Origin of the sequence: Streptomyces sp. NPDC002935 (assembly GCF_040611295.1) — a bacterium.
Taxonomy (GTDB): domain Bacteria; phylum Actinomycetota; class Actinomycetes; order Streptomycetales; family Streptomycetaceae; genus Streptomyces.
The window spans coordinates 1-57,113 of record NZ_JBEXNW010000012.1; the positions used below are offsets into that span (position 1 = coordinate 1).

52 protein-coding genes and 1 tRNA gene (1 of these 53 running past the window's edge) are annotated in these 57,113 nt (G+C 70.6%); 12 read left to right on the forward strand and 41 right to left on the reverse strand.

The window, feature by feature from the left end; translation table 11 throughout:
• From ABZX90_RS17925 to ABZX90_RS17990, 14 genes are all read right to left on the reverse strand, one after another.
• Positions 1–292 (reverse strand): transcription antitermination factor NusB (locus ABZX90_RS17925; protein ID WP_355205929.1); only part of this gene is annotated, 292 nt, incomplete at its 3' end.
• Between the two features lie 2 nt (positions 293–294).
• Entirely contained in the window at positions 295–861 is a 567-nt protein-coding gene (gene efp, locus ABZX90_RS17930) for an elongation factor P (protein ID WP_081223344.1), read from the reverse strand.
• 60 nt (positions 862–921) lie between these two features.
• Complete coding sequence (locus ABZX90_RS17935) at positions 922–2,028, reverse strand: aminopeptidase P family protein (RefSeq protein ID WP_351130357.1); 1,107 nt, start codon at positions 2,026–2,028, stop codon at positions 922–924.
• 90 nt (positions 2,029–2,118) lie between these two features.
• Positions 2,119–3,024: a Pro-rich N-terminal domain-containing protein gene (locus ABZX90_RS17940; protein ID WP_351130356.1), complete on the reverse strand. Its 906-nt coding sequence runs from the start codon at positions 3,022–3,024 to the stop codon at positions 2,119–2,121.
• A gap of 192 nt (positions 3,025–3,216) precedes the next feature.
• Positions 3,217–4,308, reverse strand: coding sequence for a 3-dehydroquinate synthase (aroB, locus tag ABZX90_RS17945; protein WP_351130354.1), 1,092 nt, complete (start codon positions 4,306–4,308; stop codon positions 3,217–3,219).
• Positions 4,305–4,787: a shikimate kinase gene (locus tag ABZX90_RS17950; RefSeq protein WP_351130367.1), complete on the reverse strand. Its 483-nt coding sequence runs from the start codon at positions 4,785–4,787 to the stop codon at positions 4,305–4,307. The genes aroB and ABZX90_RS17950 overlap by 4 nt, the downstream gene beginning before the upstream one ends.
• A gap of 29 nt (positions 4,788–4,816) precedes the next feature.
• The gene (gene aroC / locus ABZX90_RS17955; RefSeq protein ID WP_351130352.1) at positions 4,817–6,001 is read right to left on the reverse strand and encodes a chorismate synthase; all 1,185 of its coding nucleotides are present in this window, start codon (positions 5,999–6,001) and stop codon (positions 4,817–4,819) included.
• Positions 6,002–6,175: 174 nt separating this feature from the next.
• Positions 6,176–6,541, reverse strand: a complete 366-nt coding sequence (locus ABZX90_RS17960; protein WP_351130351.1) for a hypothetical protein — start codon at positions 6,539–6,541, stop codon at positions 6,176–6,178.
• A gap of 42 nt (positions 6,542–6,583) precedes the next feature.
• Entirely contained in the window at positions 6,584–7,432 is an 849-nt protein-coding gene (locus ABZX90_RS17965; RefSeq protein WP_351130349.1) for a shikimate dehydrogenase, read from the reverse strand.
• Complete coding sequence (gene mltG, locus ABZX90_RS17970; RefSeq protein WP_351130348.1) at positions 7,413–9,278, reverse strand: endolytic transglycosylase MltG; 1,866 nt, start codon at positions 9,276–9,278, stop codon at positions 7,413–7,415. The genes ABZX90_RS17965 and mltG overlap by 20 nt, the downstream gene beginning before the upstream one ends.
• A 123-nt stretch (positions 9,279–9,401) precedes the next feature.
• Positions 9,402–9,866 carry a Holliday junction resolvase RuvX gene (gene ruvX, locus ABZX90_RS17975; protein ID WP_351130346.1) on the reverse strand — a complete coding sequence of 155 codons (465 nt, stop codon included), beginning with the start codon at positions 9,864–9,866 and terminating at the stop codon, positions 9,402–9,404.
• Between the two features lie 11 nt (positions 9,867–9,877).
• Positions 9,878–12,550, reverse strand: a complete 2,673-nt coding sequence (gene alaS / locus ABZX90_RS17980) for an alanine--tRNA ligase (RefSeq protein WP_351130344.1) — start codon at positions 12,548–12,550, stop codon at positions 9,878–9,880.
• Positions 12,550–12,906, reverse strand: coding sequence for a DUF6167 family protein (locus ABZX90_RS17985; protein ID WP_351130343.1), 357 nt, complete (start codon positions 12,904–12,906; stop codon positions 12,550–12,552). The genes alaS and ABZX90_RS17985 overlap by 1 nt, the downstream gene beginning before the upstream one ends.
• Before the next feature lie 7 nt (positions 12,907–12,913).
• Positions 12,914–13,348 (reverse strand): DUF948 domain-containing protein, encoded by a 435-nt coding sequence (locus ABZX90_RS17990; RefSeq protein WP_351130342.1) that lies wholly within the window; start codon positions 13,346–13,348, stop codon positions 12,914–12,916.
• A gap of 160 nt (positions 13,349–13,508) precedes the next feature.
• Here ABZX90_RS17990 and ABZX90_RS17995 point away from each other — a divergent pair, with 160 nt between their 5' ends.
• Complete coding sequence (locus ABZX90_RS17995; protein WP_351130340.1) at positions 13,509–15,677, forward strand: regulator; 2,169 nt, start codon at positions 13,509–13,511, stop codon at positions 15,675–15,677.
• Between the two features lie 39 nt (positions 15,678–15,716).
• Here ABZX90_RS17995 and rpsD read toward each other — a convergent pair whose 3' ends face one another.
• From rpsD to ABZX90_RS18010, 3 genes are all read right to left on the reverse strand, one after another.
• Positions 15,717–16,331: a 30S ribosomal protein S4 gene (rpsD, locus tag ABZX90_RS18000; protein ID WP_054233962.1), complete on the reverse strand. Its 615-nt coding sequence runs from the start codon at positions 16,329–16,331 to the stop codon at positions 15,717–15,719.
• A 323-nt stretch (positions 16,332–16,654) separates the two neighbouring features.
• Complete coding sequence (locus ABZX90_RS18005; RefSeq protein ID WP_351130338.1) at positions 16,655–18,010, reverse strand: replication-associated recombination protein A; 1,356 nt, start codon at positions 18,008–18,010, stop codon at positions 16,655–16,657.
• A 44-nt stretch (positions 18,011–18,054) separates the two neighbouring features.
• Positions 18,055–18,690, reverse strand: coding sequence for a vitamin K epoxide reductase family protein (locus ABZX90_RS18010; RefSeq protein WP_351130336.1), 636 nt, complete (start codon positions 18,688–18,690; stop codon positions 18,055–18,057).
• Between the two features lie 139 nt (positions 18,691–18,829).
• On the opposite strand from ABZX90_RS18010, the gene ABZX90_RS18015 reads away from it, so the two are divergent.
• Genes ABZX90_RS18015 through ABZX90_RS18030 form a run of 4 tightly spaced genes read left to right on the forward strand, consistent with a single transcriptional unit; the run spans position 18,830 to position 22,393 of the window.
• The gene (locus tag ABZX90_RS18015) at positions 18,830–19,696 is read left to right on the forward strand and encodes an ABC transporter ATP-binding protein (RefSeq protein WP_351130335.1); all 867 of its coding nucleotides are present in this window, start codon (positions 18,830–18,832) and stop codon (positions 19,694–19,696) included.
• On the forward strand, positions 19,693–20,538 hold the full coding sequence (locus ABZX90_RS18020) for an ABC transporter permease (RefSeq protein ID WP_351130334.1): 846 nt from the start codon (positions 19,693–19,695) through the stop codon (positions 20,536–20,538). Before ABZX90_RS18015 ends, ABZX90_RS18020 begins: the two co-directional genes overlap by 4 nt.
• On the forward strand, positions 20,496–21,773 hold the full coding sequence (locus ABZX90_RS18025) for a sensor histidine kinase (RefSeq protein WP_351130333.1): 1,278 nt from the start codon (positions 20,496–20,498) through the stop codon (positions 21,771–21,773). Before ABZX90_RS18020 ends, ABZX90_RS18025 begins: the two co-directional genes overlap by 43 nt.
• A complete protein-coding gene (locus tag ABZX90_RS18030) occupies positions 21,770–22,393 on the forward strand; it encodes a response regulator transcription factor (protein ID WP_355205943.1) in 624 nt (207 codons plus the stop codon). Before ABZX90_RS18025 ends, ABZX90_RS18030 begins: the two co-directional genes overlap by 4 nt.
• A 127-nt stretch (positions 22,394–22,520) precedes the next feature.
• Here the strand turns inward: ABZX90_RS18030 and hisS are convergent, their stop codons facing one another.
• Positions 22,521–23,783, reverse strand: coding sequence for a histidine--tRNA ligase (gene hisS / locus ABZX90_RS18035; RefSeq protein ID WP_351130329.1), 1,263 nt, complete (start codon positions 23,781–23,783; stop codon positions 22,521–22,523).
• Positions 23,784–23,793: 10 nt separating this feature from the next.
• A complete protein-coding gene (locus ABZX90_RS18040) occupies positions 23,794–24,516 on the reverse strand; it encodes an MBL fold metallo-hydrolase (RefSeq protein ID WP_351130328.1) in 723 nt (240 codons plus the stop codon).
• A 180-nt stretch (positions 24,517–24,696) separates the two neighbouring features.
• Between ABZX90_RS18040 and ABZX90_RS18045 the strand changes: the two genes are divergently transcribed.
• Positions 24,697–25,515 (forward strand): peptidylprolyl isomerase, encoded by an 819-nt coding sequence (locus ABZX90_RS18045; RefSeq protein ID WP_351130326.1) that lies wholly within the window; start codon positions 24,697–24,699, stop codon positions 25,513–25,515.
• A gap of 134 nt (positions 25,516–25,649) precedes the next feature.
• A complete protein-coding gene (locus ABZX90_RS18050; RefSeq protein WP_351130325.1) occupies positions 25,650–26,879 on the forward strand; it encodes a DUF349 domain-containing protein in 1,230 nt (409 codons plus the stop codon).
• An 87-nt stretch (positions 26,880–26,966) separates the two neighbouring features.
• On the opposite strand, the gene ABZX90_RS18055 is transcribed toward ABZX90_RS18050, so the two are convergent.
• The 15 genes from ABZX90_RS18055 to pgsA form a co-directional block, all read right to left on the reverse strand.
• The gene (locus ABZX90_RS18055; protein ID WP_351130365.1) at positions 26,967–29,489 is read right to left on the reverse strand and encodes a RelA/SpoT family protein; all 2,523 of its coding nucleotides are present in this window, start codon (positions 29,487–29,489) and stop codon (positions 26,967–26,969) included.
• Positions 29,490–29,760: 271 nt separating this feature from the next.
• Positions 29,761–30,300, reverse strand: coding sequence for an adenine phosphoribosyltransferase (locus tag ABZX90_RS18060; protein ID WP_351130323.1), 540 nt, complete (start codon positions 30,298–30,300; stop codon positions 29,761–29,763).
• Complete coding sequence (gene secF / locus ABZX90_RS18065) at positions 30,297–31,415, reverse strand: protein translocase subunit SecF (protein WP_351130321.1); 1,119 nt, start codon at positions 31,413–31,415, stop codon at positions 30,297–30,299. The genes ABZX90_RS18060 and secF overlap by 4 nt, the downstream gene beginning before the upstream one ends.
• Position 31,416: 1 nt before the next feature.
• Positions 31,417–33,174 (reverse strand): protein translocase subunit SecD, encoded by a 1,758-nt coding sequence (gene secD / locus ABZX90_RS18070; protein WP_355206267.1) that lies wholly within the window; start codon positions 33,172–33,174, stop codon positions 31,417–31,419.
• 141 nt (positions 33,175–33,315) lie between these two features.
• The gene (yajC, locus tag ABZX90_RS18075) at positions 33,316–33,837 is read right to left on the reverse strand and encodes a preprotein translocase subunit YajC (protein ID WP_355205949.1); all 522 of its coding nucleotides are present in this window, start codon (positions 33,835–33,837) and stop codon (positions 33,316–33,318) included.
• A gap of 163 nt (positions 33,838–34,000) precedes the next feature.
• A complete protein-coding gene (gene ruvB / locus ABZX90_RS18080; protein ID WP_351130319.1) occupies positions 34,001–35,095 on the reverse strand; it encodes a Holliday junction branch migration DNA helicase RuvB in 1,095 nt (364 codons plus the stop codon).
• Positions 35,096–35,190: 95 nt separating this feature from the next.
• Positions 35,191–35,802 (reverse strand): Holliday junction branch migration protein RuvA, encoded by a 612-nt coding sequence (gene ruvA, locus ABZX90_RS18085; RefSeq protein ID WP_351130317.1) that lies wholly within the window; start codon positions 35,800–35,802, stop codon positions 35,191–35,193.
• A complete protein-coding gene (gene ruvC / locus ABZX90_RS18090) occupies positions 35,799–36,395 on the reverse strand; it encodes a crossover junction endodeoxyribonuclease RuvC (RefSeq protein ID WP_355205953.1) in 597 nt (198 codons plus the stop codon). Before ruvC ends, ruvA begins: the two co-directional genes overlap by 4 nt.
• A gap of 129 nt (positions 36,396–36,524) precedes the next feature.
• The gene (locus ABZX90_RS18095) at positions 36,525–37,277 is read right to left on the reverse strand and encodes a YebC/PmpR family DNA-binding transcriptional regulator (RefSeq protein WP_355205956.1); all 753 of its coding nucleotides are present in this window, start codon (positions 37,275–37,277) and stop codon (positions 36,525–36,527) included.
• 76 nt (positions 37,278–37,353) lie between these two features.
• Complete coding sequence (pdxT, locus tag ABZX90_RS18100; protein ID WP_351130312.1) at positions 37,354–37,959, reverse strand: pyridoxal 5'-phosphate synthase glutaminase subunit PdxT; 606 nt, start codon at positions 37,957–37,959, stop codon at positions 37,354–37,356.
• Positions 37,960–37,963: 4 nt separating this feature from the next.
• Positions 37,964–38,887 (reverse strand): pyridoxal 5'-phosphate synthase lyase subunit PdxS, encoded by a 924-nt coding sequence (gene pdxS / locus ABZX90_RS18105; protein ID WP_351130310.1) that lies wholly within the window; start codon positions 38,885–38,887, stop codon positions 37,964–37,966.
• A 122-nt stretch (positions 38,888–39,009) separates the two neighbouring features.
• Positions 39,010–39,555: a hypothetical protein gene (locus tag ABZX90_RS18110; RefSeq protein WP_351130309.1), complete on the reverse strand. Its 546-nt coding sequence runs from the start codon at positions 39,553–39,555 to the stop codon at positions 39,010–39,012.
• Positions 39,556–39,933: 378 nt separating this feature from the next.
• The gene (locus ABZX90_RS18115) at positions 39,934–41,094 is read right to left on the reverse strand and encodes a glycosyltransferase family 4 protein (RefSeq protein ID WP_351130307.1); all 1,161 of its coding nucleotides are present in this window, start codon (positions 41,092–41,094) and stop codon (positions 39,934–39,936) included.
• A complete protein-coding gene (locus ABZX90_RS18120) occupies positions 41,091–42,038 on the reverse strand; it encodes a phosphatidylinositol mannoside acyltransferase (protein ID WP_351130305.1) in 948 nt (315 codons plus the stop codon). Before ABZX90_RS18120 ends, ABZX90_RS18115 begins: the two co-directional genes overlap by 4 nt.
• On the reverse strand, positions 42,035–42,754 hold the full coding sequence (gene pgsA, locus ABZX90_RS18125) for a phosphatidylinositol phosphate synthase (RefSeq protein ID WP_351130362.1): 720 nt from the start codon (positions 42,752–42,754) through the stop codon (positions 42,035–42,037). The genes ABZX90_RS18120 and pgsA overlap by 4 nt, the downstream gene beginning before the upstream one ends.
• A gap of 246 nt (positions 42,755–43,000) precedes the next feature.
• Here pgsA and ABZX90_RS18130 point away from each other — a divergent pair, with 246 nt between their 5' ends.
• Positions 43,001–45,196 carry an elongation factor G-like protein EF-G2 gene (locus ABZX90_RS18130; RefSeq protein WP_351130304.1) on the forward strand — a complete coding sequence of 732 codons (2,196 nt, stop codon included), beginning with the start codon at positions 43,001–43,003 and terminating at the stop codon, positions 45,194–45,196.
• A 157-nt stretch (positions 45,197–45,353) separates the two neighbouring features.
• Positions 45,354–47,021, forward strand: coding sequence for a hypothetical protein (locus tag ABZX90_RS18135; protein WP_351130302.1), 1,668 nt, complete (start codon positions 45,354–45,356; stop codon positions 47,019–47,021).
• 96 nt (positions 47,022–47,117) lie between these two features.
• Here the strand turns inward: ABZX90_RS18135 and ABZX90_RS18140 are convergent, their stop codons facing one another.
• A complete protein-coding gene (locus ABZX90_RS18140; RefSeq protein ID WP_351130300.1) occupies positions 47,118–47,678 on the reverse strand; it encodes an HIT domain-containing protein in 561 nt (186 codons plus the stop codon).
• 67 nt (positions 47,679–47,745) lie between these two features.
• On the opposite strand from ABZX90_RS18140, the gene ABZX90_RS18145 reads away from it, so the two are divergent.
• A complete protein-coding gene (locus ABZX90_RS18145; RefSeq protein WP_355205964.1) occupies positions 47,746–48,402 on the forward strand; it encodes a potassium channel family protein in 657 nt (218 codons plus the stop codon).
• 43 nt (positions 48,403–48,445) lie between these two features.
• Here the strand turns inward: ABZX90_RS18145 and thrS are convergent, their stop codons facing one another.
• The 3 genes from thrS to ABZX90_RS18160 form a co-directional block, all read right to left on the reverse strand.
• Positions 48,446–50,422 (reverse strand): threonine--tRNA ligase, encoded by a 1,977-nt coding sequence (gene thrS, locus ABZX90_RS18150; RefSeq protein ID WP_351130296.1) that lies wholly within the window; start codon positions 50,420–50,422, stop codon positions 48,446–48,448.
• Positions 50,423–50,535: 113 nt separating this feature from the next.
• Entirely contained in the window at positions 50,536–51,753 is a 1,218-nt protein-coding gene (locus tag ABZX90_RS18155) for a hypothetical protein (RefSeq protein ID WP_355205968.1), read from the reverse strand.
• Complete coding sequence (locus ABZX90_RS18160) at positions 51,750–52,316, reverse strand: DUF4365 domain-containing protein (protein WP_355205971.1); 567 nt, start codon at positions 52,314–52,316, stop codon at positions 51,750–51,752. The genes ABZX90_RS18155 and ABZX90_RS18160 overlap by 4 nt, the downstream gene beginning before the upstream one ends.
• Positions 52,317–52,486: 170 nt before the next feature.
• Between ABZX90_RS18160 and ABZX90_RS18165 the strand changes: the two genes are divergently transcribed.
• Positions 52,487–53,212: a 3'-5' exonuclease gene (locus tag ABZX90_RS18165; protein WP_351130293.1), complete on the forward strand. Its 726-nt coding sequence runs from the start codon at positions 52,487–52,489 to the stop codon at positions 53,210–53,212.
• A 68-nt stretch (positions 53,213–53,280) separates the two neighbouring features.
• Here the strand turns inward: ABZX90_RS18165 and ABZX90_RS18170 are convergent.
• Positions 53,281–53,352, reverse strand: a tRNA-Val gene (locus ABZX90_RS18170).
• A 39-nt stretch (positions 53,353–53,391) separates the two neighbouring features.
• Positions 53,392–53,838 carry an SRPBCC family protein gene (locus ABZX90_RS18175; RefSeq protein WP_351130291.1) on the reverse strand — a complete coding sequence of 149 codons (447 nt, stop codon included), beginning with the start codon at positions 53,836–53,838 and terminating at the stop codon, positions 53,392–53,394.
• A gap of 117 nt (positions 53,839–53,955) precedes the next feature.
• Here ABZX90_RS18175 and ABZX90_RS18180 point away from each other — a divergent pair, with 117 nt between their 5' ends.
• Positions 53,956–56,508, forward strand: coding sequence for a hypothetical protein (locus ABZX90_RS18180; protein ID WP_355205975.1), 2,553 nt, complete (start codon positions 53,956–53,958; stop codon positions 56,506–56,508).
• A 21-nt stretch (positions 56,509–56,529) separates the two neighbouring features.
• Here ABZX90_RS18180 and ABZX90_RS18185 read toward each other — a convergent pair whose 3' ends face one another.
• On the reverse strand, positions 56,530–57,113 hold the 3' portion of the coding sequence (locus ABZX90_RS18185) for a Tat pathway signal sequence domain protein (protein WP_355205978.1). It continues 2,155 nt past the right edge of the window; the window shows 584 of its 2,739 coding nt (coding positions 2,156–2,739); its start codon lies beyond the right edge, outside the window — the gene reads right to left on this strand; its stop codon occupies positions 56,530–56,532.

Sequence of the window (57,113 nt, forward strand, 5' to 3'; positions counted from 1 at the left end):
CGACCCAGATCAGCTCGTAGGCACCGAGGCGCAGGATGTTGCGGTCGACGACCGGCATCCTGTCCAGCGTCCAGCCGACGGCGTACTGCGCGATGAGCTCGTCGATCCGCCTCACCTTGGTGGCATAACCCTCGACCAGCTGCATCGTGTACTCGCTGACCGGCGGCTGCCGGGTGTCTGACCGGGAGTGCCGGATCCAGTCCGCGAGGACCGTCAGGACGTCCACGTCGCGCTGGTCGCCCTCGAAGAGGATCTGGAAGGCGCGCTTGCGGGCCGTGTTGCGGGCAGCCACGGTTAGCTGTTCACCCGGCCGAGGTAGTCGCTGCTGCGCGTGTCGACCTTGATCTTCTCACCGGTGGTGATGAAGAGCGGGACCTGGATCTGGTGGCCGGTCTCCAGGGTGGCGGGCTTGGTGCCACCGGTGGAGCGGTCGCCCTGGACACCCGGCTCGGTCTCCTGGATGACCAGCTCGACGGCGGCCGGCAGCTCGACGAAGAGCACCTCGCCCTCGTGCTGGGCGACGGTGGCCGTGAAGCCCTCGATCAGGAAGTTGGCGGCATCGCCGACGGACTTGCGGTCGACCATGAGCTGGTCGTACGTGTCCATGTCCATGAAGACGAAGTACTCGCCGTCCATGTACGAGAACTGCATGTCGCGCTTGTCGATCGTGGCCGTCTCGACCTTGACGCCAGCGTTGAACGTCTTGTCGACGACCTTGCCGGAGAGCACGTTCTTCAGCTTGGTGCGCACGAAGGCCGGGCCCTTGCCGGGCTTGACGTGCTGGAACTCGACGACGGACCAGAGCTGGCCTCCGTCGAGCTTGAGCACCAGGCCGTTCTTGAGGTCGTTCGTGGAAGCCACGGTTGCGGAATCTCCTGGACTGACGTGGACGACCCCGGCGCACGCGCACAGCTCTGAAAGCTAGAGCGCGAGCAGCTCCTTGGTCGTGATGGTGAGTAGCTCGGGTCCGCCGTCCGCCTCAGGGCGCACGACGAGCGTGTCATCGATCCTGACACCGCCCCGGCCCGGAAGGTGGACCCCCGGTTCGACGGTGACCGGCACGCAAGCGTCCAGTTTACCCATGGCCGCGGGGGCAAGCTGCGGGTCCTCGTCGATTTCGAGCCCGACACCGTGCCCCGTCAGCGCCGGAAGGCCTTCCGCATGGCCCGCGGAGTCCAGAACCTGGCGGGCCGCGCGGTCCACGTCGCGGTAGGCGGCGCCGGGTGCCAGCGCCTCCCGTCCGGCGCGCTGGGCGGCGAAGACGAGGTCGTACAGCTCGATCTGCCAGTCGGCGGGCGAGGTGCCGATCACGAACGTACGACCGATCTCACACCGGTAGCCGCGGTAGGTCGCGCCGAGGCAGACGGAGAGGAAGTCCCCTTCCTCGACACGCCGGTCGGTGGGCCGGTGGCCGCGCCGTCCCGAGTTCGGGCCGGTGCCGACCGAGGTCGCGAAGGCCGGTCCGTCGGCGCCGTGGTCGACGAGCCGGCGTTCCAGTTCCAGGGCGAGATGGCGTTCCGTCCGGCCCACGAGAATGGATTCGAGGAGTTCGCCGAGCGCCTGGTCGGCGATCTCGGCACCGATCCGCAGACAGGAGATCTCCTCCTCGTCCTTGATCACGCGCAGCTGTTCCACCGCGCCGCCCAGGTCGGCCAGGCGCAGCCGCGGCGCGACCGAGCCGAGGGCGCGGTGCCGGGTCACGGTCAGGTGGTGTTCCTCGACCGCGAGGGATTCGACGCCCTGGCCGGCCGCCAGACCGGCCGCCGCGACGGCCGGATCGCCGCCGGCCCGCGGCAGTACCCGCACGTCCAGTGCCTCGTCCGGGCGTCCTTCCCCGGCCTCACCGGTCGGCGGGCCGCCGCACAGCAGGATGTCCTCGCTCCTGCCGAGCAGGAGCACGGAGCCGTGCGGCGCCGCTCCGGCGAGATACCTCACGTTGGCGGGGCGGGTGACGAGCGCGGTCGCGCTGCCGCCCGCCGTACTGCGCTCCCGGAGCCGCTCTCTGCGGGTCGCGTACACCTCTGACATGATCCGAGCGTACGAGCGGTGGCCGGATGTCGCCGGTTCAGAGGGCCGGACGGGTAACCCGGCGCCCCGACGGGCGGACGCGGGGCCCTCTCACCACTGCGGCGGGCTGGCGATCGACCGCGCGAGGACGTCGTCCAGGACCCGGGCCGTCGCGGCCACGTCGAGCTGCGAGTTGTCGATGATCGGGAGCCCGGAGCCGTACCAGCCGGCCATCCGGCCGTGGATGCGCGCGACCTCCTCGTCGCTGAGCCGACGGTTCCCGGAACGCTCGGCGTTGCGCTCCAGGACCACTTCCAGGCCCGGCAGGAGCACGACCGGCAGCAGCCCGGGACCGACGTGGCGCTTCCAGCCGCCGAGGCCGACGACAGGGCGGTCCGGGAAGACGGCGTCGTCGAGGATGCACGAGATGCCGTTGGCCAGGAAGTTGCGAGCGGCGAAGCCGCAGGTGCGGCGGGCGAGACGATACTGCGCCTCGGAATGGTCGTTCCACCCCGACTGGGGGTCGGCGAAGCCCGAGCGCACCCATTCGCGTACGTCGTCGAGGCTGATGTGGGCCGTGGGCACCCGCCGGTGGTCCGCCCAGTACTTGGCGACGCTGGTCTTCCCGGCGCCCGCGGGGCCGATGAGCAGGACCGCGAGTGTGGTGGCCGCCGGATCGGGCGCGCCCGGGGCGGGCGGCGGGCTCGGCATGGCCACCGGGGCGCCCGGGGGCAGCTGCACATGCCCGGTGGTGTCCGGCGCGGGCGGGACGGGACGGTGCTGCGGGGGCTGCGCCGAAGGGTGCTGCGGAGGCTGCGGGGGCATCTGGTGCGGCGGCAGGTGGTGCTGGGGGGCCTGGGCGGGTGGGGCCCCGGGCGGCACCGGCGCTCCGGCGAAACCCGGAGCGGGCGCGGGACCCTGCGGCCCCGGGTACGGTCCGGCCGGCGACCAGCCGGCGGCCGGTCCTTGCCCCGGCTGGTGGGGCGGCGGCAGCGGAGCCCCCACTGCGTGCTGCATCCGGTGCCACTCCGTCTCGTACAGGCAATGGGCGCTGACGGACGGGACGCCGGTCCCGTCGCTACCGAACGGTACCTTCCCCGGCCGCCGTTGTGTGAACGGCCGGGGAGCCTGCGAAGTGCCCGGGAGGGAGGGGCAAAACAGGTTGAGCAGGGGTCCTTCGGAACATAGGTCCGCGCGGGGCGCCGACCGCTACTCGCCGACCTCGCCGTACGCCGCGAGCAGGACGGCCGGGTCCGGGCCCTCCAGGACGGTCGGCTTGGCCAGCCCGTCGAGGACGATGAAGCGCAGCAGATCGCCACGGGACTTCTTGTCGACCTTCATGTTCTCCACGAGCTTGGGCCACTGGTCGTAGCGGTAGCTCAGCGGGAGACCGACGGACTCCAGGATCGTGCGGTGCCGGTCGGCGGTCGCGTCGTCCAACCGGCCCGCGAGACGGCCGAGTTCGGCGGCGAAGTGCATACCGACGGAGACGGCCGCGCCGTGCCGCCACTTGTAGCGCTCGTTCTTCTCGATGGCGTGCGCGAGCGTGTGGCCGTAGTTGAGGATCTCGCGCAGCCCCGCCTCCTTGAGGTCGCCGGAGACCACCTCGGCCTTGACCTTGATGGAGCGCTCGATCAGTTCGGCGGTGTGCGGGCCCGCGGGCGTCCGGGCCGCCTCGGGGTCGGACTCGATGAGCTCCAGGATCGCCGGGTCGGCGATGAAGCCGGCCTTGATGATCTCCGCGAGCCCGGAGACGTAGTCGTTGACGGGCAGTGAGTCGAGCGCCGCCAGGTCGCAGAGCACACCCGCGGGCGGGTGGAAGGCGCCGACGAGGTTCTTGCCCTCGGCGGTGTTGATGCCGGTCTTGCCGCCGACCGCCGCGTCGACCATGGCGAGCACGGTGGTGGGGACGGCGATCCAGCGCACCCCGCGCAGCCAGGTCGCCGCCACGAAACCGGCCAGGTCGGTGGTGGCACCGCCGCCGACGCCGACGATGACGTCGGTGCGGGTGAAGCCGGACTGGCCCAGCGCCTTCCAGCAGTAGGCCGCGACCTCGGCGGTCTTGGCCTCCTCGGCGTTCGGCACCTGGATGGCGACGGTCTCGAAGCCCTGCTCCGCCAGGTCGGCGCGGAGCGCCTCGCCGGTGCCGGCGAGCGCCTCGGGGTGGATCACGGCGACCCGCTTGGCCTTGTCGCCGATCAACCCGCCGAGCTCACCGAGGAGTTGACGCCCGACCAGGACCTCGTAGGGGTCGGTGCCCGCGGTGCCGCCGACCTGGACACGGGTCACTGCCTCGCTCATGCTTCCTTCAACTCCAGTGCGTCGAGGACCGCTTGGGCGACCTCATCGGGGGTACGGCCGTCGGTCGCCACGACCGCGCGTGCGACTTCGGTGTACAGGGGGCGGCGTGCCTCCATCAGCTCGCGCCACTGCCGGCGGGGGTTGACGGCGAGCAGCGGCCGGGCCGCGTTCAGTCCGGTGCGCTGGACCGCCTCCTCCACGTCCATGGAGAGGTAGACGACCTGGTGACCGGCGAGCAGCGCGCGGGTGTCCTCGTCGAGGATCGCACCGCCGCCCAGCGCCAACACGCCCTCGTGCCCGGCGAGCGCCTCGCGCACCGCCTGCTTCTCGATGGCGCGGAAGGCGTCCTCGCCCTCGTCGACGAAGATGTCGGCGACGGTGCGGCCCTCGGCGGCCACGATGTCGTCGTCCGTGTCCCGGTAGGCGCAGCGGAGCCGCTCGGCGACGAGCGCGCCCACCGTGGACTTGCCGACCCCCATCGGGCCGACCAGGACCAGCTGCGGCGCGGTCACCGGATGGCCAGGTTCTCGAGGTAGCTCTGCACGTTCCTGCGGGTCTCCGGGACGCTGTCGCCACCGAACTTCTCGGCGACGGCGTCGGCCAGGACCAGGGCGACCATGGCTTCGGCGACGATGCCGGCGGCCGGGACCGCGCAGACGTCGGAGCGCTGGTGGTGGGCCTTGGCGGCCTCGCCGGTGGCGACGTCGATGGTGGCCAGCGCGCGCGGCACGGTGGCGATCGGCTTCATCGCGGCGCGGACGCGCAGCAGCTCGCCGGTGGTCAGACCGCCCTCGGTACCGCCGGAGCGGCCGGTGGAGCGTCGGATGCCGTCCTCGGTGTGGACGATCTCGTCGTGCGCCTGCGAACCGGGCACCCGGGCGAGTTCGAAGCCGTCCCCGACCTCGACGCCCTTGATGGCCTGGATGCCCATGAGCGCGGCCGCGAGCCGGGCGTCGAGTCGACGGTCCCAGTGCACGTGCGAGCCGAGGCCCACCGGAACGCCGTACGCGAGCACCTCGACGACGCCGCCGAGCGTGTCGCCGTCCTTGTGGGCCTGGTCGATCTCCGCGACCATCGCCTTCGAGGTGTCGGCGTCGAGGCAGCGCACCGGGTCGGCGTCCAGCTTCTCCACATCGGAAGGCTTCGGGTAGACGCCGTACGGCGCCTTGGCCGCGGCCAGCTCGACGACGTGGGAGACGATCTCGATCCCGGCCGTCGCCTTCAGGTAGGAGCGGGCGACCGCGCCGAGCGCGACGCGGGCCGCGGTCTCGCGGGCGGAGGCGCGCTCCAGGATCGGCCGGGCCTCGTCGAAGCCGTACTTCTGCATACCGGCGAGGTCGGCGTGGCCGGGCCGGGGGCGGGTCAGCGGGGCGTTGCGGGCGAGGTCGGCGAGGATCTCCGGGGCGACCGGGTCGGCCGCCATGACCTGCTCCCACTTGGGCCACTCGGTGTTGCCGACCATGACGGCGACCGGGGAACCGATGGTGAGGCCGTGCCGTACGCCGCCGAGGAAGGTGACCTCGTCGCGCTCGAACTTCATCCGGGCACCGCGTCCATAGCCCAGGCGCCGCCGGGCGAGGTGGTCCGCCACCATCTCCGTGGTGATCGGGACGCCGGCCGGAAGGCCCTCCAGCGTCGCGACAAGTGCGGGACCGTGGGACTCCCCCGCGGTCAGCCAGCGCAACCTGCTCAACGGTGCTCCTCATGCTCGCGCCCTGGTACTGCTGCTGCGTACACGCGTCCTCGCGTACAGCGACGGCGCGACCGGGTGCGTGGCCCTGGCCCGCCGTCTCCGATCCTCCCACGTCCGGCGGCGGGAACCGGCCGCAGGTCCATCAAGCGGGACGGCCGATCGCGGACGGCGGACTCAGCGCGACCGGTCCTGCCCCTGCTCCTGGCGCCCCTGGGCGTAGGTGCCGAGGAAGTCGGCACCGCCGGGCCCGGCCGGTGCCGGGGTCTGCGCGGGCTGGTTCTGCTGCGGGGCGTACGCGCCGAGGTAGTCCGCGCCACGTCCCTGTCCGTGCTGTGCCGCGGCGTGCACGGGCGCACCCGTCCGCACGGCACGCCAGTACTGGATCTTGCGCTTGAGCTTGAGGGCCCACGAGGCGACGACGGCGAGCACGATCAACCCGAGCACCGTGAACTGCACCCAGTCGGGCATGAACTTCAGGACGAGCTCGAAGATCTCGCTCCTGCCGGACGCCAGCGGCATCCCGGTGGCCACATCGGTCATGTACCTGACTCCCCCTGCCCTGCGCTCCGCCCCCTGCGGAACTCAGTGGATCTTACGGGAGGCGAGCCCGTGTTCCCCCGCCCTTCTCATGGCGTCCACGGGGACCGGGCTGCGCCCGGTCATCTGCTCGACCTGGAGCACCGCCTGGTGCACGAGCAGGTCGAGTCCACCGACCACGGCTCCGCCGTACGCCGACCAGCGCGCCGCGAGGGCGGTCGGCCAGGGGTCGTACAGCACGTCGAAGAGGGTCGCGGGGCGCTCGGGGGCGGCGGCGGCCAGCGCGTCCGTGGTCCCGGCGGGAGTCGTGGCGATCACCAGCGGCGCCCGCAGCGCCTGTTCCGCGTCGGCCCAGTCCGCGGTGCGCACCTCGATGTCGAGCCGCTCGCCCCACTGCCGCATCTCTGCGGCCCGCTCCTTGCTGCGGACGTACGCGACGACCTCACCGGTGCAGATCCGCGCGAGGGCGGCGAGCGCGGAGGAGGCGGTGGCGCCGGCACCGAGCACGGCGGCCGAGTCGACCTGCTCGATCCCCCGCTCGCGCAGCGCGGCGACCATCCCGGGGATGTCGGTGTTGTCGCCGACGCGCCGCCCGTCCTGCGTGAACACGACGGTGTTGACCGCCTCGACGGAGGCGGCCGTCTCGCTGATCTCGTCGACCAGTGGAATGACGGCCCGCTTGAGCGGCATGGTCAGCGACAGCCCGGCCCACTCCGGTCCGAGGCCCTCGAAGAACCCGGGCAGCGCGTCCTCGTCGACCTCGAAGCGGTCGTACGACCAGTCCCCGAGGCCCAGCTCGCGGTACGCGGCGCGGTGCAGCACCGGAGAGAGGGAGTGGGCGATCGGAGAACCGAGCACCGCGGCCCTGCGGGCATCAATTGCCCGAGCTGGCATTGAACTTGTCCTTGAGTTTCTGGAATTCGGCCAGGGTCTTGGCGAATTCGGTGTTGTTCTGACCGTCTGTCGCCACGAAATACAGCCAGCCGTCCTTCGTGGGGTTGAACACCGCCCTGAAGGCGTCGGCACCCGGGTTGCCGATCGGACCGGGCGGCAGACCCGCGTGAGTGTAGGTGTTGTACGGGTCCGGATTGCTGTTGATCTCGGACGAACTGATGCGAATCTTGCTCTGGCGCTTCAGGTAATTGAAGGTCGAGTCGAACTGCAGCTTCCGGTTGGTCTCGGTGTTGGTGGACTTCAGCCGGTTGTAGATGACCTCGGCCATCTTCCGGAAGTCGGCGTGCGTCTTGCCTTCGGCCTGGACCAGGCTCGCGGCCGTGACCACCTGCAGCGGATCATCGAGCTTGAGGGCCTTCGCCTTCGCCTCGAGCCCCATCGCGGCGTACTTCTTGTTGGCCTGCGCCACCATGCTCTTCAGCACCGTCTCGGGCTTCATGCCCTTGGCGGCGGGATACGTGAGCGGGTAGAGGAATCCTTCCAGCGGATCCTTTATGTCCTTGTTGCTGTTCGCCCAGTCCGGGAGCCCCAGGCTCTTGTATTCCTTCTTCGCGACCTTGCCGGTGGTGCCGGCGGGAAGTCCGAGCTTGGTGTCGATCCGCGCGTACACCTCGACATTGCGGAGGCCGTCAGGCACGGTCACATTGTTCTGGCTCTTGGGGTCGAGCATCAAGTCGACGGCACTCGCGGCCGACATCCCCTTCCGCAGGAGATAGGCGCCCGCCTGAATCGACTTGCCCTTGGGATTCTCCGCCTGAGCGGAGACGAAAGCGTCCACACTCTTGACGACACCGAGCGCCTTGAGCTTCTGGCCGATTACGTAGCCACCCTCGCCCTTGACGATGATGACGGGCACCTGCCCTGTGCCGTCGCCACTGTAATCGGGAGCCGAGCCAAAACGATTCTCGTAGTAGTGATATCCGAAATACCCCACTCCGGCGAGACCGCCGCCGAAGACCATGACGACCACCAGGCAGGCGCAGCCGCTGCGGCGCTTCTTCTTGCCCGTGCCGCCGCCCCGGCCCTTGCGGTCACCGCGGCCGCGGCCCTTCTTCGGGTCGTCATCGTCGTCGAGGTCGTCGTCATCGTCGTCGCCACCGGCGAAGAAGGCGTGCTCGCCCTGGTCCGGTCCCGGGTCCCAGTCCGGCTCCGGATCGGGTTCGGGCTCGCGCTCGGGCTTGGGCTCGGCGCGGCGCCGGGCCGGCGGCTCGGGCGGCGGGTAGGCATCGGGGGTGCCGTAGTAGTCGGGCTGCTCACCGGCGTACTGGCCCGCGTAGGGGTCGGCCGGGTCGGCGGCGTAGGGCACCTGAGGCTGCGCCCCGGTGTTCCAGCCGCCGTCGGCGTACTGCTGCTGCCCGCCCTGGGACGGGTACTGCTGCTGACCCTGACCGGGGTACTGCTGCTGACCCTGGCCGTTGTACTGCTGCTGTCCCTGACCCTGGTACCCCTGCTGGCCCTGGCCGGGGTACTGCTGCTGGTCCTGGTACTGCTGCTGGCCCTGGCCGGGGTACTGCTGCTGGCCCTGGTACTGCTGCTGACCCTGACCGGGGTACTGCTGTCCCTGGCCGGGGTACTGCTGCTGCCCCTGGGACGGGTACTGCTGCTGACCCGGGCCCCAGTCGCCCTGCTGCGCCTGCTGCGCCTGCTCCTGCGGATAGTGCTGCGGCTGGCCGCCGTCGTAGGCGGACTGGCCGTCGGCGGCCTGTCCGCCCCATCCGACGTCCCCGTACAACGGGTCCTCCGGATGCCACGGTTCGGAGCCTGGGCCCCGGCCATACTCAGTCATCGATCCCCTACAGGCCGCGAGCCGGCAGCTGCCGGCTCGTGTGGCTCGGCTCCCGTCCGCCTCTTTACTGTGCGATGGCTGTTCGAACGCCACCGCATCGGGCGGAACGTTACCGTATCGCGATCACATGACCACTTCGACGCCCTCGCCGGGAGATTTACCTGACACCCGTTCGGATTCCAGGGCCTGCTGAAGAATGATGACGGCGGCAGCCTGGTCGATCACCGACCGGCCCTTCTTCGATTTCACGCCCGAGGCGCGCAGACCCTGACTGGCCGTCACCGTGGTCATCCTCTCATCCACGAGCCGCACCGGTACGGGAGCGATCCCGCCCGCGAGCTCCTGGGCGAAGGCACGGACCTTGACCGCGGCAGGACCCTCGCCCCCCTTGAGGGAGCGAGGGAGCCCGACGACGACCTCGATCGGCTCGTACTCCTCCACGAGCTGCCTCAACCGGCGGTGGGCGGCCGGGACGTCACGCCCCGGGACCGTCTCCACCGGTGTCGCGAGGATCCCGTCGGGGTCGCACGAGGCGACCCCGATCCGGGCGTCCCCGACGTCGATCGCGAGCCGACGTCCTCTGCGCATGTCCGCGGCCCTTACTTGGCCGTCTCGGCGACGAGGCGCTGAACCGCGTCGATGGCCTCACCGATGGCGGCGGGGTTCTGGCCACCACCCTGGGCGACGTCCGGCTTGCCGCCACCTCCGCCGCCGAGGGTCTTGGCGGCGGCACGGACCAGCTCTCCGGCCTTCAGGGCGCGCTCGCGGGCGGCCTCGTTGGTGGCGATGACCGTCAGCGGCTTGCCGCCGGCCACGGTGAACAGGGCCACGACAGCGGCCCGTCCGCCCTGGATGCGGCCGCGTACGTCGAGGACCAGCTTGCGCAGGTCGTCGGCGCCCGTGCCGTCCGGGACCTGGCCGGTGACCAGGGCGACGCCGTTGACGTCCTTGGCGGACTCCACGAGACCGGCGGCGGCCTGCAGGACCTTCTCCGCGCGGAACTTCTCGATCTCCTTCTCGGCGTCCTTCAGCTTGCCGAGCATGGCGGAGACCTTCTCCGGAAGCTCCTCCGGGCGGCCCTTGACCAGTTCCTGGAGCTGGGCGACGACCGTGTGCTCACGGGCCAGGAAGTTGTACGCGTCGACGCCGACCAGGGCCTCGATGCGCCGCACGCCGGAGCCGATGGACGATTCGCCGAGCAGCTTGACCAGGCCGAGCTGGGCGGTGTTGTGCACGTGCGTGCCGCCGCACAGCTCCTTGGAGAAGTCGCCGATGGTCACGACGCGGACGCGCTCGCCGTACTTCTCGCCGAACTCGGCGATCGCGCCCTGCTTCTTGGCCTCGTCGAGGCTCAGGATCTCGGCGTGCACGTCCAGGTCGCGGGCGAGCACCTCGTTGATCTGCTGCTCGACGTCCGTCATCACGGCCGTCGGGACGGCGGACGGGGAACCGAAGTCGAAGCGGAAGCGGCCGGGCTGGTTCTCGGAACCGGCCTGGGCGGCCGTCGGGCCGAGAGCGTCGCGCAGCGCCTGGTGCGTGAGGTGCGTGGCCGAGTGGGCGCGGGCGATGGCCGTACGACGGCGTACGTCGATGGTGGCCTGGGCCTTGGCGCCGACGGTGACCTCGCCGACCTGGACGACGCCCTTGTGGACGTACACGCCCGGGACGGGCTTCTGGCAGTCGCGGATCTCGATGACGGCACCGGTGTCGACCCGGATGCGGCCCGTGTCACCGATCTGACCGCCGCCCTCGGCGTAGAACGGGGTGCGGTCGAGGACGATCTCGACCTCGTCGCCCTCGGTGGCGGCCGGGGAGGAGACACCGTCGACGAGGATGCCGACGATCGTCGACTCGGCCTCGGTGCGGTCGTAGCCGATGAAGTCGGTCTCGCCGGAGGCGTCGGCGATCTGACGGTAGGCGCCGAGGTCGGCGTGGCCGGTCTTCTTGGCCCGGGCATCGGCCTTGGCCTTGTCCCGCTGCTCCTTCATCAGGCGGCGGAAGCCGTCCTCGTCCACCGACAGGCCCTGTTCGGCGGCCATTTCGAGGGTGAGGTCGATCGGGAAGCCCCATGTGTCGTGGAGCAGGAAGGCCTTGTCGCCGGCGAGGACCGTGCCGCCGGAGTCCTTGGTGTCGGTGATGGCCGTGTCGAGGATGTTGGTGCCGGCCTTCAGCGTCTTGAGGAAGGCGGCCTCCTCGGCGAGGGCCACGGTCTCGATCCGCTGCCGGTCGCCGACCAGTTCCGGGTACTGCTGGCCCATCATCTCGATCACGACGTCGATGAGGTCCTTGACGACGGGACCGGAGGCACCGAGCAGCCGCATGTTGCGGATGGCGCGGCGCATGATGCGGCGCAGCACATAGCCGCGGCCCTCGTTGCCGGGGCTCACGCCGTCGCCGATGAGCATCACGGAGGTGCGCATGTGGTCGGTGACCACGCGCAGCGAGACGTCGGATTCGTGAGCGGCGCCGTACTCGACGCCCGTCAGCTCGGTGGCCTTCTTGATGACGGCCATGGAGGTGTCGATCTCGTACATGTTCTGCACGCCCTGCAGAATCATGGCGAGGCGTTCCATGCCGAGGCCGGTGTCGATGTTCTTGCTGGGCAGGTCGCCGAGGATCTCGAAGTCGTCCTTCGAGGTGCCCTCGCCGCGCTCGTACTGCATGAAGACCAGGTTCCAGATCTCCACGTAGCGCTCGTCGTTGACGGCCGGGCCGCCCTCGACGCCGAACTCGGGGCCGCGGTCGTAGTTGATCTCGGAACACGGGCCACAGGGTCCCGGGACGCCCATGGACCAGTAGTTGTCCTTCTTGCCCAGGCGCTGGATGCGCTCGGCCGGGACACCGATCTTGTCGCGCCAGATGGACTCGGCCTCGTCGTCGTCGAGGTAGACCGTGATCCACAGGCGCTCGGGGTCGAGGCCGTAACCACCCTTGTCCTGGGGCGAGGTGAGCAGCTCCCAGGCGTAGGTGATGGCGCCTTCCTTGAAGTAGTCGCCGAAGGAGAAGTTGCCGCACATCTGGAAGAACGTGCCGTGCCGCGTGGTCTTGCCGACCTCTTCGATGTCGGGCGTGCGCACGCACTTCTGCACGCTGGTGGCCCGCGACCACGGCGGCTTGACCTCACCGAGGAAGTACGGCTTGAAGGGGACCATGCCGGCGGGGACCAGGAGCAGAGTCGGGTCGTCCGCGATGAGCGACGCCGAAGGGACGACGGTGTGACCGCGCTCCTCGTAGAAGCTCAACCAGCGGCGGCGGATTTCAGCCGACTCCATCAGTGGTCCTCATTCCGGTTGTACGAGTACGTCGTGTTCTCGATGTACTTGATCTGCTTGTTGTTGCCGGACTGCTGGGCGTCGCCGATCGCGGCGGCACGGCGCTGCGCGGGCAGTTCGGGGTCCGGGCGCTCGTTCAGACCGAGCACCTCGCCGAGTTCGGCCTCTCGCTGGGCCATCCCGTCGCGGACGTCGAGCGCGAACTCCTTGAGCCGGTGCCCCGCGTCGATCGCCTTGTTGGCGGCCTGTGCCGCGAGGCTCTCGGGGGTCAGCTTCTTGAGCTTGCGGTTGACCTTGGTGGTGGCCCATACACCCGCGGCTGCGCCTGCGGTGAACCAGAACGTACGGCGGAACATCGCTGCGTCAGTCCTTCTTCCGCTTTCCCCGCCGCGCGGACGGGACGGTGCGGCCCACGATCACGGTACGCCGGGACGCTTTGTCGGGCACATTCTCACGACGGCCTCCGATGGCCCGGCGCACGCCGTAGCCGAACGCCGCGACCTTGACCAACGGGCCGCCGAACGTGGAGGCGACGGTCGTCGACAGCGCCGAGGCGTTCGACGTGACCTCCTGGACGTCCGACGCGATGGCGTCGACCCGGTCGATCTGCGTCTGCGCGGAGCGCACGGCCGAGGAGGCGTCTGCCAGAAGCGGGACGGCCTGGTCGGTCACGTCCGCCACGAGCTTGGTGGTCGCCCTGAGCGTCTGGGCCAGCCTCGCCAGCGCGACGGCGAGGAAGGAGACCAGGATCGCCCAGAAGACGGCCACCAGAATCCCGGCCACCTCACCACCGGACACTGTGCACCCGCTCCCTGACTGCGTGCCTGAACATCGAAAAGTCGTCCCCCGAGCCTATCGCGCCGGGGCCGCCGCTCCGTACCGCATTAACGGCTCCGGCGCGTGAAGTTGCCCGAAGCGATTGTACGGAGCGCTAACAGGTCAGTACGCTCCGTATCTCATGCAGCGTTCTCACCGCGCCCGGCGCTCCGGTCCTGCGGAACCTGGCAATCTGCCCCTGGAACTCGACACGTTCGTGGGGCGCTCCACCGAACTCGCGCGGCTGGCCGAGGTGCTGAAGACGGTCCGCCTGGTCACCGTGACCGGTATGGGAGGCGTCGGCAAGTCACGGTTCGCGGCCCACGCGGCGGCGCGGACGGACGGACGCGACGGGGTGTGGCGGGTGGATCTGTCCGCGGTGCTCGACCCGGAACTCGTCGAGTACGCGGTGGTCGAGGCCCTCGGTCTGACGGACCACACCGCGAAGCCTCCGCGGCAGGTGCTGCTCGACCATCTCGCCGGACGCCGGCTCCTCCTCGTCCTCGACGGCTTCGAGCACCTGGTGGACGTGAGCGCCTCGCTGGTGGGCGAGTTGCTGCGGCGGGCGCCCGGGCTGCGGGTGCTGGCCGTGGGCCGCAGACCGCTGGACGTCGGGGGCGAGCAGGTGTTCCCGCTGGCTCCGCTGGCCACGGAGGAGGCGGCGCAGTTGTTCGCGGACCGGGCGGCGGCCCGGGTGCCCGGGTTCGCGCTGGACGACGGGAACCGGTCGGACGTACAGGAGCTGTGCCGGCGCCTGGACGGCATCCCGCTGGCGGTGGAACTGGCGGCGGGACGCCTCAGCGCCCTCTCCCCCGCGCAGCTGCTCGCCCGGCTGGAGGACCGGTTCCGGCTGCTGACCGGTGGGGGGCGTGACACGCCGCCCCGGCACCAGACGCTGCGGACGGCGATCGGCTGGAGCCATGAACTGTGCACTCCGGGGGAACGGCTGCTGTGGTCACGGCTGTCGGTGTTCGCCGGGCAGTTCGACCTGGAGGCCGCCGAGTACGTGTGCAGCGGGGACGGACTGCACGCCGACGACGTCCTCGATGTGCTCGGCGCCCTGCTCGCGCAGTCGGTGCTGTCGCGCGAGGAGACGGCGGCGGGTGTGCGCTACCGGATGCTGGACACGGTCCGGGCCTACGGCGCGGACTGGCTGACGGCCACGGGCGACGCGGAGCGGCTGCGGCGCCGGCACCGCGACTGGTACATGGGCCTGGCCACCTGGTGCGAGCTGGACTGGTTCTCGCCGCGGCAGGGCGAGGTGGCGGCGCGTGTCGAGACGGAGCTGCCGAATCTGCGCTGTGCGCTGGAGTACTCGCTGACCGAGCCGGACGAGGCGCATCTGGGCCAGTATCTGGCGGGCGCCCTGTGGTTCTACTGGGTCGGCTGCGGTCGGCTCTCGGAGGGCCGGCACTGGCTGGAGCGCAGTGTCGAGCTCGACGGCGACCGTGATCAGTCTCGGCTGAAGGCCCTGTGGGTGCTCGGCTATGTGGCGGTCCTCCAAGGCGACTCGGTGCCCGCGCTGTCCGCGCTCCAGGAGTGCCGTGAGGAGGCGGAGCGCTCCGAGAACGCCGTCGCGGTCGCGTACGCCGAGCACCGCACCGGCTGTCTGGCCCTGGTCACGGACGACATGAGGCGCGCCGAGACCCTGCTGCGCTCGGCGCTGGACCGCTACCACGAGATCGGCGAGCTCAACAGCAATGTGCTGATGGGCCAGGTCGAGCTGGCGATGGCGCTCGCCTTCCAGGGCGACATGCCGGGCGCCGTGAACCTGTGCGAGGACGTCCGCCGGGTCTGCGAGGACCACGGGGAACGCTGGGCGCTGGCGTACGCGCTGTACGTCCTGGCGTACCAGGCCCAGGTCGAGGGCGACCAGGCACGGGCCCGGGATCTCCTGGAACAGGGCCTCGGTATCGCGCACAGCTTCCACGATCTGCTCGGCGCCGTCCTCGCGGTCGAGCTGCTCGCCCTGGTCACGGCGGTGGAGGGCGATCCGGCCGAGGCCGCGCTGCTCCAGGGGGCGGCGTCGCGGATGTGGCCGTCCGTGGGCCTGCCGTTGTTCGGCTCGGCGTACTACAACGCGCCGCACGAGCGCTGCGCGGCCCTGGCCCGGGAGCGGCTGGGCGACGAGCGGTACGAGGAGTGCGTACGGGCGGGAGAGCTGCTCGGGCAGGACGCGGCGGTCGCCCGGGCGCTCGGCGGGGCCGGGGCGCTGCCGCTCGGGGCGGTGCCGTCGCCGCGCAGGTGGCCCCCGGACACGCGAAAGCCCGCCGTCTCGCCCACCTCGAAGGGCGGGGAGACGACGGGCTGACACTGACGCGCAGGTGGTGCCACGTCCGCCGGAAGAAGATCAGCGGGCGTAGTACTCGACGACGAGCTGCTCGTCGCAGATCACCGGGATCTCCTTGCGGTTCGGCTCACGGTCCAGGCGGAACGCCAGGGCCGGGAGGTTCACCTGGAGGTAGCGCGGGGTCTCACCGTCGGGGGCGAAGCCGCCCGCGCGGGAAACCTCGAACAGCGTCTTGCTGCGGCTGCGCTCGCGGACCATCACGACGTCGTCGGGACGGACGCGGAACGAGGGCTTGTCGACCTTCTGGCCGTTGACCTCGATGTGGCCGTGAACGACCATCTGGCGGGCCTGGTAGATCGTGCGGGCGATGCCCGAACGAAGGACCAGCGCGTCGAGACGACGCTCCAGCTCGATGATCAGGGCCTCACCGGTCTTGCCCTGGACCTTGGAGGCACGCTCGTAGGCGCGGACGAGCTGGCGCTCGGACACGTCGTACTGCGCGCGCAGACGCTGCTTCTCGAGCAGACGGACCTTGTAGTCCGAGTTCTGCTTGCGGCCACGGCCGTGCTCGCCCGGCGGGTAGGGGCGGGCCTCGAAGTACTTGACGGCCTTCGGGGTCAGCGCGATACCGAGCGCACGCGACTTCTTGACCTTGGGGCGGGACTGATTCGCCACTGTTTGTATCTCTTTCCTTTTTCCGGCTCACCCGGGTTAAAGGAGGTCGCATCCGCAGCCTGGGAAACCCCGCGGGTCCTGGTGGACCTGCCGGGCAGCCGCTCCCTGGTCTGGGCACAACGTGCAGCACACGAGTAGCCCACCGACCGTTCCCGGAAACCGGGTGGTGGTGGGCAGCCCGCGACACCTCCGACGGTGCGCGACGCTCCTGGATCCCCTCGTCGTACGAGTACGGCTTCGAGGTTCCGGCTGCATGTCCCGTTGGGTGATGCCGACCGGAGCCGGACACGGGACGCAGCGCTTCGAGCCATGCTACAGGGTGGTCAGGACCGCCCTCTACCGAGGCGCTTCCTGGTCCACTCCACCGCGTCGGCGTAGCGCGCCTCGGCCCCGTGCCGGGTCGGCGTGTAGTACTCCCGGCTCTTGAGCTCCTCCGGCGCGTACTGCTGGGCTGCGATGCCTTCGGGCAGGTCGTGCGGATACACGTACCCCTGGGCGTGCCCCAGCTTGGCTGCGCCCTTGTAGTGCCCGTCGCGCAGATGGGTCGGCACCGGACCCGCGTGGCCCTTGCGCACGTCCTCCATGGCGGCGCCGATCGCCATGGTCGCGGCGTTGGACTTCGGGGCCAGGGCGAGGGCGATGGTGACGTGGCTGAGGGTGAGCGCGGCCTCGGGGAAGCCGATCATCGCGACCGCCTGGGCGGCGGCGACGGCTATGGGCAGCGCGTTCGGGTCGGCGAGGCCGATGTCCTCGCTGGCGGAGATCATCAGCCGGCGGGCGATGAAACGGGGGTCCTCGCCCGCCTCGATCATCCGGGCCAGGTAGTGCAGGGCGGCGTCCACGTCGGAGCCGCGGATGGACTTGATGAGCGCGCTCGCCACGTCGTAGTGCTGGTCGCCGTCGCGGTCGTACTTCACGGCGGCGCGGTCGACCGTCTCCTCCAGCGTCTGGAGGGTGATCTCCGGCTCGCCCTTGTCGAGGGCCGCGCCGGCCGCGGCCTCCAGGGCGGTCAGGGCGCGGCGGGCGTCCCCGCCGGCGATCCTCAGCAGGTGCTCCTCGGCGTCCTCCGGCAGGGCGACGGCTTCCTTGAGACCGCGCTCCGAGGTGAGCGCCCGGCGCAGCAGGCCGCGCAGGTCGTCGTCGGTGAGCGGTTCGAGGGTGAGGAGGAGGGAGCGGGAGAGCAGTGGCGAGATCACCGAGAAGTACGGGTTCTCGGTGGTCGCGGCGATCAGCGTCACCCAGCGGTTCTCCACGGCGGGGAGCAGGGAGTCCTGCTGGGCCTTGCTGAAGCGGTGGATCTCGTCCAGGAAGAGAACGGTCTCCTTGCCGTAGCCGCCGGTGGCGCGGCGGGCTCCTTCGATGACCGCGCGCACTTCCTTCACGCCCGCGGTGATCGCGGAGAGTTCCACGAAACGCTTGTCGGTGGCCTTCGAGACGACGTACGCGAGGGTCGTCTTGCCGGTGCCGGGCGGACCCCAGAGGATCACCGAGGACGGGCCGGCCGGGCCGCCGCTCCCCTCCGCGACGAGTCTGCGCAGGGGCGAGCCCGGCTTCAGCAGATGCTGCTGCCCCACGACTTCGTCGAGGGTGCGCGGACGCATCCGCACCGCCAGGGGGCTGCTGGACGGGTCCTTCTCCTGGCGTTCTTCTGCCGCGGCGGTGAACAGGTCGGGCTCCACGTCAAGAACCCTATGTCACAGCACTGACAATCCCGGCAGGGCCGTCAGCTGGTCCAGAAGTCCCACCAGCGGGTCAGGATCAGCATGCCGATGATGCCGATGTGCAGCGTCGGCAGGACCCAGGTGAACTCGCCGAAGAAGCTCTTCACCCAGCGCGGGGCCGGCAGGAAGCCGTTGCGGACGTTGAAGGAGGTCACGTACCAGAACATGATGATCGTGGCGACCCAGGCCAGGCTGCACCACAGGCACAGCGAGTTGATCCGGTACAGCGACTGGAACTGGAGCCAGGTGCAGAATCCGACACCGAAGAGCGTGCCCGCGTTGAAGGTCAGCCAGTACCAGCGCGGGAAGGTGGCCCGGGCGAGCAGGCTCACGCCGACGCAGATCACGATGCCGTAGGCGACGAGCCCCATCATGGGGTTCGGGAAGCCGAAGGCCGAGGCCTGGTCGCTCTTCATGATGTTGCCGCAGGAGACGACCGGGTTCAGGCTGCACCCCGGAACGAAGTTCGGGTTCTCCAGCAGCTTGAACTTGTCGATCGTGATGACCCACGCGGCAAGGAGACCGGCCGCACCCGTGATCACCAGCAGCAGGGCGAGGGCACGGCTGCCACCGACCGTCCGGGGAGCGGCTGGGCGTTTCCGGTCGGTCGGGACGTCCTTGACTGTCGTCTCGCTCATCACGCCGTTTCCGTAGCTTCGAAGGGGCCTGCGGACAGGCTCATTGTGCCGCACGCGTCCGCTTGTCCACCGTTCGGTGGACATAAGAAGGTACGCACGGTCGTCCCGGAGCGTTCGGTTCGGCGGAAGGCTCGTCGGCATGACAACAGACGCGGATCAACTCGCGGTGGACGTGCGGGGGCTGCGCAAGCAGTACGGGGACGTGACCGCCGTCGACGGCATCGATCTCGGCATCCGGCAGGGCGAGGTGTTCGGCCTGCTCGGACCGAACGGCGCGGGCAAGAGCACCACCGTGGAGATCCTCCAGGGCAACCGTCGGCGGGACGCGGGCGAGGTCTCCGTGCTCGGCTCGGACCCGGCGACCGCCACGCGCGCGTGGCGCTCACGCGTCGGGATCGTCTGGCAGGACGAATCCGCGCCCGCCGAGTTGACGGTGGGCGAGACAGTGCGGCATTTCTCCCGTTACTACCCGAATCCCCGTGATCCCGGGGAAGTCATCGGCCTGGTCGGTCTGGAGGAGAAGGCGGGCAGCAGGATCAAGTCGCTGTCGGGCGGTCAGCGCCGGCGTCTCGACGTGGCTCTCGGTGTGATCGGCGGCCCCGAGCTGCTGCTCCTGGACGAGCCGACGACGGGCTTCGACCCGGCGGCGCGACGGCAGTTCTGGGAGCTGATCCGCAGACTGGCCGACGAGGGCACGACCATCCTCCTGACCACGCACTACCTGGAGGAGGCGGAGGCCCTCGCGGACCGGCTGGCCATCGTCGCGCGGGGCCGAGTGGTCGCCGAGGGCGAACCGGCCGCGCTGCGCGAGCGCTTCGGCACCGAGGCCACGGTCGAGTGGACGGAGGCCGACGGCAGCCCGCGCAGCGAACGCACGGACACCCCCACCAGGACCGTCGCCGCGCTCACGCGGCGCTTCGACGGGGAGATCCCGGGACTGCGAGTGAGCCGCCCCACCCTGGAGGACGTCTATCTGCGACTGACCGGCCTGGAGGACGCGCGATGACCACGACCGACGTACGCGTGCGCACGAGGACCACGGCCGGCAGGCTGCCCGGCACCTGGGGACTGGGGCTGCGGCGCGGCGCTCTGGAGATCCGGCAGTTCTTCCGGCAGCGCGACCAGGTGGTGTTCACCTTCGCCTTCCCGGTCGTCTTCCTGTTCCTGTTCGCGTCGATCTTCAGCGACGACGTCAAGGGAGCGGGCATCACCGCCTCCCAGCTGTACGTCCCGGCGATGATGGCCGCGGGCATCATGTCGACCAGCTTCCAGTCCCTCGGCATCTCGATCGCGATCGAACGGGACGAGAGGGTGCTGCGCCGGCTGCGCGGCACACCGATGCCGCCGGCCGCGTACTTCCTGGGCAAGATCTGGCTGGTTCTCGTGACCGGCGCCCTGGAGACGGCGATCCTGCTCCTCGTCGGCACCACGCTGTACGACGTCGAGCTGCCCTCGGACCTCGGCAGGTGGGCGGACTTCGGCTGGATCTTCGTCCTGGGTCTCACGGCCTGCGCCCTGCTGGGCATAGCGATCAGTTCGGTCCCGAAGTCCGGCAGGAGTGCCACGTCGGTGGTCGTCCTGCCCTTCCTGGTCCTCCAGTTCATCTCCGGCGTCTACATCGCCATCGACACCATCCCGGACTGGATGCTGAACATCGGCGCGCTGTTCCCCCTCAAGTGGATGTGCCAGGGGCTGCGCGGGGTGTTCCTGCCCGAGTCCGCCAAGGTCCTCGAACAGGCGGGCGGCTGGGAGTTCGGACGGATCGCCCTGGTGCTCGGGGCCTGGTGCGTCGGAGGATTGCTGCTGTGTCTGCTGACCTTCCGCTGGAAGACCCGGCGCGACGGATGAGAACTCCGGCCGCGCGCCCCGACCCGGTGCCGGACGAGGTGAGTCCGGCACCGGGCGGGGCCCGCGCGTCGAACACCTGGGAGCTCTCGTTCCGGCTCTGGGACTCGTACTTCGCGATCGTGTGGGTGGCCACCCTGGTGTTCGTGCTCGGCACGGCGCACCCGGGGTGGCACGTCCGTCTCGCGGCCGGCGGGCTGCTTCTGCTGCTGATCCCCTGGTACCTGCTGGTCGGGCGCCCCGTCCTCACGGCCGACGACCCCGACGAGCGCCGCGCCCTCGGCTACATCGCGGGCGCGGTCCTGCTGTTCCTGCCCCCCGGGGTGCTGGTGGGCGAGACCCGCCTGATGACCTTCGCGCTCATCCCCCAGTGCTTCATCGCCCTGCGGCTGCGCCGGGCGTTCGCCGCCACGACCGTCATCAACATCGCGCCGGTGGCGGGCTGGGCCCTGCTGTGGCGGCCCGAGGGGCAGGACCTCTTCTTCAACACGGTCTTCGCCGTGGTCACGCTCGTGTTCTCGACGGCCCTGGGCAGCTGGATCATCCGGATCATGGAGCAGAGCCGGGAACGGGCCGCGCTGATCACCGAGTTGGACGCCAGTCGGCACGAGATCGCCCGGCTCTCGGCCGCGCACGGTGCGCTGGCCGAGCGCGAACGGTTCTCCCGCGAGATCCACGACACACTCGCGCAGGGCTTCACCAGCCTGCTGATGCTGGTCCAGGCCGTCGAGGCCGAACTCGACCACGATCTGCCGCAGGCCCGCCGCCATCTGGCCCTGATGGACGAGACCGCCCGGCAGAACCTCGCCGAGGCACGGGCCCTGGTCACCGGGGGTACGCCCGCCGACCTGGACGGCGCCACGCTGCCCGACGCGCTGCGCCGGCTGGCCGCCCGCCACGACGCGAGCGTCGACGTGACCGGCCCGGTACGTCCGCTGCCCGCGGGCTCCGAGGTGGTGATCCTCCGCTCGTGCCAGGAGGCACTGACCAACGCCCGCAAGCACGCCGGGAGTTCACCCGCGCTCGCGGTCTCACTGACGTACGCCGCCGGTTCGCTGGCCCTCTCCGTACGCGACGACGGCCGCGGTTTCGACCCGGCCGTGCCGGTGGCCGGGTACGGTCTCGCGGGGCTGCGCGCGCGGGCCGCCGAGGCGGGCGGTACGGCTCTGATCCGCAGTGCGCCGGGCGACGGGACGACCGTCACCGTGCGCCTGCCCGTCCCCAGGAGTGACGCGTGATCCGGATCATCCTCGCCGACGACCACCCCGTCGTACGCGAAGGGCTGCGCGCGATGCTCAGCGCCGAGCCCGATCTCGAGGTGGTCGCCGACGCGTCCAGCGGGCCGCGCGCGGAGGCGCTGGCCGCCGAACTCCTGCCCGACATCGTGCTCATGGACCTGCGGATGCCCGAGGGCGGGGGTGTCGACGCGATCACGCGGATGACGCAGGCCGGGCTGCCCTGCCGGGTCATCGTGCTGACGACGTACGAGACGGACCGGGACATCCTGCGGGCGGTGGAGGCCGGGGCCGCGGGGTATCTGCTCAAGGACCTGCCGCGCGCCGAACTCGCGGACGCCGTACGGGCCGCCGCGCGGGGCGAGACCGTGCTGGCCCCGTCCGTCGCCGCCCGTCTGGTCGACCAGCTCCGCACCAGGCCGGAGCGGCCCCGCCTCTCCGAGCGGGAGACCGCGGTCCTGCGGCTGGTCGCCGAGGGCTGTACGAACGCGGAGATCGGCCGTCGGCTCTTCATCGGCGAGTCCACCGTGAAGACCCATCTGCTGCGGGTCTTCGGGAAGTTGGGCGTGGACGACCGGACTGCCGCGGTGACGAGCGCGATGCGCTTCGGGCTGCTGGAGTGAGGCTCCCGCCCGACGCATGAAGCGTTCGAGGGGCCCGGCCCGGGGCGGAACCCCGGACCGGGACGGGCAGGAGCGGCGGCAGAACCGGGGCCGACGGAGACCGCGGCCGAGGCGGGAGGAGTCCGCCTCAGCCCAGGCGCGACCGCAGTTCGGCCACGATCGCGTCGACCGCGACCGCCGTCTGCTCCCCGGACTCCATGTCCTTGAGCTGCACGACACCCTCGGCGAGATCACGCTCGCCGGCGACGACCGTATAGCGGGCCCCGCTGCGGTTCGCGTTCTTCATCGCGCCCTTGAGCCCCTTCGCGCCGTACGAGAAGTCGGCGGCCACACCGGCCTTGCGCAGCTCCGTGACGACACCGAAGAGCACCCGGCGGGCCTCCTCCCCGAGCGGCACCGCGAACACACTGGTGGCCGACGGGAGTTCGAGCTCCACGCCCTCGGCCTCCAGCGCCAGCACCGTACGGTCGACACCCAGCGCCCAGCCGACGGACGGCAGCGCGGGGCCGCCGATCATCTCGGACAGCCCGTCGTAGCGGCCACCGCCACCCACCGCGGACTGCGAGCCGAGACCGTCGTGCACGAACTCGAACGTGGTGCGCGTGTAGTAGTCGAGACCGCGCACCAGCCTCGGGTCGTCCTCGAAGGAGACGCCCGCGGCCGTGATCAGGTCGCGCACCTCCTCGTGGTACGCCTTGCAGGCGTCACAGAGGTAGTCGCGCAGCAACGGCGCCCCGCCGAGCTGCTTCTGGACGTCCTCGCGCTTGTCGTCGAGCACGCGCAGCGGGTTGATCTCCGCGCGGCGCAGCGTGTCCTCGTCGAGTTCGAGGCCGCGCAGGAAGTCCTGCAGGGCGGCCCGGTAGACGGGGCGGCACTCCTTGTCGCCCAGGCTGTTCAACAGGATGCGGAAGTCGCGCAGGCCGAGCGACCGGTACGCCTGGTCCGCCAGAATGATCAGCTCGGCGTCGAGCGCCGGGTCCTCGGCTCCGATCGCCTCGGCACCCACCTGGGAGAAGTGGCGATAACGGCCCTTCTGGGGGCGCTCGTAGCGGTAGTACGAGCCCGAGTACCAGAGCTTGACGGGGAGGTTGCCCAGCTTGTGCAGGTTGGCCTCAAGGGCCGCGCGCAGCACGGAGGCGGTGCCCTCGGGGCGCAGGGCCAGCCTGTCGCCGCCCTTGGTCTCGAAGGCGTACATCTCCTTGGTCACGATGTCGGTGGACTCACCGACACCGCGCGCGAACAGTTCGACGCTCTCGAAACCGGGCGTCTCGATGTAGCCGTAGCCGGAGTTGCGCAGGGGCGCGGCGATGGCCTCGCGGACCGCGAGGAACTTGGCGCTGTCCGGCGGGATCAGGTCGTACGTGCCCTTGGGGGCCTTGAAGGTGCTCACGGAAGTCTCGTCACATTCCTCGTCGAGGAGCGGAGGTCGGGTCCACTCCGCGTTCTTGGCGGCTCGCCGCCACTTGCCGCAGATACGGGTTGGCGGCGCGCTCCTGGCCGATGGTCGTCTGGGGGCCGTGGCCGGACAGCACCACGGTCGAGTCGTCGAGCGGCAGGCACACACGGCCCAGCGAGTCGAGCATCTCGTCCATGTCGCCGCCCGGCAGGTCGGTGCGTCCGATGGAGCCGGCGAAGAGCAGATCCCCGGAGAAGAACACGGACGGGATGTCCGCGCTCTCGGGCATCCGGAACGTCACCGACCCCTTCGTATGGCCCGGCGCGTGCGCGACGGAGAGGTCGAGACCCGCCAGCTTCAGCTCGGCGCCGTCGGTCAGTGTCCGCACGTCGTCCGGCTCCCCCACGGTCAGCTCGCCCATCAGCGGCATTCCGATGGACCGGCCGAGCGCCCGCTCGGGGTCGCTCATCATGTACCGGTCCTCGGGGTGGATCCAGGCCGGTACGTCGTGCGCTCCGCACACCGGGACGACCGAGGCGACGTGGTCGATGTGGCCATGGGTGAGGATGACCGCGACGGGCTTGAGCCGATGCTTCTTGAGTGCGTCCTCGACTCCCTGGGCGGCCTGATGGCCCGGGTCGATGATCACGCACTCCTCACCCGCGGCGGGGGCGACCAGGTAACAGTTGGTCCCCCAGGCCCCGGCGGGGAACCCGGCAATGAGCACGATCGTCCTTCGTGGTGGCGTACGCGCTGGTGTCGTACGGGGCGGGTGGCTGTGGATCAGAGCCTACCGGCGCTGCCGATTCCTCAGCGAACCCATATACGGTACGGGGCACACGCAGGCGGTCGGCTCACAAGACGCACGCGTCCCACACGACGTACGAGACGCATGAGGAGAAACCCGGTGGTCAGCCAGGAACAGCGGCGGCGTCAGCTCGCCCGGGAGAAGTTCTTGCGACAGCAGCAGCGCCGCACATCGGCGCGACGCAAGACCCATACACGCAACGCGGTGATCGCGTCGGTCGTCGGCGTGGTCGTCGCGGGCGGTGCGCTGTCGTACGCGACCGGGGTCTTCAAGGGCGACGACAAGAAGGCCAACGCGGGCGCCGAGGTGACGCCGAGCGCCACGCCGAGCAAGGCGCCCGATCCGTGCGAGAAGCCCGCCGAGGGCAAGGTGAAGTCGCTGAGCTGGAAGAAGGAGCCGGCGGTCACCATCGACAAGTCCGCGGACTACACCATGAAGATGGCGACGACCTGCGGCGACATAGACATCGCTCTCAAGGCGGCCGCCGCCCCGCACACGGTGAACTCGTTCGAGTACCTCGCGGGCAAGGGCTTCTTCGACCACACCATGTGCCACCGGCTCACCACGAACAACATCTACGTGCTGCAGTGCGGTGACCCGACGGCCCAGGGCTCCGGCGGTCCCGGTTACACGATCCCGGACGAGAACCTGAAGGACACGACGCTGAAGGGCGGCGTGTACCCGGCGGGCACCATCGCCATGGCCAACACCGGCCAGAAGCACACCGGCGGCAGCCAGTACTTCCTGGTGTACCAGGACAGTCAGCTTCCGCCCAGTTACACACCGTTCGGAACTATTTCCAAGTCCGGCATGACGGTCCTCAAGAAGATCGCGGCCGCCGGCGAGAGTACGGGCCAGGGCGACGGCGCACCCAACGCGACCGTCGTCATCAACAAGATGACCGTGACGAAATCCTGACCGCCAGCTGCTTAATTTCGGTCGCGCGGGATGCGGACAGCCGCCCCGCCGGTCGCCTATGTTGGCCGTGACGAAACTGTGGACGATGCCAGGGGGCGTGACGCCCCACACAGGCATCATGTGGAGGAGGCGCTGTGAGCAGCGACCCGTGGGGCCGCGTCGACGAGACGGGGACCGTGTACGTGCGTACGGCCGACGGCGAGCAGGTCGTCGGTTCCTGGCAGGCCGGCACCCCTGATGAGGCGCTGGCCTACTTCGAGCGCAAGTACGAAGGCCTGGTTGTCGAGATCGGCCTCCTCGAAAAGCGAGTGAAGACCACCGACCTGTCGGCGAAGGACGCCCAGACCGCCATCGATCACATCCGTGAGCAGGTGGACGCCCACCACGCGGTCGGCGATCTGGCGGCGCTGAAGGTGCGGCTGGACAAGCTCGTGGAGACGGTCGACGCGCGCCGTGAGGAACGCAAGGTCCAGCGGGCCAAGCAGTCCGACGAGGCGCGGCACGCCAAGGACGCGCTGGTTGTCGAGGCCGAGGAGCTGGCGCAGAGCGACCAGTGGCGGGCAGCCGGGGAACGGCTGCGCGCCCTGGTGGACACGTGGAAGGGGCTGCCGCGACTCGACCGCAAGTCGGACGACGAGCTGTGGCACCGCTTCTCGCATGCCCGCTCCGCGTTCTCCAAGCGGCGCAAGGCGCACTTCGCCTCGCTGGACGCGCAGCGCGAGGAGGCCCGCAAGACCAAGGAGAAGCTGGTCGCGGAGGCCGAGTCGCTGTCCGCTTCGGCGGACTGGGGCCCGACGGCGGCCCGTTACCGCGAGCTGATGGCGGACTGGAAGGCCGCGGGCCGCGCCCAGCGCGAGCACGAGGACGACCTGTGGAACCGCTTCCGCGGCGCCCAGGACGTGTTCTTCGCGGCGCGCGGCTCGGTCTTCGCCGAGCGCGACGCGGAGCAGACGGAGAACCTGAAGCTCAAGGAGGAGCTGGCCGAGGAGGCCGAGAAGCTCGTCCCGGTGCAGGATCTGAAGGCGGCCCGTGCGGCCTTCCGTTCCATCAACGAGCGCTGGGAGGCCATCGGCCATGTGCCGCGCGACGCCCGCCCGAAGGTCGAGGGCCGGATGCACGCGGTGGAGCGGGCTCTCCAGGAGTCCGAGGAGACCGAGTGGCGCCGGACGAACCCGGAGGCACGCGCGCGTGCCGAGGGTCTGACCGGGCAGCTGCAGGCAGCCGTGGACAAGCTCCAGGGCCAGATCGAGGCCGCGCGCTCCGCTGGCAACAACGCGAAGGCCGACAAGCTCCAGAAGGAGCTGGACGGCCGTCAGGCGCTGCTGGAGCAGGCGCTGAAGGGTCTTCAGGAGTTCGGCGGCTGATCCGTCGGCCGGCACGCAGAGGGGCTCCCGTACGCACCGTACGGGAGCCCCTCTGCGTAGTGCCCCGGCCCTGTGGCCGGTCCGGCGTCAGGCCTCGGAGGGCCTGCGGGCCGACGTCACGCGGTACACGTCGTAGACGCCCTCCACGCCCCGTACGGCCTTCAGGACGTGCCCCAGGTGCTTGGGGTCGCCCATCTCGAAGGTGAACCGGGAGGTGGCGACACGGTCGCGGGAGGTCTGGACGGCCGCGGACAGGATGTTGACGTGCTGGTCGGACAGGACGCGGGTGACGTCCGACAGGAGCCGGGACCGGTCCAGGGCCTCGACCTGTATGGCGACCAGGAAGACCGAGGACTGGGTGGGTGCCCACTCGACCTCGAGGATGCGCTCGGGCTCACGCGACAGCGAGTCGACGTTGACGCAGTCGCTGCGGTGAACGGATACACCGCTGCCGCGGGTGACGAAGCCGATGATCGGGTCACCCGGCACCGGCGTACAGCACCGGGCGAGCTTGACCCACACGTCGTCGACACCCTTGACGACCACACCGGGGTCGTTGTTGCTGCGCCGCTTGCGGCCGCGGCCCCGCGCGGGCGGTACCGACTCGTCGATCTCCTCGGTGGCCGCCTCCTCGCCGCCGAGGGCCTGGACGAGCTTCTGGACGACGCTCTGGGCGGTGACATGGCCCTCGCCGATCGCCGCGTACAGGGACGAGATGTCGGGGTAGCGCATCTCGTGCGCGAGGGTGACCAGGGAGTCGCCGGTGAGGATGCGCTGGATCGGCAGGTTCTGCTTGCGCATCGCGCGGGCGATGGCGTCCTTGCCGTGCTCGATCGCCTCGTCGCGGCGCTCCTTGGAGAACCAGGCGCGGATCTTGTTGCGGGCGCGCGGCGACTTCACGAAGCCGAGCCAGTCGCGGGAGGGGCCCGCGCCGGCCGCCTTGGATGTGAAGACCTCCACCAAGTCGCCGTTGTCCAGGGTGGATTCGAGCGGCACCAGGCGTCCGTTGACCCGTGCCCCTATCGTCCGGTGGCCGACCTCCGTGTGGACCGCGTACGCGAAGTCCACCGGCGTCGCACCGGCCGGAAGCGCTATGACGTCACCCTTGGGCGTGAAGACGAAGACCTCGTTGCGCGACAGGTCGAAGCGCAGGGACTCCAGGAACTCGCTGGGGTCCTCGGTCTCCTTCTGCCAGTCGAGCAACTGGCGCAGCCACGCCATGTCGTTGACGGTGTCCTGGCCCGCGCTGCCCTTGGCCGCCCGAGGGACGTCGGTGCGGATCTTGGAGGAGCCGGCGACGGTCTCCTGCTTGTACTTCCAGTGCGCGGCGATGCCGTACTCGGCGCGGCGGTGCATGTCGAACGTACGGATCTGGAGTTCGACGGGCTTGCCGTTGGGGCCGATGACCGTCGTGTGCAGCGACTGGTACATGTTGAACTTCGGCATCGCGATGTAGTCCTTGAACCGGCCGGGGACCGGGTTCCATCGCGCGTGCACGGTACCGAGTGCCGCGTAGCAGTCGCGGACGGTGTCCACGAGGACGCGGATGCCCACCAGGTCGTAGATCTCCGCGAAGTCACGGCCGCGGACGATCATCTTCTGGTAGACGCTGTAGTAGTGCTTCGGGCGGCCGGTGACGGTCGCCTTGATGCGGGCCGAGCGCAGGTCGGACTGGACCTCGTCGGTCACTATGGCGAGGTACTCGTCCCGCTTGGGAGCGCGCTCGGCGACCAGGCGGACGATCTCGTCGTACATCTTGGGATAGAGGATCGCGAAGGCGAGGTCCTCCAGCTCCCACTTGATGGTGTTCATGCCCAGGCGGTGGGCGAGCGGCGCGTAGATCTCCAGGGTCTCGCGCGCCTTCTTCTCCTGCTTCTCGCGCTTGAGATAGCGCATGGTGCGCATGTTGTGCAGGCGGTCGGCGAGCTTGATGACCAGGACGCGGGGGTCCTTGGCCATGGCGACGACCATCTTGCGCACGGTCTCGGCCTGGGCCGCCTCGCCGAACTTGACCTTGTCCAGCTTGGTGACGCCGTCGACGAGCAGCCCGACCTGGTCGCCGAAGTCGCGGCGCAGGGTGTCAAGTCCGTACTCGGTGTCCTCGACCGTGTCGTGCAGGAGACCGGCCATGAGCGTCGCCGGGTCCATGCCCAGCTCGGCGAGGATGGTGGTGACCGCGAGCGGGTGCGTGATGTACGGGTCGCCGCTCTTGCGCTTCTGGCCGCGGTGCCAGCGCTCGGCGACCTGGTAGGCCTTCTCGATCTGCCGGAGCGTCGCCGTCTCGATCTTGGGGTCGTTGCTGCGCACTATCCGCAGCAGGGGTTCCAGAACCGGGTTGTACGGGTTCGAGCGCTGGACGCCGAGACGGGCGAGGCGGGCGCGCACGCGGTTGGAGGAGCCACCGGAGCGCGAGGGCTGACCGGCCGCGGGACGGACCGCCGGGGTCGTCGCGGGACGCTCGGGAGAGACCGGCTTGGGGCGTGGCTGCTCGGCCGCCGAGTCACCGGGCGCGGACTGGGCGTGCTCGACCGGCCCGCTCGCGGCGTTCCCCGCGGGCTTCTCCGCGGGGCCCGAGGCGGGCTCGGGCTTGGTGGAGGCGGTTCCCCCCAGGCGTTCAGCACCGGGGGCGAGTGGCTGGGCCTCGTCTGGCAAGAGGGCTCCTCGTGCGCGATCCGGGTCCCCAGGTCAGGCTCCGGAAACCCCATGGTAGCGATCCCGGGCGTCGGACTCGCTGTCGGCCGCTGGGGCGGCCCCGTACAGAAGGAACGCCAGAGGCGGGCGCCGGATTCCTCCGGGCCCGCCTCCACGGTGTCCTACGGGTGTCTCAGGCCTTTCGGGGGCCTCTCCGGGGGTTGGCCCCCCGGGTGGTGCGCGGGCGTCCTCAGATCGTGAGGAGCGCCTCCAGAGGAGCCCCGGCCAGGGCCGGCTCCAGACGGCCGCGGCCGCCCAGGAAACCGAGCTCCATCAGCACCGCGACGCCCACGACCTCGGCGCCCGCCCGGCGGATGAGCTGGAGCGAGGCCTCGGCGGTGCCGCCGGTGGCGAGGACGTCGTCGACGACCAGCACCCGGTCGCCCGCGGTCAGGTCCTCGGCGTGCACCTCGATCTCGGCGGAGCCGTACTCCAGGTCGTACGCCTGCGACAGGGTCGCTCCGGGGAGCTTGCCCGCCTTGCGCACGGGGATGAAGCCGAGCCCGGCACGGACGGCGACCGGTGCGCCGAGGATGAACCCACGGGCCTCCAGGCCGACGATCTTCGTGGCTTCGATGCGCACCGCGATGTCCGCCAGGGCATCGGTCAGGGCGCCGAACGCGGCCGGGTCGGCCAGGAGCGGGGTGATGTCCTTGAACATCACACCCGGCTCCGGGTAGTCGGCCACGTCGCGGATACGGCTGGACAGCAGCTCTTCGATGCCGGTCATCGGCGCTTCCCCGAGGGCCGGCCGCGGCCGCGGGTGCGGGACGCGGGCTGGTTGCGGGGCCCGACGACCGCAGGCGTGACGTCCTCCTGCTCGTCGTCCTCGTACGAGGCGTCGGCGAACTGCGGCTCCAGGGACTCGCCCTTGGCGGCGGCCTGGGCCCGCTTGGCCAGGACGCGCTTGCGCAGGGCCTTCATCTGCGGCTCGCGCTCCTTGAGGTCGGCGACGAGCGGCGTGGCGATGAAGATCGAGGAGTACGCGCCGGCCGCGAGGCCGACGAACAGCGACAGCGAGATGTCGTTGAGCGTGCCCGCGCCGAGCACGCCGCCACCGATGAACAGCAGGCCGGCGACCGGCAGCAGCGCGACCACCGTGGTGTTGATGGAACGCACCAGGGTGCTGTTGATCGACCGGTCGGCGACGTCGCTGTAGGTCCAGCGGGTCTGTTTGGTGATGTCCTTGGTCTGCTCCTTGAGGCTGTCGAAGACGACGACCGTGTCGTAGAGCGAGTAACCGAGGATCGTCAGCAGACCGATCACCGTGCCCGGGGTGACCTCGAAGCCGACCAGGGCGTAGATCCCGACCGTGATGGTGATGTCGTGGATCAGGGCGACCAGCGCGGCGATGGCCATGCGCCACTCGAAGGCGATGGCCAGGTAGATCACGACGAGGACCATGAAGATCGCCAGGCCCTCCCAGGCCTTGTTGGCGATCTGGTCACCCCAGCTGGGGCCGACCAGGTCGGCGTTGATCTGCTCGGAGTCGACCTTCAGGTCGGCGGCGAGCTTCTCCTTGATCGTGTCCGACTTGTCGGTGTCGATCCCGGCGATCTGGACGCGCAGGCCGCCATTGCCGAGCTTCTGGACGATCGCGTCGTGGCCGGAGGCCTCTTCCGCGAAGGTCTCCGCCTGGCTGACCGAGATGCTGGTCTTCTCGGTGGTGAAGACGGCGCCGCCCTGGAACTCGATGCCCATGTTCAGGCCCCGCACCGTCAGGCCGAGGATGGCCGTGATGGTGATCAGGATCGAGATGCCGTACCAGATCTTGCGCTTGCCGACGAAGTCGTAGCCGATCTCGCCGCGGTGGAGCCGGGCGCCGAGGGTGCCGAGTTTCGACATCTCACGCCTCCTTCGTGTCGACGGGGGCGGACGCGCGACGGGTGCGGCGCAGCGGCGGCTTGGCGCCCAGTCGCTTCGGGTCGAGGCCGGACCAACGGTGACCCTCCGCGAAGAACTTCTTGCGGGCGAGGATCGTCATCAGCGGCTTGGTGAAGAGGAACACGACTACGACGTCGAGCACCGTGGTCAGACCGAGGGTGAACGCGAAGCCCTGGACCTTGCCGACGGTGACGATGAAGAGCACCGCGGCCGCGAGGAACGACACGAAGTCGGAGACCAGGATGGTGCGCCGGGCACGCGGCCAGGCGCGCTCGACGGCGGGCCGCAGGGAGCGGCCCTCGCGGATCTCGTCCCGGATGCGTTCGAAGAAGACGATGAACGAGTCCGCCGTGATACCGATCGCGACGATCGCGCCACAGACGGCCGGGAGGTTCAGCGCGAAGCCGATGGCCGGACCGAGCAGTGCCATGAGCACGTAGGTGAGGATCGCGGAGACGCCCAGGGAGGCGATGGCGATGATCGACAGGCCGCGGTAGTAGAGCACCAGGTAGATGATGACCAGGGCGAGGCCGATGGCGCCGGCGATCAGACCGGCGTGCAGCTGCTCGCCACCGAGCGCGGCGGTCACCGTGGTGACGCTGGACTCCTTGAAGCTGAGCGGCAGCGCGCCGTACTTCAGCATGTTCGCCAGGTCCTGCGCCTCGGTCTGGGTGAAGCTTCCGGAGATCTCCGCGTTGCCGCCGGTCAGCGCCTGGCTGACGAACGGGTCGGAGACGACCTCACCGTCGAGGACGATGGCGAACTGGTTCTGCGGGGACTGCTGCTGGGCGAGCTTGCCGGTGATGGCGGCGAACTTCTTGGAGCCACCGGACGTGAAGTCCATGGTGACCTTCCAGCCCGCGGCGCTCTGCGTGTCGAAGACCGCGGCGGCCTTCTTGATGTCCGTGCCGGACACCTCGGCCGGGCCGAGCACGTACTTCTGCCACTGGCCCGAGGAGTTCTGACCACAGGCCACGGTCGGGTCGGTCGGCTTGGCGCCGTCACCGGCCTTGGCACGGGCCGCCTTGTCGGAGCAGTCGAGCGCGGCGTACTCGGCCTGCAGCTTGGCGGTCGCGGGGTCCGCGCTGGCGCTCGCGGAGGGCGAGGCGCTGGAGGAGGCCGAGGAGCTCGGGGAGCCGCTCGACGACGGCGTGGAGTCCGCCTTCAGGGCGTCGGTGACCGCGCGGCCCTGGGAGGTGGCGGTGGCCGACGGCGTCGCGGGGGCCGAGGAGGACGAGGTCGCCTTGTCCGTGGCCTTGCCGGAGGAGCTGCTGGAGGCGCTCGGCGACGGGCTGGCCGACGCGTCGGCCCCGGAGACCTCGGTGGTCAGCACGGGACGGAAGTAGAGCTTGGCGGTGGTGCCGACCTGCTCGCGGGCCTGCTTGGAGTTCGTTCCCTTGGGGATGTTGACAATGATGTTGTCGGTTCCCTGGGTCTGAACCTCGGCCTCGGAGACACCGAGACCGTTGACACGGCGGTTCATGATGTCGACCGCGGTGTCCATGTTGGTCTTGTTGATCGCGTTGGGCTGGCCCGGCTCGTTCTTCGCCGTGAGCGTGATGCTCGTGCCGCCGGCGAGATCGATGCCGAGACGCGGAGTGGTGTGCCCGGAGGCGAACATCCCCCCGGTGAGCGCCGCGATGGCGATCAGGATCAGGGCCAGCGAGCGCCCCGGCCTGCTCTGGGCGCTCGCGCTCCGGCCCTTCTTCGGTGCTGCCACCTTCTCGTACTCCCTCTCGGGCCGCCCCGCGCCGGGTGAGCGCGCGGACGGCCATGCCATGGTGTCGGGACTCCGTGCGAGAACAGCACGTCCCGGGAGGTGCGGAGCGCGAACGGGTCGCGCCGCGCTCCCGGGTCGTGACTACTTCGCGTCGGCCTCGCCGTCGGTCTTCTTCGGCTCCACGTCGTCGACCTTGGAAGCGTCGTCGGCCTTCACCTCGGCGACCTCGTCGGCCGGCTTGTCCGCCAGGTCCTTCTTGCCGAGGTCGAGCGGCTTGTCGTCGGAGGCGCCGGAAGAAGCGTCGGCGGCGGGCTCGTCGGTCTCGGTGAGGGAGGAGGCGTCGTCCGGCACGACGGAGCCGTCGGCCTTCAGGTCGTGCTCGACGCCGTGGACGATGCGGTTGTACTCGTCGTCCGTGAGGACGGCGCCGATCGCGTTCTTCGCGAAGAGCAGGTCCACGCCCGGGGCAGCGTCAAGGAGAACCGTGTCCTCGTTGACCTCCTTGACGGTGGCGTACATACCGCCGATCGTGCGCACGCCGGAGCCGGGCTGCAGCTCGTTGCGCATGGAAGCCGCCTGCTGCTGCTTCTTCTTGGCCGACCGGGTCATCAGGAACATGGCCCCGATGAGCACGATGAACGGGAGGAGGGTCAGAGGACTCACGGGTCGGGACTTCCTTCTTCAACCGCAAAGGTGAGCGGCCTGCTGGATGGGGGTATGTATGCCGTCGACAAGGGCGGCATCGGCGGAGTCTAAGCGAGTCCGCACTCAGGGAACAACGCTCAGCATGGCACCGGGGTTCCTGCCCCGGTACGTACGCGCGCCGTCACGCCCCGAACAGGTCTTGTTGTCCGTTTCCGCCTGCTGAGCGGCTCGGCGGCGTGAGGCCGAGATGTACCCATGCCGCTGGTGTCGCCACCCGGCCACGGGGAGTACGGGCGAGGAGTCCCTCTCTTACGAGGAAGGGCTCGGCGACCTCCTCCACAGTCTCACGCTCCTCCCCCACAGCGACAGCAAGTGTGGACAATCCGACAGGGCCGCCGCCGAACAGCTTGATCAGGGCCTCGAGGACACCGCGGTCGAGACGGTCCAGGCCGCGCGCGTCGACCTCGTACACCTTCAGTGCCGCCCCGGCGATCTCCCGGGTGATGATCCCGTCCGCCCTGACCTGCGCGTAGTCGCGCACACGGCGCAGCAGGCGGTTGGCGATGCGGGGCGTGCCGCGGGAGCGGCCGGCGATCTCCGCGGCGCCCTCGGCGCCGATCTCGACGTCGAGGAGGCCGGCGGAGCGGTGGATGACGCGCTCCAGCTCAACGGGCTCGTAGAACTCCATGTGCGCGGTGAAGCCGAAGCGGTCGCGCAGCGGCGGCGGCAGCAGTCCCGCGCGCGTGGTCGCCCCGACCAGCGTGAACGGGGGCAGCTCCAGCGGGATGGCGGTGGCGCCGGGGCCCTTGCCGACGATGACGTCGACGCGGAAGTCCTCCATCGCCATGTAGAGCATCTCCTCGGCGGGCCGGGACATGCGGTGGATCTCGTCGAGGAAGAGGACCTCGCCCTCCTGGAGGGAGGAGAGGATCGCGGCGAGGTCCCCGGCGTGCTGGATGGCGGGGCCGCTGGTGATGCGGATGGGGGCGCCCATCTCAGCGGCGATGATCATGGAGAGGGTGGTCTTGCCGAGCCCGGGAGCGCCGGAGAGCAGCACGTGGTCGGCGGTGGCTCCCCGCGCGCGTGCGGCGCGCAGGACCAGGTCGAGCTGCTCACGGACCTTCTCCTGGCCGATGAACTCGTCCAGGTCCTTGGGACGCAGGGCGGCCTCGACGGCCTGGTCCTCGCCGTCGGCGACCGATCCCACCAACCGCTCCGCGGCGGGGCCGACGAGCCGCTCGGCGGCGGCTTCGTCTCTCGTGTCGTCCCAGTTCATCGGTGGTGCCTCGCGGTCTCGTGGTGGTGGGGCGGTCGGCGGTTCGGCGGGCGCGGGTCACCCCGGGGCGCGCTCGTCCCGGGGGCCGGGGCCGGTCAGCGTGCTCGGTTCAGGGTCTGCAGGGCGGCTCTGAGGAGCCGGCCGATCTGCGGGGTCCCCTCGGCGGCCTCGGCCTGTGGGGCGACGGCGGAGACGGCCTCGTCGGCCTCGCGGGTCGCGTACCCGAGGCCGATGAGCGCGGCGTGCAGCTGCTCGCGCCAGCCGGCGGTGACCGCCGTGCCGATGGCCGGGCCACCGGGGCCGAGGGGCTCGCCGAGCCGGTCCTTGAGATCCAGCAGCAGCTTCTGGGCGCCCTTCTTGCCGATGCCGGGGACGGCGATGAGTGCCTTCTCGTCCCCGGTGGACACGGCGCGGCGCAGGGCGTCCGGGGTGTGCACGGCGAGCATCGCCTGGGCGAGGCGCGGGCCGACTCCGCTCGCGGTCTGGAGCAGCTCGAAGACCTGGCGTTCGTCGTCGTCGGCGAAGCCGTAGAGGGTGAGCGAGTCCTCGCGGACGACGAGGGAGGTGGCGAGCTTGGCCTGCCGGCCCATGCGGAGCCCCGAGAGCGTATTGGGCGAGCACTGGACGGCGATGCCGATGCCGCCGACCTCGACGACCGCGGAATCGGGGGCGAGGGCGGCGACCGGGCCGCTGACGAAGGCGATCATGCGGTACGGCCTTTCGATGCTTGGTGCGCGGCGTGCGCGGCTGCGGCCTGCTGAAGTCTGTTCTGCGCGACGGCCCGGTCGGGCCCGATCCGCGCGGCGGCCTGCTGGAGCCTGGTCTGGGCGGGGGCGCGCCAGATGTGGCAGATGGCGAGGGCGAGGGCGTCCGCCGCGTCCGCGGGTTTCGGGGGCTCGGCGAGCCGGAGCAGGCGGGTGACCATCGCGCCGACCTGGGCCTTGTCTGCGCGTCCGTTGCCGGTGACGGCGGCCTTGACCTCGCTCGGGGTGTGCAGGGCGACGGGGATGCCGCGCCGGGCCGCGCAGAGCATGGCGACGGCGCTGGCCTGGGCGGTGCCCATCACCGTACGGACGTTGTGCTGGCTGAACACCCGCTCCACGGCGACGTATTCGGGCTCGTACTCGTCGAGCCACTGCTCGATGCCCTGCTCGATGGCGACCAGGCGCAGGCCCAGCTCGGCGTCCGCGGGGGTGCGTACGACACCGACGCCGCGCATGGTCAGGGGCCGGCCGGCGACTCCTTCGACCACCCCGACACCGCACCGGGTCAACCCGGGGTCAACACCCAGCACCCGCAACCGAGCCTCCTTCGTTTTCCCCGGCCGCCGCCGGGAGGTTCCAAGAGATTCGTGCAGGCTATCGGGTGCCACTGACAGAGCGACGGGCCGACGGGTGTGTCCCGTCGGCCCGTCGCTCTGCGAGCACGCTCAGGCGTCGACCTTCTCCATGACCTCGTCGCTGACGTCGAAGTTGGCGAAGACGTTCTGCACGTCGTCGCTGTCCTCCAGGGCGTCGATCAGCTTGAAGATCTTCCGGGCGCCGTCCTCGTCGAGCTCGACCTGCATGGTCGGGACGAAGTTGGCGTCGGCGGAGTCGTAGTCGATTCCGGCTTCCTGGAGGGCGGAGCGGACCGCGACCAGGTCGGTGGCCTCGGACAGGACCTCGAAGGACTCACCGAGGTCGTTGACCTCCTCGGCACCCGCGTCGAGCACCGCGCCCAGGACGTCGTCCTCGGACAGCTCACCCTTGGGGACGATGACGACGCCCTTGCGGTTGAAGAGGTACGAGACGGAGCCGGGGTCGGCCATGTTCCCGCCGTTGCGGGTCATGGCGACACGGACGTCCGAGGCCGCGCGGTTGCGGTTGTCGGTGAGGCACTCGATGAGCACGGCGACACCGTTCGGGCCGTAACCCTCGTACATGATCGTCTCGTAGTCCGCGCCACCGGCCTCGAGACCGGCGCCGCGCTTGACCGCGGAGTCGATGTTCTTGTTCGGGACCGAGCTCTTCTTGGCCTTCTGGATGGCGTCGAACAGCGTCGGATTGCCGGACACGTCGGCGCCGCCCGTGCGGGCCGCGACCTCGATGTTCTTGATCATCTTCGCGAAGAGCTTGCCGCGCTTGGCGTCGATCACGGCCTTCTTGTGCTTCGTCGTAGCCCATTTAGAGTGGCCGGACATCTGCCTGTCTCCTTCGCGTAACCCAACCTGTACGGACTCCCCCAGACATTGGGAGCCTGGGAAGACCCCACAGATCCTACAAGGACGCCGGTGTCCGGTTCGCGCGCACCATGTCGACGAACAAACCGTGAACACGGTGGTCGCCCGTCAGCTCCGGGTGGAACGACGTGGCGAGCGCGTTTCCTTGGCGTACCGCGACGATGTGGCCCTCGTGCTCGGCGAGCACCTCGGCCTCGGCGCCCACGGACTCGACCCAGGGTGCGCGGATGAAGACGCCCTCCACGGGATCGCCCTCGACGCCGCGGACGTCGACCGCCGCCTCGAAGGACTCGTTCTGCCGTCCGAAGGCGTTGCGGCGCACGATCATGTCGATGCCGCCGATCGTCTCCTGGCCCGAGCGCGGGTCGAGGATCTTGTCGGCGAGCATGATCATGCCGGCGCAGGTGCCGTAGACGGGCATGCCGTCGCGCACGCGCGCGCGGAGCGGCTCCATCACTCCGAAGAGGACGGCCAGCTTGGAGATGGTGGTGGACTCGCCGCCGGGGATGACCAGACCGTCGATCTCCGCGAGCTCCTCGGGGCGCCGCACCGGCCTGGCCACGGCGTCCGCCGCGGCCAGGGCGATGAGGTGCTCCCGTACGTCGCCCTGGAGAGCCAGGACGCCAATGACAGGAGTGCTCATGTGACTACCAGCCGCGGTTGGCGTAGCGCTCGGCCTCGGGGAGCGTGTCGCAGTTGATGCCGACCATGGCCTCGCCGAGGTTGCGGGACGCGTCCGCGATGATCTTCGGGTCGTCGTAGAAGGTGGTGGCCTTCACGATGGCGGCAGCGCGCTTGGCCGGGTCGCCGGACTTGAAGATGCCGGAGCCGACGAAGACGCCCTCGGCGCCGAGCTGGCGCATGAGCGCGGCGTCGGCGGGGGTGGCGACACCACCGGCGGAGAACAGGACGACCGGGAGCTTGCCGAGCTCGGCGACCTCCTTGACGATCTCGTACGGGGCGCGCAGCTCCTTGGCGGCGGCGTACAGCTCGTTGTTGTCGAAGCCGCGCAGCCTGGCGATCTCGTTCTTGATCTGGCGCAGGTGGCGGACGGCCTCGACGACGTTGCCGGTGCCGGCCTCGCCCTTGGAGCGGATCATGGCCGCGCCCTCGGCGATACGGCGCAGGGCCTCGCCCAGGTTGGTGGCGCCACAGACGAAGGGGGTGGTGAACGCCCACTTGTCGGAGTGGTTGACCTCGTCGGCCGGGGTGAGGACCTCGGACTCGTCGATGTAGTCGACGCCGAGGGACTGCAGGACCTGGGCCTCGACGAAGTGTCCGATGCGGGACTTGGCCATCACGGGGATGGAGACCGCGTCGATGATCTCCTCGATCATGGTCGGGTCCGACATCCGGGCCACGCCGCCGTCCTTGCGGATGTCGGCGGGCACCCGCTCCAGGGCCATGACGGCCACGGCGCCGGCGTCCTCGGCGATCTTCGCCTGCTCGGCGTTGACCACGTCCATGATCACACCGCCCTTGAGCTGTTCGGCCATGCCGCGCTTGACGCGGGCGGTGCCGATCGCGGCGTTCTCAGAGGACTGGGCGGAGCTGGAGAGCGTGCTGGACACGGGTTGACCTCACTCGGTGAAAGAGGATTTCTACAATTCCGAGGAAACGCGAGGTGACCAGTCCACTGCAAGGGCCAATGGGGAGACGGTGGATCGTTTTCGTCCCCGCCCACCCCTGTACATCAGGTCGTCGGGCGGTCCGCCAGGGCCGTCGGGGGCTCGTCGTCCATCTCGAAGGCCATCGGGAAGGGGGCGTGGCCCGCGAGGTGGAACCAGCGGACCTTGCGGTGGCGGCGCAGGGCACGAGCGGCGCGTACGGCGTCGTTGTGGAAGCGCCGCGCCATCGGCACCCGGCGCACGGCCTGGGCCAGCTCACCGGCCGCTTCCTCGCCGCCGGGCACCTGGCGCACCGCCTCGACCTGCTGCACCTCCCCGAACACCGCCCGCAGGGCCTGGCTCAGCTCGCTCTCGGCCACCTCACGCTGCTCCTCCTCGGCCTGCCGGGCCGCGTGCGCCGCTTCGTAGAGCACGATCGAGGCGGCCGGGTCGAGCACCCCGGACGTGGCCAGCTCCTGCGTCACGGAGGCCCGGCGCAGCAGCTGTGCGTCGAGGGCGGCACGGGCGGCGTCGATGCGGGCGTGCAGCCGGTCGAGACGCCCGGCGGTCCAGCTCAGGTAGAGGCCGATCACGACGAGGCCGACGAGGATCCAGATGAGGGTTGCGGTCACGGGCGGAAGGCTACCCGTGCGTGGTCACGGGTCCCTCAGGCCCCGTGCGTGACGTGAACAGCCCCGTCGGGTCGGGGAGTCGGACCGTGCCCGGCGGGGCGGCAACACGGGGGCCGCCCGCCGGGAGGCGCGGCCGAGCCACGAACCAACGCCGGGCCCCGTTCCTCGCGGTCCGGCGCCAGGGCGGCGGCGCCCAGGGAGCCACCGCACGGCAGGGTGTGGGCCGAACCGTCGTGTTCAGCCGTTCCCGGCTCGGTGGGGCGGACTGCTTCCCGTCCGCGAAGCGGATCGGCCTTCCCGCGCGCGGGAGTGCGGTTCCGCGGGGCCGCGCGCGGAAGGGCGGGGCGGGGCGGGGTTCGGCCCGGGTGTCCGGGGTCCTCAGTCCCGGGCCAGCCCGAAGCGGGCGCGCAGGCCGGTGCGTTCGTCCGTGGCCACCGCGGCCGCTCCGTCGGTCACCGTCTCGTACACGGACAGGATGTCCGCGCCGACCGTCGACCAGTCGAAGCGCCGTACGTGGGCGCTCCCCCGCTCGCGGAGTCCGGCCCGCCGCTCCGGGTCGCCGAGCAGGCGGACCGCCGCGGTGGCGAGGGCGTCGGCGTCCTCGTTGGCGAACAGCTCGCCCGCCGCGCCCTGGTCGAGGACCTGGGCGAACGCGTCGAGATCCGCGGCGAGCACGGGCGCTCCGGCGGACATCGCCTCGACCAGGATGATCCCGAAGCTCTCGCCGCCCGTGTTGGGCGCGACGTAGAGGTCGACGCTGCGCAGGAAGCGGGCCTTGTCCTCGTCGCTGATCATGCCGAGGAACTCGACGCGCGAGCGCATCTCGGCGGGCAGCGACTGCACGGCCTCCTTCTCGTCGCCGCGTCCGGCGACCAGCAGTCGCGTCTGCGGACGCTCGGCGAGGATCTTCGGCAGGGCCTTCATGAGCACCGGCAGGCCCTTGCGGGGCTCGTCGATGCGGCCGATGAAGCCGATGGTGTCGCCCTGCCACTCGGGCTTGGGCTTGGCACGGGCGAAGAAGTCGACGTCGACGCCGTTCGGGATGACGACGGCGTCGCCGCCGAGGTGTTCGACGAGGGTGCGCCGGGCGTACTCGCTCACGGCGATCCGCGCGCTGATCTTCTCCAGGGCGGCCTGGAGGATCGAGTACGCGGCGACCATCGCCCTGGAGCGCGGGTTCGAGGTGTGGAAGGTCGCGACGATCGGGCCCTGCGCGGCCCAGCACGTCAGCAGGCCGAGCGACGGCGAGGACGGTTCGTGGATGTGGACCACGTCGAAGGTGCCGTCGTGCAGCCAGCGCCGTACCCGGGCCGCCGACAGGAAACCGAAGTTCAGCCGCGCCACCGAGCCGTTGTACGGCACCGGGACCGCACGGCCCGCCGAGACGACGTACGGCGGCAGGGGGGTGTCGTCGTCCGCGGGGGCGAGGACGGAGACCTCGTGCCCCAGGCCGATGAGGTGCTCCGCCAGGTCGCGGATGTGGAACTGGACGCCGCCCGGAACGTCCCAGGAGTACGGGCAGACAATGCCGATCCTCACGGGGTCCTCTTCTCGGGATCCTGCGCGGTGGACTCCATTGGAGCCTTCCCGGGGTCGAGGTCCTTGAGCCACAAACGCTGCAACATGTGCCAGTCCTCCGGGTGGTCGGCGATGCCTGTGGCGAAGGCGTCGGCCAGCGCCTGTGTCATGACAGACGTCTTTTCGGCACGGGTGCCTGACGCGGGGACCTCGACGGGCGGATGCACCCGGCCCCGCATCACGGGCGAGTCGTCGTACCAGAGCGTCACGGGCAGGAGGATGGCGCCGGTCTGCTGGGCGAGCAGGGCCGGTCCCGCGGGCATCCGGGTCGCCTCGCCGAAGAACTCCACCTCGACGCCCGACGCGGACAGGTCTCGTTCGGCGACCAGGCAGATCAGTCCGCCGTCGCGCAGGCGCCGGGCCAGCGTGCCGAACGCGGTACCACCGCTGTGCGGCAGGACCTCCATGCCGAGGCCCTCGCGATAGGCGACGAAACGGTCGTACAGGGACTCGGGCTTGAGTCGCTCGGCGACGGTCGTGAACGGCGTCCGCAGCTTCGTGGTGACCCAGGCGCCCGCGAGGTCCCAGTTGGCCATGTGCGGGAGGGCGAGGATGACACCCCGGTCGGAGGCGATGCCGTCCGTCAGATAGTGCACGTCCTTGATCTCGAAGCCGTTCATCACCCGCTCCTCGCTCCACGCGGGAAGCCGGAACGACTCCATCCAGTAGCGCAGGTACGAGCGCATGCCGGCCTTCGAGAGCTCGGCGAGCCGCTCGGGTGTCGCGTCCGGCACCACGCGCGCGTAGTTGTCCTCCAGACGCTGTACGCCCTTGCCGCGCTTCTTCCAGGCGAGGTCGGCGATCGTGCGGCCGAGGCGCACGGCGACCGGCTCGGGCAGTTTCTTGACGGTGCTCCAGCCGGCGGCGTAGGCACCGTCGACCAGCCTGTCCCGGAGGCTGGTCACGAGGTGGCCTCACTGTTCTGGGCGGCCGCGGCGTCCGCCTCGGCGGCTTCCCGGCGGACGGTGACGACGCGCTGGATCAGCGTGACGAGGCTGCCGACGGCGACGATCCACAGCGCGATGGGCAGCAGCACCTGGATGCCGGGCACGCCGAACGTGTGGAGGCCCGCCAGGCCGGCCGCGACCAGCGAGATCACCAGCCGCTCGGCACGCTCGACCAGGCCGTTGACCGCGACCGGCAGTCCGATCGACTCGCCGCGCGCCTTGGTGTACGACACGACCTGGCCGCTGGCGAGGCAGAAGATCGAGACGGCGCACAGGGCGTTGTCGTCGCCGTTGCCCGCGTACCAGAGCGCGAAGCCGCCGAAGATCGCGCCGTCGGCGACCCGGTCGAGGGTGGAGTCCAGGAAGGCGCCCCAGCGGCTGGAGCGGCCGAGCTGGCGTGCCATGTTCCCGTCGACCAGGTCGGAGAAGACGAAGAGCGTGATGACGATCGTGCCCCAGAAGAACTCTCCCCGGGGGTAGAAGACCAGCGCGCCCGCCATGACTCCGGCCGTGCCCAGGAGGGTGACCGTGTCGGGGCTTACCCCCCGGCGGATGAGAAACGCGGCGAACGGTGTGAGGACACGCGTGAAGAATGCACGCGCGTACTTGTTCAGCATGGCCTTCCCGAGGTTCGGTGTCGCCGGGCGGCCCCTGCTGGCCACCGGCTGGCCCATCGTAGCCACGCGTGCGCTTGTGCGATGGTCGGGCACCCGGACCCCCGTGTCACGACGCGATGCCATCGGTGTCACGGCGCGATCGCGTCCCCTGTATGGACGCACAGTGACGCGAGTGCAAAGCTCGAAGACACCGCGGGCGTCACCGGAGCCGCCGCCGCTGGGGGTACCTCCGGAGGGAGTCTGGGGGAGGCTTCCGCATGTCCCGCGCCCACAGTGACCTCACCTTGCACGGGAGGCAAGGCCATGGGCGACAAGGCGAATGCACACTCCGGAGCCGCCGGCAGGGCTACGGCGGCCGACCACCCCGCGTCCGTACGGAATGTGGTGCTGGTCGGCCACAGCGGATCGGGCAAGACGACATTGGTGGAGGCTCTCGCGCTGACGGCGGGAGCGGTGAACCGGGCGGGCCGCGTGGAGGACGGCGGCACCGTCTCCGACTACGACGAGATCGAGCACCGGCAGCAACGCTCGGTGCAGCTCTCCCTGGTACCCGTCGACTGGGACGGATACAAGATCAATATTCTGGACACCCCCGGGTACGCCGATTTCGTCGGGGAGTTGAGGGCCGGTCTGCGAGCGGCGGACGCGGCCCTTTTCGTCGTCTCGGCGTCGGACGGCGTGGACGGCTCGACCCGGATGGTGTGGGAGGAGTGCGCGGCCGTCGGCATGCCGCGGGCCATCGTGGTCACCCACCTCGAATCGGCCAGGGCGGACTTCGAGGAGATGACACGGATCTGCGCGGAGGCGTTCGGCGGGGACGACCCCGACGCCGTACTGCCGCTCTATCTGCCGTTGCGCGGCGCCGAGGCACCGGACGGGCACGCGCCCGTGACCGGCCTGATCGGACTGCTCACGCAGCGCCTGTTCGACTACTCCTCCGGGGAGCGCAAGGAGGCCGAGCCCGGACCCGAACAGCAGCCGCTCATCGAGGGGGCCCGCAACCGGCTGATCGAGGGGATCATCGCCGAGAGCGAGGACGAGACGCTCATGGACCGCTACCTCGGCGGCGAGGAGATCGACCTCACGACACTCGTGCAGGACCTGGAACGGGCCGTGGCACGCGGGAGCTTCTTCCCGGTGCTGGCCGCGGCTCCGGCCGCCGAGGGCGCCCGGCAGGGGCTCGGCACGGTCGAGCTCCTCGAACTGGTCACGGGCGGCTTCCCCACCCCGCTGGAGCGCCCCGCGCCCACGGTCACCACGCCGGACGGCGCCGCGCGCGAGGTGAAGGCCTGCGATCCGGACGGGCCGCTGGTCGCGGAGGTCGTGAAGACCGCGTCCGACCCGTACGTGGGACGGGTCTCCCTGGTCCGGGTCTTCTCCGGAACGCTGCGCCCGGACGCGACGGTGCACGTCTCCGGGCACGGGCTGACCGACCGCGGACACGAGGACCACGACGTCGACGAGCGGATCGGCGCCCTGTCCTCCCCGTTCGGCAAGCAGCAGCGCACCCTCACGCACTGCATCGCCGGCGACCTCGCCTGTGTGGCGAAGCTGAACCGCGCCGAGACGGGAGACACGCTTTCGGCCAAGGACGACCCGCTGCTCATGGAGCCGTGGCGGATGCCCGACCCGCTGCTGCCGCTCGCCATCGAGGCGCACAGCAAGGCGGACGAGGACAAGCTCTCCCAGGGGCTCGGCCGGCTGGTCGCCGAGGACCCCACGATGCGCCTGGAACAGAACCAGAACACCCACCAGGTCGTCCTGTGGTGCCTGGGCGAGGCACACGCGGACGTCGCCCTGGAACGGCTGCGCAACCGGTACGGCGTGCAGGTCGACGTGGTCCCGCACAAGGTCTCCCTGCGCGAGACGTTCGCCGGCTCGTCCGCAGGGCGCGGACGCCACGTGAAGCAGTCCGGCGGGCACGGCCAGTTCGCGATCTGCGAGATCGAGGTCGAACCGCTGCCCGGTGGCTCGGGCATCGAGTTCGTGGACAAGGTCGTCGGCGGCGCGGTGCCGCGCCAGTTCATCCCGTCTGTCGAGAAGGGCGTGCGCGCCCAGGCCGCCAAGGGGGTGGTCGCGGGCTATCCGCTCATCGACGTACGGGTCACGCTGCTCGACGGCAAGGCGCACTCGGTGGACTCCTCCGACGCCGCGTTCCAGACGGCGGGCGCGCTCGCACTCCGAGAGGCGGCCCGCGACGCCACGATCCATCTCCTGGAGCCGGTCGCCGAGGTGACCGTCATGGTCGGCGACGACTACGTGGGCGCGGTGATGAGCGACCTGTCGGGACGCCGCGGCCGGGTCGTCGGCACCGAGCAGGCGGGCGGCGGGCGCACGCTCGTACGGGCCGAGGTGCCGGAGATCGAGATCGGACGGTACGCCGTCGATCTGCGGTCCGTCTCGCACGGCACCGCGCGCTTCGACCGGCGGTACGCGCGGCACGAGCCGATGCCGCAGCAGATCGCCGATCGGCTCCACGAAGAGGTCCCGGGTACCTGAGGGTTGGGGGATTCATCCGTCGGCGGACGGCTTCTGCCGTCCGCCGACGAATGTCGGTCGCGGCCGTTACTCTGAGAACCTGATCAAGACGAAGACCTGATCAACAGGTGTGCGGGGCACCGAAGTCGGGAAGGCCGCAGGAGCGGGTGCGGCGGCGATGGGGGCGGAAGTGGCGTTCGACGGTTTCGATTTCACTCCCGGGGCGCAAGTGCCGCTCACGGGCTCCGCGGGGCAGACGGCGGCGAGCTACGCCCTGGCCTCGGCTGCGTACCGCGACAGTCCGGTGGAGGAGATCCTCAAGGCCGACAACGAATGGCACCAGTCCACCGTCAAGGCCGGCCGGATCAAGCTGTTCGCGCCGAATCTCGGCGAGGCCTTCGCGGGGGCCGTCACGGCCCGCATGCTGGGCGCGGGCCGCAAACCGCTGATCCAGTCCTTCGGCACCGAGCCCCAGGTCGTCGTGGAGCACTGCCTCGCGGCGACCAACATCCGCCGGGACCGCGACAACTGGCTGTCGGCCGTCATGGTGCTCTGCGGACTGCTGTTCCTGCCCGGACTACTGGTGTGGCTGCTGGTCTTCCAGATCCGTACGCAGATCGCCAAGCGCGAGGACAAGCGCGCCTCCGCGCTCGGCACGACGCTCCTGGTCGCGGTCGGCGCACTGGCCGTCCTCTTCCTGCTCCGTATGCCGTTCACGGGCTTCTGGGCCTGGTACGCGCGCGCCGCGGTGGTCCTCCCGGTCGTCGGCTGGCTGTGGGCGAAGCAGATCTGCGAGCGCACGGCGAAGGATCTGCGGGCGCGCTGGGACAGCCTGCTGTCGGGCGGTGGCCTCGGCGCCAAGATTCCCGAGGCGGTCCCCGGCAGCCCCGGTGAGACGGCGGCGGAGCGGCTGCGTCAGGCCCTCGCCCGGCTCACCGCGGAGCAGCAGTCCAACTCGGTCTTCTACGCGGGCCCCAAGGGCATACTCGGCATGGGCACCCGCTGGGGCAGCTGGCAGCTCGCCGAGGATCTGGTGGCGCGGGACGCGGGCAAGGAGATCCACCCGTTCCGCAGCTGGGACGTCATCCGCAACATCCACGACCAGTTGCGCATGCTGGAGCGCGGCCCGCTCAACACCGGTGGTTTCCCGGCGCCTTCGATCAAGCACTGGGTCGTCACCCCCATCGGCGAGAAAGCGCAGGCGGTGTCCCGGCCGGGCGGCACGGACGTGGACGCCTACACGATCAAGACGCACGCCATACAGGACATCTGCAACAAGCAGCAGTTCGGCAGCGGCGACCGGCACTACCTCGGGGTCCAGTGGACGCTCTGGGACGGCCAGTTGATCATCACCATGCTGATCACGGTCACCGTGCTGCACCAGACGCTGCGCATCGAGGTGACCGGGCATGCGCTGGGGCCGGTGAACTCGCTGTTCACCACCAAGCCGGAGGCCCCGACCAAGGAGGTCGCGAAGGCCGTCAAGTTCTGGGAGACCCGCAAGGTGAGCCTGCCGCTGGTCACCACGGACGAGGTCGTACGGCTCGCGGCGCGGGCGCCCCTGACCTGGTATCCGCCGCTTCTGAACTGGCTCGGCGGGAGTCTGACGCTGCCCGAGCCCTTCGGACTGCGGCACGCCTGGGCCGATCAGCCGTGGCGGCACCGTTTCATGGCGGACGACGCCTTGCGGGCCGCGACGCCCGTGCTGCGTGTGGTGCACTCGGCGGCGATCAAGGTCCTCGATGAGAACGGCGTCGACACGGAGAAGTTCGGCAACCGCTCGGCCTTCCTCAGCACGTCGGTGCAGGATGCCTCGCCGCGCAAGGCCGACCTGTACGACGCCTAGCCGCGCGGCAGCGGGGCCCGAGGGCCGACCGCCGTACGCCGTACGCCGTCGGTCCCGCGGAGGACGGGGCGCCCGCAGAAGGCGCCCCGGGCCGGGCTACACGGTGGGCCAGGCCTCGGCGAGCATCTTGCGGGTGTCCGCGAGGAGTTGGGGCAGGACCTTGGTGTGGCCGACGACCGGCATGAAGTTGGTGTCGCCGCCCCAGCGGGGGACGATGTGCTGGTGCAGGTGGGCGGCGATGCCGGCGCCCGCGACGGTCCCCTGGTTCATGCCGATGTTGAAGCCATGGGCGCCGGAGGCGGTGCGCAGGGCGGTCATGGCCTGCTTGGTCAGCTCACCGAGTTCGGCGGTCTCCGGCGCGGTGAGGTCCGTGTAGTCGGCGACGTGCCGGTAGGGCACGACCATCAGGTGCCCACCGTTGTACGGGTAGAGGTTGAGCACCGCGTACACCTGCTCGCCGCGCCTCACGATCAGCCCGTCCTCGTCGGACTTGGCCGGGATCGAGCAGAAGGGACAACCGTCGTCGGCCCCCGGACCGGTCGGCTTGTTCTCGCCCTGGATGTAAGCCATCCGGTGGGGCGTCCAAAGGCGCTGGAACGCGTCCTGCGTTCCCACTCCGATCTGCTGCTCCGGCTCACTCGTCATGTGTTGCAGCATATTGCTTCGCCCGTTCGCGGCGTGTCGGCGGGTGCCGCGCAAAGGCGCCTGCGGCGAAGCTGTGGCCATGGACGACGACAGCCCGACGACCCGCTGGGAGCAGCGCACCGAGGTACCGCTGGGGGTCGCGTCGCTGCTGTTCCTCGCCGCGTACGCGGTCCATGTGCTGGCGCACGGTCTGCCTCAGGGAGGACGGGATGCCTGCCTCGCGGTGATCGCTGCCACCTGGGCGGCGTTCCTCGTCGACTACCTGGTGCTCTGGCGGCTGAGCGGACAGGGCTACCGGTTCGTCCGGACCCACTTGCTGGACACCGTGGTGCTCGTCCTGCCGCTGCTGCGGCCGTTGCGGGTCGTCAAGCTCTACGACGCAGTGCTGCGGCGCCGCGGAGAGCCTCGCCTCCCGCTGTACGCGCGGGTGATGTTCTACGCGGGCGTCGCGGTCCTGCTGCTCGGCTTCGCGGGTGCCCTCGCCGTCTACCAGGCGGAGTACCAGGCACCGCACGCGACGATCGTCACCTTCGGTGACTCGGTGTGGTGGGCCGCCTCCACGCTCGCGACGGTCGGGTACGGGGACGTGACGCCGGTGACGCCGAGGGGGCGCACGATCGCGGTCGGCATGATGGCGTGCGGTCTGGCGCTGCTCGGGGCGGTGACGGGATCGTTCTCGTCGTGGCTGTTGCAGTCGTTCGCGCGCGAGGGCGACGAGAAGCCCCCGGGGAGCTGAGCTTCCCGCGGGCTTCGTGCCGTGAGCCGATCGAGCCCGCCGATCAGACCTGCGCGCGCTCCTCGACGACCTTCGCGATCTTGGCGATGGCCTCGTCGAGGGGGATGCCGTTCTCCTGGGAGCCGTCGCGGTAGCGGAAGGAGACGGCGCCGGCCGCCATGTCCTCGTCGCCCGCGATGACCATGAAGGGCACCTTCTGCTTCTGCGCGTTGCGGATCTTCTTCTGCATACGGTCCGAGGACGCGTCGACCTCGACGCGCAGACCCTTCTTGCGGGCCTCGGCGGCGAACTTCTGGAGGTACTCCACGTGCGCGTCGCCGATCGGGATGCCGATCGCCTGGACGGGCGCCAGCCATGCCGGGAACGCGCCCGCGTAGTGCTCCAGGAGCACGGCGAAGAAGCGCTCGATGGAGCCGAAGAGCGCACGGTGGATCATGACCGGGCGCTGCTTGGTGCCGTCGGGACCCGTGTACTCCAGGTCGAAGCGCTCGGGCAGGTTGAAGTCGAGCTGCACGGTCGACATCTGCCAGGTGCGGCCGATGGCGTCCTTGGCCTGCACGGAGATCTTCGGCCCGTAGAAGGCAGCGCCGCCCGGGTCCGGGACCAGCGGGAGGCCCTGCTTCTCGGCGACCTGGCGCAGCGTCTCGGTGGCCTCTTCCCAGACCTCGTCCGAGCCGACGAACTTCTCCGGGTCCTTGGTGGACAGCTCCAGGTAGAAGTCGGTCAGGCCGTAGTCGCGCAGCAGGTTCAGGACGAAGGTGAGCGTCTTGTCGAGCTCCTCCGCCATCTGCTCCTTGGTGCAGTAGATGTGCGCGTCGTCCTGCGTGAAGCCACGGGCGCGGGTCAGGCCGTGCACCACGCCCGACTTCTCGTACCGGTACACGGTTCCGAACTCGAAGAGGCGCAGCGGCAGTTCACGGTACGAACGGCCGCGCGCGTCGAAGATCAGGTTGTGCATCGGGCAGTTCATGGGCTTGAGGTAGTAGTCCACGCCCTCATCGAGCTGCATGGGCGGGTACATGCCGTCGGCGTACCAGTCCAGGTGGCCCGAGGTCTCGAAGAGCTTCCCCTTGGTGGCGTGCGGGGTGTAGACGAACTCATAGCCCTCTTCCTCGTGCCGGCGGCGCGAGTAGTCCTCCATGACCCGGCGGATGATGCCGCCCTTGGGGTGGAAGACGGCGAGGCCGGAACCGATCTGGTCCGGGATGGAGAACAGGTCCAGCTCGTTGCCCAGCTTGCGGTGGTCGCGCTTCTCGGCCTCGGCGAGGAAGTCGAGGTGCGCCTTCAGCTCCTCCTTGGAGGGCCAGGCGGTGCCGTAGATGCGCTGGAGCATGGGGTTCTTCTCGCTGCCGCGCCAGTACGCGGCGGCGTTGCGCATCAGCTTGAACGCCGGGATGTTGCGGGTGGTGGGCAGGTGGGGACCGCGGCAGAGGTCCTTCCAGCACAGGTCACCGGTCTTGGCGTCGAGGTTGTCGTAGATGGTCAGCTCGCCGCCGCCCACCTCGACGTCCGCGCCGTCGTCCGAGGACGCGGAGCCCTTGATGCCGATGAGCTCCAGCTTGTACGGCTCCGCGGCGAGCTCCTCGCGGGCGCCCTCGTCGGTGACGACGCGGCGGGAGAAGCGCTGCCCGCGCTTCTGGATCTCCTGCATCTTCTTCTCGACGGCCTTGAGGTCCTCGGGCGTGAACGGCTTCTCGACGTCGAAGTCGTAGTAGAAGCCGTCCTTGACCGGCGGGCCGATGCCCAGCTTGGCGTCGGGGAAGAGCTCCTGCACGGCCTGGGCCATCACATGGGCGGTGGAGTGGCGCAGGATGTTCAGGCCGTCCTCGGAGGAGATCTCGACGGGCTCGACCTCCTCGCCGTCCTGCACCTCGTACGCGAGATCCCTCAGCTCGCCAGCCACGCGGGCCGCGACGATGGTGCGCTCGCCGGTGAACAGGTCGGCGGCCGTAGTGCCCGTCGTCACCACGCGCTCTTCCCGCTCGGAATCGCGTTGGATGATCACACGGACCTCTGACACCGGACTCTCCTGACTGAAGGCGACTCCACACCACATACGGCATGGCATGGCAATGCCCCGAATCCTACCGAGCCCGGGGTCCCCTCCGCGAAACGGTTGTGGACAGTGCGCCGTCAGTCCCCGCTGCACGCCTCCTCGAAGAAGTCCAGATTCTCCTGCAGCGACTTCATCAGCCGGTCCCGCTCCGCCTCGTCCACCTGTACGGGTACGACACCCGAGGCGTCCGTGAGCCTGCGGAAGCCCCCGCGGCTCTCCAGCCGCCCGTGCACCCGCACCGGCAGCCCGACGAGATGGGCCTGGCCCGCTATCCGGTACGCCTCCTCGTCGAGGGTCATCCGGACGTGCGGGACCTCGGCGCCCGCGATCACCCGCAGCCGTACGGTGCCCTCCCCGCGCGGACCGGACCTGCGCATCCGGACCACGGCGCCGGTGATGCGCACGGGCACGGACGGCTCCTCGCGCAGATATCGGGCGCCCGCCTCGCGCAGCACGGGCAGGTCGCCGGGCGAGAACTCGACGGGCTCGGCGGGGTGCGCGCCGCCCTCGGGGACGCCCGCGGCGGGTGACCACTCGACGGTGATCCGGGCGCCCTCGGTGCCGCGGACGAGCGCCACCAGGGATTCCATCAGTTCATGGCTGACGCCCGCCTCGACGGCCGCGTCGAAGGCGTCCATGCCGCCGGTGGCCCGCTGGTAGTCGATGGCCTCGCGAGCGGCGCACAGGGCCTCGTGCAGTCGTACGGTGAGCGGCCGGCCGGCGGTGACGGGCACGAAGGCGGTGAGGCGGCGGCCGCCCGGTTCGGCGCCGACCAGGACGTTCTCCAGGGAGGCCGCGGCGGACCTGCGGTGGCGGGCGCCGTAGTAGCCGGCACGCGCGCGTGTGGCGAGCGCGCCCGCGAGCATCATCTGGCGGGCGGCGCCGCGCAGCTGCTCCTCGACGGTCCAGGGCGCGGCGCCTACGGGACCGGTCGGCACATCCCGCCACCAGCGGATCTCGTCGCTGGGCACGGCGAGGGCGAGAAGCACGTCGCGCGCCGACGGGGAACCGCTGCGGGCGAGCGCGACGAGGGCCTCGCCGAGGAGGTCGTCGCTGTCGGGGAAGGCCCGGTTCTCCGGCACCAGCAGGCTGGTGCCGCCGCCCCCGGGCCCGGGTGGGGTCCATCGGCCGTACCGTCCGGCCGCTCCCCCGCGGCGCTGCCAGCCGTGTCGCCGCAGCAGCGCGCCGAGGACGGCCGGGTCGACCTGGTCGGGGTTCGGCGGATCGTTCCAGAAGGCTTCGGCGGGATGCGGCCTGACCGGCCGGAGTCCCTCGTCGATCGGGCGGTGTGTCATGGTCTGCCTCCCGTCCCGACCCTCGTCATGATCTCGCAGAGGGCCCGGTCGTCGAAGATCCGGGCCGTCGGGATCCGGACGGTGGTCCGGCGCCGGCCCGTGATGGCGTGCCCGGCGAGGTTGATCCAGTAGCAGCAGTGCCTCAGGTCGAGCCGGTCGTGGCTGGCGCGCAGCCACTCGTCCTGGGATCTGGGCACGAGCATCACGACCAGGATCTTGTGCACCGAGACCGGGGTGCGCGCGAGCTTCGCCAGGTGCTCGTTGTCGAGCGTGAAGGAGAAGGCGGGCCCCGGAGGGTTGGGCGGAATCTGGTACGTGCACTTGAGCTGCACCTTGATGGTGACTTCGTCGTCGACCGTGTGCCCGGGGGCGCTGTGGCTGACGTGCCAGTCGATGCCGTTGTCGGGAAACGGCTGGGACAGCGAACAGCCCGCGGCCGCCGCGACCGCGTGCAAGTAGCCCACCTGCAAGGTCTCCATGCAGGCGGTGGTGGCGAGCGATCCGCGATGGGGTGCCGTCCGCTGGGGCAGCAGCCCGCCCCGTTCGGGCTGCGCGAGTGCCATGAGCCCAACAGCCTTCCAAGCTTGGTGTATCCCCGCGACGGGCCGCTGAACTGCAAAGACCCGTACCTCCGTTGTCTCCTTCCGGCGTACGGCGCAAACAGCCCGGGTATCACCAAACAGGCAGAAGACGGTGCGTCAGCTGCCGTGGGTGAACGAGGAGTTGTGTGCGTATGACGTGCTGGTACGAGGGCCCTTTGGCCGCGTTCGACACGGAGACCACGGGCGTGGACGTCGAGACCGACAGGATCGTGTCGGCCGCCGTCGTCGTCCAGGACGCCGCGGGTTCCCGTCCGCGGGTGACCCGATGGCTGGTGAACCCTGGAGTGCCGGTGCCCGCGGGGGCGACGGCGGTGCACGGGCTCACGGACGAACATCTGCAGCGCAACGGCCGCTGGCCGTCGCCCGTGATGGAGGAGATAGCCCGGGAACTGGGCGAACAGGCCACGGCGGGCCGCCCGCTCGTGGTGATGAACGCCCCGTTCGATCTGACGCTTCTGGACCGGGAGTTGCGCAGGCATCGCGCTTCGTCCCTCGACCACTGGTTCGAGTCGACATCGCTGCGCGTGCTCGATCCCCGCGTCCTCGACAAACATCTGGACCGCTACCGCAAGGGCCGCCGCACCCTGACCGATCTGTGCGCGCACTACGACGTGGCGCTGGAGGGCGCGCACGACGCGGCGGCCGACGCGCTGGCCTCGCTGGAGGTGGTCCGTGCGGTGGGGCGCCGCTTCGCGGGCCGTCTGGAGCGGCTTTCGCCTGCCGAGCTGCACACCCTCCAGGCGGTGTGGCACGCGGCACAGGCGCGCGGGCTGCAGGCCTGGTTCGCGCGCAGCGGTACACCGGAGGCGGTGGATCCGGCGTGGCCTCTGCGCCCGGGTCTGGCGGCGGCGGCCTGACCAGGCGTGATGCCCGCGAGCACAGCAAAAAAACCGGTCCGTCTATGACGGACCGGTTCTTTTCCGGGTGGGCGATACTGGGTTCGAACCAGTGACCTCTTCGGTGTGAACGAAGCGCTCTCCCACTGAGCTAATCGCCCGGGAACGGACTGAACAATACAGGTCCCGGCGGGTGGGGTTCAAACCGCTTCGAGGTAGGCCCTCAGTCCGCGCCGTCCCGCGCGCATCATCAGGGCGTGGTTGGCGCGGAAGAAGGGGCGTCCCGGCACGGCGAGCCGCCGCAGCAGCGGCGTGGTCACGTGCACCTCCTGGTCGTACCGGGCGCGGGTGCCGGGGCCGGCCGCGTCGAAGGTCCAGCGCGCCCAGCCGTCGAGGTCGCCCGACATCGCGATCTCCAGGACACCGGCCGCCGGGTCCCGACGCGCCGCACGCGCGGTGATGGTGATGTCGTACGGCAGGACCGAGCGGATCCGGATGACGCCGCTGCGCTCGTCCACGGGGGTCACCTCACGCACCTGGGGCCACCAGCGCGGGTAGTTCTCGGCCTGTTCCAGGACGACGTACACGTCCGCGGGAGGCGCGGGCAGCTCCCAGACGGTGCGGAAGCGGTAGTGGCTCCAGTCCATGGACCGAGTGTGCCCGCCGGCGGACCGGATGTACCGACCCTGCCCTCCGCCGATCTGAGTACGGCGTGAGTACGCGCACTCATGCCCGGGGACGTGACCGGAACCACACTCCGGAGTATGACCCAGATCCCGTCCCCGGCCGAGGAGTTGCGGCTCCTCGACGCCGAGCTGCGGCAACTCGACGCGCGCCGCGCCGTGTTGCTGACCCGCCGCGCCTGGCTGGTCCACGCGCTCCAGGCGCCGGTACGGGCCCCGCGCCCGGCATCCCCGGCAGCCCTGGCCCGTCGGCCCGAGACCACGGCACCCGGTGTGCAGAACGCGCTCCTGCTCCTCGGCGGCATCCTGCTGACCATCGCCGCCGTCGCGTTCACGCTCGTCGGCTGGGGTCACCTGGGGATCGCGGGGCGGTCGTTGGTACTCGGCGTGGTGACGCTGGCCGCGCTCGGCTCGCCCGTACTCCTGCTGCGGCGCGGGCTGCGCTCGACCGCGGAGGCGCTGGCGGGGCTCGGCCTCGCGCTGACGGTCCTGGACGCGTACGCGCTGTACGCGGTGGCGCTCCCCCACACGGACGGCGTCGGTTACGCGGCGCTCGCGTCGGCGGTGCTGGCCGCCGCATGGGCGGCGTACGGGCACACGCTGGGCGCGCCGCACCGGACGGCAGACCCGAGGACCGCCCCGACGGCCCCCACGGGCACCACGGAGCCGTCCGCCGCGGGCGCCGGACAGGCATCGGCCACGAGCGGCACCGGACCGCGGGAAGCCGACCCCGACACAGTTACAGGCACGGGCACCGGACCGCAGGCGTCCGGAGCCGGTGTACGTCTGCCGCTGCGCCTGCCGCTGCCCGCCGCCGTGGTCGCCGCGCAACTCCCGCTGCTCCTGTGGGCGGTGGCCGCCGCCGCAGGCGCCCACGCCATCACGGCCGCGCTGCTGGTCACGGCGGCGTTCGACGCGCTGCTCGCGCTGCGCATGCCCTTGCGGTCCGTCCGCGTCGTCGCCGCCGTCGGGGCGTACGGCCTGGGCGGCTGGGGCACCTTCGCCGCCGGCTGGCTGTCCTGGACGGCCGCCGGCCCGAGCGCCGCCGCCCGTGCGGCGGCGCTCCTCCTCCTTGCCGCGTCGATCGCCCTGACGATGGCGTGGGGCGCCCCGAAGACAGGCGTCGCGACGGGCGTCACGACGGGTCTCGCGACGGCCGGAGGCCTGATCACCGTCGTCGCTTTCGGCGGCGTGCTGCGCACGTCCCTGCCCGGCGAGTGGACGGTTCCCGGTCATCTGGCGTGCGGGATAGCCTTGTTGGCCGTCGCCCGGACGGGGCTTCCCACGCCTCTACGCCGGGGGATCGCCCTGGCCTCCGGCTGTGTGGGCGCCCTCGCGGTGGCGTGGGCGCTGCCCGTGGTCGTGATCACTCTGCTGGGACCGGTCGCCCGGGTGGGCTCGGTCTGGTCCGGAGCTCCGGCGAGCGCGCGGGACGCGGTGGCGAGCACCCTGCCCTGGCCCTCGGACGCGGTCACGGCACCGCTCGTCCTCGCGCTCGTCGCCGCGGTCCTGGTGGTGGCCGTCCACTCCGCCGAATGGCGTCCGCAGGCCCTGGTCTGCGCGCTGACGCTCACGTGGGCGACGGTGTTCCTCCTCCCGGCGACGCTCGAACTCCCTTACGTGGCCGGGCTGTCCGTGCACGGGCTCACGACGGTGGCCCTGCTCGGGTACGCCCGCCGGACACACCCTTCGGTGACGGCGCCGGTGCTCGCCCTGCTCACCTCCCTCAGCCTCGCGTTCGCCGCGCTGGCCTCCGAGGCCGCGACGCTGACCGTGCTCGGCGCGCTGACCGTCCTGTTCGCGGCCGCCGCCCGGCAGCCCGGCCTCGGCCCGGTCGCGGCACCCGCGTCGCTGGGGTACGCCACGGGCCTCGCCTGCGCGGCGGGCGCGTCCCTGGGCTGGCAGCCCCAGTACACCGCGCTGCTCGTGCTGCTGGTGCCGGTGGTCGCGGCGCTGTCGGCCGCGCGCGTCGGCGACGGACCGACGACGGTGTCGGTCGAGATCACCGGTGCCGTCGCGGGGCTGCTCGCCATCGCGCTCACGGTCACCGATCCGGCCCTGCTCGCCACGGTCCTGGCCCTGTGCGGGGTGATCGCCTCGGGCACGGCGGTACGAGAGGACCGGCGCCCCGTGGGATACGCGGCAGCCGCGCTGTTCGTGCTGGCCGCCTGGGTGCGGCTGGCAGCGTGGGGCATCGGCTCCCCGGAGGCGTACACACTGCCGGTGACCGTTCCGGCGCTGCTCGTGGGCGCGTTCAGGGGCCGTCGGGACACGGCGGTGTCGTCGTGGACGGCGTACGCGCCGGGCTTGTCCGTCACGCTCGTGCCGAGCCTCTTCGCGGCATGGGGCGACGCGCAGTGGCCGCGCCCGCTGTTGCTCGGCGCGGCGGCGCTCGCCGTCACCCTGCTGGGCGCCCGGCACCGCCTGCAGGCTCCGCTGGTACTGGGCGGCACCGTCCTCGCGCTGGACGCCCTGCACGAACTCGCGCCGTACATCGTCCAGGTGGTGGACGCGCTCCCCCGTTGGATGCCTCCCGCACTGGCCGGTCTGGTACTGCTCGCGCTGGGTGCCACGTACGAGCAGCGGATCCGCGACGCACGGCGAGTGCGGGAGGTGCTGGGGAGGATGCACTAGGGACCGGTCACGAGGGTGCGGTCACGAGGGCATCCTGTCGCCGAGGAGTGCCAGGTTCTCGATGGCGGCGAGGCCGTAGAGCGCTGTGTCGTTCGTGTAGACCCAGTTGGCCTCGCTGCCCGGCACCAGCGTGACGGGGCCGCTCAGCTTCTCCGTCTTCCAGGGCGAGGACTCGGTGTAGCCGTCGGAGCTGTAGAACTTCGTCCACGCGCGCGTGGCGAGCTTCGCGTCGCCGGTCTGCACGGCGGCGTACGCGTCGAGGCGCGAGTGGCCCTGGAAGAGCAGCAGGGTGCCGAAGTTGGTGCCGTACCGGCCGGCCTGCTCGGCCTTGGTGGCGTTGAAGTAGCGGCAGTAGTCGAGGTAGGCCTCCTTGAAGGCGGGCATGTCGACGAGATCGATGAGCTCGGCGCACAGTTCGTTCAGGCCGAAGACCGCGGAGAGGTGCGAGACGCCGACCACGGGTTCCGCGGCGACGGCGAACCGGCCGGTGTCCAGGTCGTACAGGCCGGTGCCCTGGACGAATCCGTTGGGCTGCGCGGCGATGGTCTCCATCGTCGACAGCACACGCGCCTTGGCCTTCTCCCACTTGGGGCCCTTGCGCTCCC

Coding starts and splice junctions, on each gene's coding strand:
- ABZX90_RS18135 (WP_351130302.1), top strand. CDS start 45,354: ATGGGGGCGGAAGTGGCGTTCGACGGTTTCGATTTCACTCCCGGGGCG.
- ABZX90_RS18160 (WP_355205971.1), bottom strand. CDS start 52,316: ATGGCACTCGCGCAGCCCGAACGGGGCGGGCTGCTGCCCCAGCGGACG.
- ABZX90_RS18175 (WP_351130291.1), bottom strand. CDS start 53,838: ATGGACTGGAGCCACTACCGCTTCCGCACCGTCTGGGAGCTGCCCGCG.
- ABZX90_RS18145 (WP_355205964.1), top strand. CDS start 47,746: ATGGACGACGACAGCCCGACGACCCGCTGGGAGCAGCGCACCGAGGTA.
- ruvX (WP_351130346.1), bottom strand. CDS start 9,866: ATGCGCAGAGGACGTCGGCTCGCGATCGACGTCGGGGACGCCCGGATC.
- ruvA (WP_351130317.1), bottom strand. CDS start 35,802: ATGATCGCCTTCGTCAGCGGCCCGGTCGCCGCCCTCGCCCCCGATTCC.
- ABZX90_RS17965 (WP_351130349.1), bottom strand. CDS start 7,432: ATGCCAGCTCGGGCAATTGATGCCCGCAGGGCCGCGGTGCTCGGTTCT.
- mltG (WP_351130348.1), bottom strand. CDS start 9,278: ATGACTGAGTATGGCCGGGGCCCAGGCTCCGAACCGTGGCATCCGGAG.
- aroB (WP_351130354.1), bottom strand. CDS start 4,308: ATGAGCGAGGCAGTGACCCGTGTCCAGGTCGGCGGCACCGCGGGCACC.
- ABZX90_RS18060 (WP_351130323.1), bottom strand. CDS start 30,300: ATGACCGGCATCGAAGAGCTGCTGTCCAGCCGTATCCGCGACGTGGCC.
- ABZX90_RS17995 (WP_351130340.1), top strand. CDS start 13,509: ATGCAGCGTTCTCACCGCGCCCGGCGCTCCGGTCCTGCGGAACCTGGC.
- alaS (WP_351130344.1), bottom strand. CDS start 12,550: ATGGAGTCGGCTGAAATCCGCCGCCGCTGGTTGAGCTTCTACGAGGAG.
- ABZX90_RS18130 (WP_351130304.1), top strand. CDS start 43,001: ATGGGCGACAAGGCGAATGCACACTCCGGAGCCGCCGGCAGGGCTACG.
- ABZX90_RS18095 (WP_355205956.1), bottom strand. CDS start 37,277: ATGTCCGGCCACTCTAAATGGGCTACGACGAAGCACAAGAAGGCCGTG.
- ABZX90_RS18140 (WP_351130300.1), bottom strand. CDS start 47,678: ATGCTGCAACACATGACGAGTGAGCCGGAGCAGCAGATCGGAGTGGGA.
- ABZX90_RS17935 (WP_351130357.1), bottom strand. CDS start 2,028: ATGTCAGAGGTGTACGCGACCCGCAGAGAGCGGCTCCGGGAGCGCAGT.
- ABZX90_RS18165 (WP_351130293.1), top strand. CDS start 52,487: ATGACGTGCTGGTACGAGGGCCCTTTGGCCGCGTTCGACACGGAGACC.
- ruvB (WP_351130319.1), bottom strand. CDS start 35,095: ATGAACTGGGACGACACGAGAGACGAAGCCGCCGCCGAGCGGCTCGTC.
- ABZX90_RS17960 (WP_351130351.1), bottom strand. CDS start 6,541: ATGACCGATGTGGCCACCGGGATGCCGCTGGCGTCCGGCAGGAGCGAG.
- ABZX90_RS17985 (WP_351130343.1), bottom strand. CDS start 12,906: ATGTTCCGCCGTACGTTCTGGTTCACCGCAGGCGCAGCCGCGGGTGTA.
- pdxT (WP_351130312.1), bottom strand. CDS start 37,959: ATGAGCACTCCTGTCATTGGCGTCCTGGCTCTCCAGGGCGACGTACGG.
- ABZX90_RS18180 (WP_355205975.1), top strand. CDS start 53,956: ATGACCCAGATCCCGTCCCCGGCCGAGGAGTTGCGGCTCCTCGACGCC.
- ABZX90_RS17940 (WP_351130356.1), bottom strand. CDS start 3,024: ATGCAGCACGCAGTGGGGGCTCCGCTGCCGCCGCCCCACCAGCCGGGG.
- ABZX90_RS18155 (WP_355205968.1), bottom strand. CDS start 51,753: ATGACACACCGCCCGATCGACGAGGGACTCCGGCCGGTCAGGCCGCAT.
- ABZX90_RS18010 (WP_351130336.1), bottom strand. CDS start 18,690: ATGAGCGAGACGACAGTCAAGGACGTCCCGACCGACCGGAAACGCCCA.
- ABZX90_RS17950 (WP_351130367.1), bottom strand. CDS start 4,787: ATGGGGGTCGGCAAGTCCACGGTGGGCGCGCTCGTCGCCGAGCGGCTC.
- secF (WP_351130321.1), bottom strand. CDS start 31,415: ATGTCGAAACTCGGCACCCTCGGCGCCCGGCTCCACCGCGGCGAGATC.
- ABZX90_RS18020 (WP_351130334.1), top strand. CDS start 19,693: ATGACCACGACCGACGTACGCGTGCGCACGAGGACCACGGCCGGCAGG.
- ABZX90_RS18015 (WP_351130335.1), top strand. CDS start 18,830: ATGACAACAGACGCGGATCAACTCGCGGTGGACGTGCGGGGGCTGCGC.
- pgsA (WP_351130362.1), bottom strand. CDS start 42,754: ATGGGCCAGCCGGTGGCCAGCAGGGGCCGCCCGGCGACACCGAACCTC.